Raw genomic sequence first — 57,671 nt, 5'->3', positions numbered from 1 at the left:
TTTTTTATAAGATTAATACGTTCTTACAGGTAAGATAAGTTGCAGCATAGAATCATCCTGTGTTGTTCGTATAACAAAAGGTCTCATTGCTCCTGTAAAATTGATAATAATTTCAGTTCCTTCAAGAGCTTTTAATGCATCCATAACATATTTAGCACTGAAGGAAATCTTTAATTCCTCACCTTGAATTTCTGATGATTGAATTTCCTCACTAACCTTACCGATTTCTGGTGAGTTAGATGATATTTCAATCATTCCATCTGTAATTGTAGAAAGCTTAACAACATTATTTCTAGCTTCTTTGGCTAGTAATGATGCACGATCAATTGCTTGTAAAAATTCCTTCGAATTAATTGTCATATTTGTTTTACTTTCTGAAGGGATTAAGCGTGAAGTGTCAGGATAATTTCCGTCTAGTAAACGTGAGAAAAATAATAGATTCTTTGCTTTAAATAAAACTTGATTTTCTGTAATAACAATTTCAACTAAATCACTTGTGTCATCTAAGATTTTACTCAGTTCGCTTAAGCTTTTTCCTGGAATAACAACATTATATAAACTTTGACTTTCTGTATTGATTGCCGCTTTTCTTAAAGCTAAACGATGACTATCTGTTGCGATGCATATTAGCTCACTGTTTTCCAATTTCCAATTAACACCTGTTAAAATCGGTCTAGTTTCTGATGTTGATACAGCAAATACTGTTTGACGTATCATCGCCTTTAACAAATCAGTAGGTATCTTGAACATATTTTCTTCTTCAATTTGTGGTAAATGAGGATATTCTTCAGCATCTAATCCGTTTAAGCTAAATTCTGCTTTTCCTGACCGAATCATTGTTGAGTGCTGGTTACCTACTTCAATTTCGACAATATCCATTGGTAACTTCTTAACAATTTCACTAAAGAATCTAGCTTGTAAAACAACACTACCACTTTGTTGGATTTCTACAATTTCATTCCCATCTTCCTCAACAGGAATAAAAGATTCTATTGAGATATCAGAGTCACTACCTGTTAAAGTAACTCCCTCTGAATTAGCAACAATTTTTATACCCGTCAAAATAGGAATTGTTGTTCTTGATGATACGGCCTTCATTACGTCTTGAACACTTTGAACTAATTGATCACGTTGAATAATGAATTTCATGGAAGAATTCCTCCTTTTTTTAAAATTAGGTTATATATTTATTTTTTAAAAATATAGTAGAAGTACTAGTAGGGCCTGTGGAAATGTGGATAACTAGTATAAACGAAAGGAAACACAGCCTATCCACATGTGGACAGACTGTGTATATATCTGCATTAGTTATTCACACTATTCAGGTTCATTTATTCTTTTTAGGAGCCTTTAATTAATCCTGTTATATCTTTTAATTGTCTTTGTAGCTGTTCATCACTCTGAAGCATTTTAGAAATTTTTTCATGAGCATGGATCACTGTAGTATGATCTCGACCACCAAATTCTTCTCCGATTTTAGGAAGAGATGAATCTGTTAATTCCCTCGATAAATACATAGCAATCTGACGTGGGAAAGCTACGGATTTTGTCCGCTTTTTAGCTTTGAAATCCTCTAATTTCACCTGGAATTCTTGACCAACTATTCGTTGAATATCACTAATTGAAATCATTTTCGGCTTAGAATTTGGAATAATATCTTTTAATGCCTCCGCAGCTAAATCCGCATTGATATCTTTATTAATCAAAGATGAATAAGCAACAACTCGAATAAGAGCTCCTTCTAATTCTCGAATGTTTGAATCAATTTGATTTGCAATATAAAGCATGACTTCATTTGGTATATCTAGTCCTTCAGCTTTTGCTTTTTTTCTTAAAATAGCAATTCTTGTTTCTAAATCTGGAGGGGTAATGTCAGTAATTAAGCCCCACTCAAACCGTGACCGAAGTCTGTCCTCGAGAGTAGGTATTTCCTTTGGTGGACGGTCACTGGAAATGATAATTTGTTTGCTTTCCTCATGCAAAGTATTGAATGTATGGAAAAATTCTTCTTGTGTTGATTCTTTTCCAGCAAGGAATTGAATATCATCAATTAAAAGAACATCAACACTTCTATATTTATTCCTAAAGTCAACCGCTTTATTGTCACGGATCGAGTTTATGAATTCATTTGTAAATTTTTCAGAGGATAGGTAAACGATTTTTGCAGAAGGATTATGATTCATTACATAATGTCCAATGGCATGCATTAAGTGAGTTTTACCTAATCCAACTCCTCCATAAATAAACAAAGGATTATATGCTTTTGCAGGTGCCTCAGCTACTGCTAATGATGCAGCGTGAGCAAATCTGTTACCTGATCCAATAACAAATGTATCAAACGTATACTTAGGATTAAGCATACTTTGTGGTATTTCATTTTGTTCATCGTTATTGTTATTTATTTGTTTAATTGGAGAATTCGGCACAAATTCATCATCCCTTTGATTTTGGGGAATAATAAATTTTATAAGGAACTCTTCACCCGTTAGTTGGTAGATGGTATCAGCAATTAAATGTAGGTACCTGGATTCCAACCAATCTCTTGCAAACTCATTTGGAGCCGTAATGGTTAGGGTGTCACCTTTAATAGTATGTGCCTTTGTTGACTTAAGCCATGTTTCATAGCTAGGCTTACTTATTTTCTTTTCTATCTCTCCAAGAGCTTTACTCCAAAGTTCGGAAATGTTCTCCATGTAATGGTTTGTCCCTCCTTTACCTAAGCACCATTGCTGTTTGTATAACCTTTGTACAAGGTGCGAATATTCATGTATAAACATACAAACGTAAAAAATGTGCATAAATATATAATATAGTAAAAAAACGTCTTTTCGACAAAACCCAAGTAATGTGGACAACAATTTACACAGGGTGTTTATAAACTATTCACATGTTATCCACAGATTGTGGATAACGTAAATTTGGATATTAGTTATTAAGAGTGAAAACACAAATATAATATCAGAATAAAGCTAGAGATGCAACGGTTTTTACAAACTTATCCACATAACTAATCATTTGTTGAAGGAAATTGTCCACAATAGGCTAAGTTGTGAAAAACTTGTCGATAACATATGTGGATACTGCAGAAACGTGTCGAATTGTTATCCACAGATCATTGAAACTATACAAAGGATTTAATTTCTTTGTTAAACTCGGTTGTTGATTTCCACTGCAGGTTCACGTAACCGTTCCAATCAAGAAATAGTTTTTGTTTTAAAAGCAACAATCTTTTAGAAAAGAGACAATAAGAATGAGTGGTTGACAATTCATACATTCACTCACTATAATTAGTAAGACTGTCTTTAACTGTTATTCCTCAGGGAGGTGTCATATATGAAACGTACTTATCAACCAAATAAACGTAAACGTAGTAAAGTTCATGGTTTCCGTAGCCGTATGAGCACAGCTAATGGACGTAAAGTTCTTGCTCGCCGTCGTCGCAGAGGAAGAAAAGTATTATCAGCATAGGCCACTGAAAAATCAGTGGTCTTTTTTTGCAGATAAGAAAGTTTAAGTTTTTAAGCTTAGTTTGAGCGTCTTATTTGCCTGATTTTTGAACAAGGCGCTTGATCTTTTCTTAACAAATAAAAAACCACCACATCTTTTAGTGGAAATGAAAGAGAAGGAACGATTTTACTTGAAAGATGAACAATATCTAAAAGTTTGTTTAAATCGTTTTTATTTCAGACATAATGATGGTGAGAATTCTGCTAGTGGGAAAGTGGGAGCAGAACATACCGGAGTGAAACAAAATGAGAAGGAAATATAGAATTAAAAAGAATAAAGATTTTCAAACTGTGTTTAAGCAGGGGAAATCGATAGCAAACAGACAATTTGTTATTTATATATTACAAAGATCGGAAGAACAAGAATTTCGAATTGGATTATCTGTTAGTAAAAAAATTGGAAATGCAGTGACGAGAAATCGAGTAAAGCGCTTAATTCGACAATTTTTTTTAGAAGAGAAGCACCGTATTGCAAGTGGTAGAGAGTATATTATTATTGCAAGAAAACCTGCTGCAGACATGGGTTACCATGAAGTGAAAAGTAGTTTAAACCACTTGTTCAGAAAAGCAAAAAGCTATCAGACTAAATGAGTGTAGAAATTTGTAGAAATGATCTTAGTGAAAACTTTTTTATATAAAAGAAAAATCATTATAAAAATGATAAGATATAAATTATGTGAAACTTTTTCTTTTCTTTAACGTATGAATTGTATCTATCTATTGGTTAGGAGGAAAAAAGGTTTGAAAAGGCGCGTACTTTTAATATTGGGGTTAGTAAGTGTTTTAACCCTGTTAACTGGATGTACAGAGGTAAATGTTCCGATTACATCTGAAAGTGAAGGATTTTGGAATTCGTATATCGTATATCCTTTATCTCAATTAATTACATATTTTGCTGAAATAACTGGTGATAATTATGGAATAGCAATTGTCTTAGTAACAATCATTATTCGTTTAGCAATTTTACCGTTAATGATTAAACAAACAAAGAGCTCTAAAGCAATGCAAGCAATCCAGCCTGAAATGCAAAAGTTGAAAGAGAAATATAGTTCAAAGGATCAACAAACACAACAAAAGCTACAGCAGGAGACAATGGCTTTATTTCAAAAGCATGGTGTTAATCCACTTGCTGGTTGTTTCCCATTAGTTGTTCAAATGCCTATCTTGATCGGTTTTTACCATGCAATTATGAGAACAGAAGCAATAGCTGAACATACATTCCTTTGGTTTGATTTAGGTGAGAGAGATCCATTCTTTATCCTTCCACTTGTTGCAGGTGCAACAACATTCATCCAACAAAAGATGATGATGGCGGGAACAGCAAATCAAAATCCACAAATGGCAATGATGCTTTATATTATGCCGATTATGATTATTGTTTTTGCGATTAGTTTCCCGGCAGCACTTTCGTTGTATTGGGTAGTTGGTAACCTATTTATGATTGTACAAACTTATTTTGTAAAAGGGCCTGAACTAAAAGCAGCAAAAGATGGAGGAAATAAGAAGTGAAAGAGATAACTGCTAATGGACTTACCGTCAATGAAGCAGTAGAAGTAGCATTAAAGCAATTAGAAGCAACAAGAGAAGAAGTAGAAATTACAGTTTTAGATGAAGGTAAAAAGGGCATTTTCGGCATTTTTGGAAAAAGGTCTGCTAGTGTTAAAGTTAAGATTATTAATGATCCTGTAAAGGAAGCTCATCTATTTCTTTCTAATGTAACGAAGAAAATGGGAATTGATGCTGAAATTAAGATAAAACGGGCAGGTAAAGTTGTCACTTTTCAACTATCAGGTGACAAAATGGCTGTTTTAATCGGAAAAAGAGGACAAACATTAAATTCCCTTCAGTATTTAACACAATTAGTTGCAAATCGTTATTCTAATTATTATTTGCAAATTGTCATTGATGCTGAGAATTACCGAGAAAGAAGAAAAGATACCCTTAACCAATTAGCAGCTCGATTAGCTCGGCAAGTTATTCGTACATCAAAGAATGTTTCGTTAGAACCAATGCCTTCTTATGAACGGAAAATTATTCATGCTGCATTATCTGAATTTAAAGAATTAAAAACATATTCTGTTGGAGAGGAACCAAATCGCCATTTGGTTATTTCTCTAAAAGCAAAGACTGACTCTAAATAGAGTTGGTCTTTTTTTGGGCTGTTTTCGTACACTTTGTTGCTATTTACCATGAAATGCGTGTGGTTGATTGCAGCGAGAGATGCTCGCTTTCCGCGGGGCGGGCGGTGAGCCTCCTCGACGTAAACGCCTGCGGGGTCCCACCTGTCCCGCTGCTCCCGGAGGAGTCTCGCAATCCGTTCCAATCAACCTTCAACAGTTTTCGTTTTAAAAGCAACAATCTCTTAGAAAAGAGCCTTTTTTTTTCTATAGAAATCTTTGCAATTTTTTAATTCGGCTAAGTGCTCCATTTTGGATCCAGGATTATGTCGAAAAATGTTGATTATTGATAAGTTTATACCGAATAGGAGAATTTTCATCTCAATTTTAAAGGCAAATTTCGCTTTATGTTAATAACTCAACAAAGTGGAATTTACTATTAAGAGCAAATATTGTTATTAACATGTGGATAAGTTAAAATAAAGAAAGGAATGTTTAGATTAGAATGAATTGTGGATAACAATAAGGTGATTTTGCTTTCTTATCAAAGTGAAATATGCTATCTTAAAATTTTGGTCAAAGCTTATGAGGAAAAAGGAAAGTATTCATATAGATAATTGAAATAAGAGAGGTGATCGTAAAAATGGAGTTAGATACAATCGCAGCGATATCTACGCCCTTAGGTGAAGGAGCAATAGCAATTGTAAGATTAAGTGGAGATGAAGCAATTGACATTGCAGACAAGCTATTCAAAGCTCCTTCAAATAAGAGGCTAACAGAGGTAGACTCCCATACGATCCATTACGGTCATATGATAGATCCGACGACAGGTGATGTTGTTGAGGAAGTTATGGTTTCTTTGATGAAGGGACCAAAGACGTTTACTAGAGAAGATGTTATTGAAATAAACTGTCATGGTGGGTTAGTGACTGTAAACCGGGTTTTGCAATTGGTTGTTAAAAATGGTGCAAGACTAGCAGAACCTGGAGAGTTTACAAAGCGGGCATTTTTAAATGGACGTATTGATTTATCTCAAGCAGAGGCAGTAATGGATTTAATTCGTGCAAAAACAGATCGAGCGATGAATGTTGCCTTAGGACAAATGGAAGGTAGGCTTTCAAAGCTTGTTCAAAAGCTAAGACAAGAGATTTTAGAAACATTAGCACATGTTGAGGTTAATATTGATTATCCTGAGTATGATGATGTAGAAGAAATGACACATAAAATGCTGGTTGAAAAAGCAACTTATGTCCAAAGTGAAATTAATAAACTTTTGCAGACATCTGGGCAAGGGAAAATTTTAAGAGAAGGTTTATCAACGGTTATTATCGGTCGACCGAATGTTGGAAAATCATCCTTACTTAATAGCCTTGTTCATGAAAATAAGGCTATTGTAACAGATATCCCTGGAACAACTAGAGATGTAATAGAAGAATATGTGAACGTTAGAGGAGTTCCGCTTCGGTTAGTAGATACAGCAGGTATTCGCGAGACTGAGGATATTGTTGAACGAATTGGTGTAGAACGATCAAGAAAGGTATTAAAGGAAGCAGATCTAATCCTTCTTGTATTAAATTATCATGAGGAGCTTTCCCATGAAGATGTTCAACTATTTGAAGCAGTAAAAGGGATGGATATTATCGTTATTGTTAATAAAACTGATCTTGAACAAAGCATAGATCTAGAGCAAGTAAAAGATCTAGCCTCTGGAAGACCTGTTGTTACAACCTCATTACTAGAGGAAAAGGGAATAGATGAATTAGAGGAAGCGATAGGTTCACTATTTTTTCAAGGCAATCTACAAAGCAATGATTTAACATATGTATCAAATTCACGCCATATCGCATTATTAACATCTGCACAAACATCTATTAACGAAGCATTAATAGGAATTGAAGAAGGCATTCCTATTGATATTGTTCAAATAGATTTAACACGTTGCTGGGAGCAGCTTGGTGAAATAATTGGAGATTCTGTTCACGAAAGCCTAATTGATCAGCTATTTTCGCAATTTTGTTTAGGGAAGTAGAAAAACGGAAGCACCTGCTTAGCGACGAATGGACTGGAGCGCTCCCAATGAGATAAAGGAAACACGAAGAGCGAAAGCGATTCGATGTTGACTTAGCGTATAAGGAGAGCGAAGTCCATAAGTCGTTGGGTGCTGTAGCTAGACAAAATAAAATAAAAGCGGAAGCGTACGTTTAGCGTTGTAGCTAAATACTGACACTAAGTATTAAATAGATAAATATTTATTTTAAAAAGGAGGTTATTAAATGTCTTATCATGCCGGGGATTATGATGTGATTGTCGTTGGTGCAGGTCATGCTGGTTGTGAATCTGCGCTTGCTTCTGCAAGAATGGGAGCAAAAACACTTGTAATCACAATAAATTTAGACATGGTGGCATTTATGCCATGTAACCCATCCGTCGGTGGACCTGCAAAAGGGATTGTCGTTCGGGAAATAGACGCCTTAGGCGGCGAAATGGGTAAAAATATAGATAAAACACATATTCAAATGAGAATGTTAAACACAGGAAAGGGTCCAGCAGTAAGAGCCCTACGTGCACAAGCAGATAAATTTGCTTATCAGCACGAGATGAAGAAAACGTTGGAAAATGAAAAAAATCTAACGTTACTTCAAGGAATGGTTGATCGTTTAGTTGTTGAGGACGGAATATGTAAGGGGATTGTTACACAAACGGGTGCAGAGTATTCTGCGAAAGCAATAGTTTTAACGACAGGTACTTTCTTAAGAGGAGAAATCATTTTAGGAGAGCTTAAATATTCAAGTGGCCCAAATAATCAGCAGCCTTCCATCAAGTTATCTGAACACTTGCAAGAGCTAGGCTTTGATCTAGTAAGATTTAAAACAGGAACACCACCGCGTGTTAATAGTCATTCAATTGATTACAGTAAAACAGAAATTCAACCAGGTGATGAAGTTCCGCGTGCTTTTTCTTATGAAACGACAAAATACATTACAGATCAGCTTCCATGCTGGTTAACGTATACGAGTACAGAAACACATCAAATAATTGATAATAATTTGCATCGGTCACCTATGTATTCAGGGATGATTAAAGGAACCGGTCCGCGTTATTGTCCATCTATTGAAGATAAAGTAGTCCGGTTCAATGATAAACCTCGTCACCAAATATTTTTAGAGCCTGAAGGAAGAAATACTCAAGAGGTTTATGTTCAAGGTCTTTCAACAAGCTTGCCAGAGGATGTACAACAACAAATATTAAAAACAATACCTGGTCTTGAAAAAGTTCAAATGATGAGAGCTGGCTATGCAATTGAATATGATGCAATCGTTCCAACACAGCTTTGGCCGACTTTAGAAACAAAAAATATTTCATCATTATTTACAGCAGGACAAATTAATGGTACATCAGGATATGAAGAAGCTGCAGGCCAAGGATTGATGGCAGGGATTAATGCTGCTCAAAAAGCGTTAGGTAAAGAAGAAGTAATATTAGGCAGATCTGACGCTTATATTGGGGTTCTAATTGATGATTTAGTAACGAAAGGGACAAATGAGCCTTATCGTCTATTAACGTCAAGAGCAGAATATCGCTTGTTGCTTCGTCATGATAATGCTGATTTACGTCTAACTGACGTTGGTAAAAAGATTGGATTAATATCTAAAGAGCGCTTTGAAAAATTCACAAATAAAAAACATGCGATTGAGCAAGAAAAACTTCGATTGAATTCAGTAATTATTAAACCAAATCAGGAAACTCAACAATTAATTCTTTCAGTTGGTGGAAGTGAATTAAAGGATGGAATTAGAGCTTCTGATTTACTAAAACGACCAGAGATGACGTATGAACATATAAACCAGCTTGTTCCATCAGAAGTAGAGATCGATGCAGATGTTGCAGAACAGGTAGAGATCCAAATAAAGTATGAAGGCTATATCGAAAAATCTTTACAACAAGTTGAAAAGCTAAAAAAGATGGAGAACAAAAAAATCCCGGAAAATATTGATTATGATGCAATTAACGGTTTAGCAACGGAAGCAAGACAAAAACTAAAAGAAGTAACACCATTATCTGTTGCACAGGCATCACGTATAGCAGGGGTTAACCCAGCAGATGTATCAATTCTGTTGGTATACCTAGAGCAAGGTCGAATTGCACGAGTTTCTAATCAATAAATAGAAAGGTTTTGATTATGGATACAGAATTATTTCAGTCAAGTTTAGCGGAGAAAGGAATTGTCCTTTCTCCGCAGCAAATGGATCAATTTGATTTATATTTCAATTTGCTAGTAGAATGGAACGAAAAAATGAACTTAACGTCGATCACAGAAAAAAAGGAAGTGTACCTAAAACACTTCTATGATTCGATATCGGCTGCTTTTTATTTTGATTTTTCAAAACCACTTTCTATTTGTGATGTCGGAGCGGGTGCGGGTTTTCCAAGTATACCAATTAACATTTGCTTTCCACATTTACGTGTATCTATTGTAGACTCACTACAAAAAAGAATTAATTTCTTATTTCACTTAGCACAAGAATTAGGTTTAAAAGATGTTCAACTATTTCATGACCGAGCTGAAACTTTTGGTCAAAATAAAGAGCATAGAGAGTCATTTGATATTGTAACTGCTAGAGCTGTTGCTAGGCTATCTGTACTAAGTGAATTGTGTATACCGTTGGTTAAAAAGGATGGTTTCTTTATTGCCATGAAAGCTGCAGCAGCAAAGGATGAACTAGAGGCTGGTGAAAAGGCACTTAAAGTTTTAGGTGGGAAAGTTCAAGAAATTCACTCATTTGAACTACCTATAGAAAATAGTGAACGTACAATCTTAGTTATTGAAAAAATAAAAGGGACGCCTAAAAAATATCCTAGAAAACCTGGAACACCAAATAAGCTTCCTATAGAGTAAATGTTTCACATGAAACATTTACTGGAACTTTTAAGTATTTTGCAGGAAATAATGAAAGAAAAAGAGAATATTAAAATTGGTAGTTTTTAAAGGTGGTGTAGGCTCATGAAGCATCCATTTTCTCGCTTTTTCGGTTTGGGAGAAAAAGAAGCAGAACAAGTTGTAGTTGATGAAATAAAAGATGAAATAATAGAGGAAGAACAACAACATAGGGAAGAGGTTAAGAAAATCCTAATACAGGATATTGTTCCTAATCGCTTCCAGCCACGTACCGTTTTTTCTAATGAAAAGATAGAGGAATTAGCGTTAACTATTCGTACACATGGGATTATTCAGCCAATAGTCGTTCGAGAAATAGATGGGAAATTTGAGATCATTGCTGGTGAGAGACGCTTTCGAGCTGTACAAACCCTCGGTTGGGATGATATTCCTGCGATTGTAAAGGAATTTAATGATACAGAAACAGCAAGTGTTGCATTGATTGAGAATCTCCAAAGGGAAGAGTTATCTTCAATAGAAGAAGCAGTTGCCTATGCTAAACTGCTTGAATTGCATAATCTCACACAAGAAGCTTTAGCTCAGCGACTTGGTAAAGGCCAATCTACAATAGCGAATAAGCTACGCTTACTAAAACTTCCCCAAGACGTACAGGATGCTTTATTGCAAAAGGTAATAACTGAGCGCCATGCACGTGCTCTTATTCCATTAAAGGATCCTGAGTTGCAAACAAAATTGTTAACAGAGATAATCGAGAGGCAACTAAATGTTAAACAAACAGAGGATCGCGTAGTTAAGCTCCTTGAAAAAAATAATGTTAAGCCGAAACCAAAACGTAAAGCATTTAGTAGAGATACAAGAATTGCAATGAATACAATTCGCCAATCGTTAACAATGGTTGCTGATAGTGGCGTTAAGTTAAATACAGAAGAAGAAGAGTTTGAAGAATACATTCAGTTTACGATAAAGATACCTAAATAGTATTTAGTTTTGATTTATACTTTTATTAGATGGTTTTATATATTGATTTTTAATAAATGTAAGTACGAAGGACTGGCTTGGTGTCAGGCCTTTTTTTCTATTGTCTATAAAACTATAAAATTGTTGAAATGTGGATAATCATTTTGACATCCAGCTCCTGCGGGAGAGTGGGACAGGTGAGGTCCCACAGGCGCTGTGTGCCGAGGATGTTCACCGCGCGCCCCGCAGAAAGCAACCATCCTCTCACTGCAGTCAACCAATCACCAATACTTGTATTATAGCAACAAAGTTTGTGAAAACAGACTAATTATTTCACTCATCATTCAATTTTCTCCTATGTAGAAAATACTAATATAGAAGAAATCAGAAAAAAGACAAACCTTTCTAGTCGTTTCATGATAAAATAAAAAAATGATAAAGAAAGATTAACGAATAAGATAGTAAGCTCTTTTTACTTAGTTTTTTGGTGTTTATCATCAGCAGTCTGACTTTGTGAAAAGTCGGATATCTGGACTCTCTAGGATTAGGTCACTTATGAGTAGAAGGTAAAGAATACCTTCTATTCATGTGCGTCTTATTCTCCTGAGGTTGTATAAGGAACTTACACTTTTGAACGTATAACATCTTTGTGTCTAGATCTGAAGTATAGGACGTGCAAGTGCAGTCAGTGCGATTGAACGTCGCGTTAATTGACTGCCAGCTACGTATGAACTTCATACTCCACTAACGATAAGTCAACATCGAATCGCTTTGCTCTTCGTGTTTCCTTCATCTCTCATAGGGAGTGCTCAAGTTCATACGTTGCTAACGGCGCTTGCGCTTTTCTTATTAGAGATGAAAGCAGGTGACATCGTGGGAAAGATTATTGCCATCGCAAACCAAAAAGGTGGAGTCGGTAAAACAACGACCTCTGTAAATTTAGGTGCTTGCTTAGCATACATCGGTAAACGAGTGCTTCTCGTCGATGTTGACCCACAAGGTAATGCAACTAGCGGTATTGGTATTGAAAAAGCCGATGTCGAGCATTGCATTTATGATATTTTAGTAGATGATGTAGATGTAAAGGAAGTTATTAAGCAAACTGCAGTAGAAAATTTAGATATAATTCCAGCTACTATTCAGTTAGCGGGAGCAGAAATAGAGCTTGTGCCAACTATTTCCCGAGAAGTAAGATTAAAAAGAGCACTAGAGTCAGTTAAACACCAATATGATTATATGGTAATTGATTGTCCTCCTTCATTAGGCTTGCTCACGATAAATGCATTAACTGCATCAGATGCAGTTTTAATTCCAGTGCAATGTGAATATTACGCATTAGAAGGTTTAAGCCAGTTACTTAACACTGTTCGTCTTGTTCAGAAGCACTTAAATACAGAGTTAATGATTGAAGGAGTTCTATTAACAATGCTTGATGCCAGAACAAACTTAGGTATTCAGGTTATTGATGAAGTAAAGAAATATTTTCAGGATAAGGTTTATAAAACGATTATTCCAAGAAATATTCGTTTAAGCGAAGCACCAAGTCATGGCCAACCAATTATCATTTACGATCCAAGGTCTAGAGGAGCAGAAGTTTATTTAGATTTGGCAAAGGAAGTGGTTGTTAATGGCTAGAGGTTTAGGTAAAGGGCTTAATGTAGGAAAGGGACTCAATGCTTTTTTTCCAGAAATGAAGGTAGGACAGGAAGAAACGATTCAAGAAATTAAGCTAAAAGAAATACGTCCTAACCCATATCAGCCGCGTAAAACCTTTGAACAGGAAGCAATCAATGAATTAAAGGAATCCATTTTACAGCACGGTATTTTACAACCAATTGTTGTACGTAAAAGTATAAAGGGTTATGAAATCGTAGTTGGTGAGCGACGTTTTCGTGCTGCAACAGAGGCCAAATTAACTGCTATACCAGCTGTAATAAGAGACTTATCAGAGCAACAAATGATGGAGTTGGCTCTATTAGAGAACTTACAGCGTGAGGACCTAACACCAATTGAAGAGGCCCAAGCATATCAGACGTTAATGGAGCAGCTAAACTTTACTCAAGAGGCACTAGCTAAACGTCTGGGGAAAAGCCGACCACATATTGCTAACCATATTAGACTTCTTAGCTTACCAAAACCAATTCAACAACTTATATCAGAGGGTAAGCTGTCAATGGGGCATGGACGGACGCTTCTTGGACTTAAGAATAAAGACAAGCTTAACGCACTTGTAGAAAAAATCATTCGTGAGCATATGAATGTTCGGCAATTAGAATTAATTGTCCAACAATTAAATAATGTTTCACGTGAAACCAAAAAGAAAAAGCCAGAAAAAGATGTTTTTATAAAGGAACGGGAATCCTATTTACAAGAATATTTTGGAACATCTGTTACGATTAAGAAACAAAAGAAAAAAGGGAAAATTGAAATTGAATTTTTCTCTCAGGATGATTTAGACCGCATATTAGAATTATTGCAGGCACAACAGTCATCCTAAGAGACTTTTCTTTTTATAAGCTGGCTCTTAAATGAGTCAGTCTTTTTTTGTCTAGGAAATGACCATTCCTGTAAAATGGAAAGACGCTCGTCAACTAGCCCATACTTACACAAGACATTGTAAGTTAATTCCCCATAAATTTTCCAAGTAGTTCTCCCAACTCACATTAGCTGTTTACATATAAAGAAAGGTGGAGTCTTTTTGGTGTTATTTGGAAGTATTGTAAATGCAGTAGGAATAATAGTAGGAACAATTATTGGTTTATTACTTAGAAAAATACCTGATCAAATGAAACAAACTGTTATGATTGCAATCGGCCTTTCCGTTGTAGTCCTTGGGATTGATATGGCATTAAAAAGTGACAATTTTTTCATTGTAATTGTTAGTTTAGTAGTAGGTACAATAGTAGGTGAGTGGCTAAGGATTGAGGATTACCTACATCGAATAGGAAATGCTCTTGAACTAAAAATAGGTAAGTCTCAAAGTGGAAATATCGCACAAGGCTTTGTTACAGCAACGTTAATCTTTGTTGTTGGTGCAATGGCTATAGTTGGAGCACTTGATAGTGGCCTAAGACAAGATCATTCTGTTCTTTTAACTAAGTCGATGATTGATGGATTCACGAGTATCGTGTTAGCAAGCACGCTTGGAATCGGTGTGTTATTTTCAGCTCTTCCTGTCTTTTTATATCAAGGAGGCATAGCGTTATTTGCAAATGTCATTCACCAATTTCTATCAGACTCTCTTTTGAATTTGTTAATTGCTGAGCTCACTGCAACAGGTGGTGTGTTAATTTTGGCAATAGGTATTAATATGCTAGGAATTAAACAAATCAAAGTGGCAAATTTACTTCCAAGTATTTTAGTTGTTACAATAATTGTTTTATTTCAATACCATTATTAAAGAACTATATTTACACTGCATAAGAAAAGTGCAGTGTTTTTTTATTTAGGTAATATGTCAATTGTTTCTGTACGATTTAGTTAATCGCAGAATCTTGATCAGATAACCAGTCACGACGTATGGAGAGTCGCTTTTCTAGGTATTGCTTCTCCGCTTCAATTAATCCCTTTGAAATAATATCAGCCATACTCATGACTAGATGTAAGCGAGTATTTTGCAAAACAAAGAATTCCATAAAACCACTAACATTAACAATGCCTGTTATATGCATATTACCTACAGCTGGTAACTCCTTATTTACGCCAGCACCAGGCTTTATTGACCCTTCAGCAACTTGAACATAGCCAACGCTTTTTAATCGTCCTAAGCATGCATCAATGGCAATAATAAACGGATTTCTATGTTTTTCTTTAATAAACTCCAATGTTTCTTCTAAATTAACAGCATGTACAGGGTCTTTCAATGTACCGTAGACGTGGAAATGTGATAATTCACTTTGTATGTTAAAACCTACAAGAGGACCTAAACAATCTCCGGTAGATCGATCTGTTCCTATACATACAATAACAATAGGTTTTATAAATAGTTTCGGAAGGTTATCGATAATCTGATTTGATAAGATTTGAGCTGCTTGCTGTTCTTCATAATAAACGCGATCAAACTTATTATCTGATTGAAAAAGTCCTGTTTTTAGATTCATAGATTTCACTCCCGCATCATAGTAGTAACAGTATACGGAAGAATGTTCATTTCTATACATCTTCGTTGCAATTAGGACAGCCTTATGAGGTGATGGGAAAATGAAGTCAGGCTTAAAATGGATGTTTTTGATTTTAGGAACTATTATTGGAGCAGGGTATGCATCAGGGAGAGAAATATGGCAATTTTTTGGATTTGAAAGCGGACTAGCTATCTGTATTTTTGCCGTTATTTTTATCATAGCTGTCTATGTCATTATGAAAATTAGTTATGAAGAGAAGACACATCATTTTTTTCCAGTTCTAGAAAAATTAGTAGGTAGAAAACTTTCGTACGTTTATGATGTTTTAATTGTGGTCTACCTCTTTAGTACAACAATTGTTATGATTGCAGGCGGTGGTGCTACACTCGAAGCCTTTTTAGTCCCATATTGGGGAGGAGTCATCTTCTTTTCAGTACTATTAGTGCTTCTATTTGTTGGTAATATAAATGGCATTATTAGGCTGAATGTTGTGATCATTCCTTTATTAGTATTGGGGTTATTTTATGCATTGTTGTCGTTTAATCACTATAATCATCATTCATGGGTTTTAGATTTAACTAAGCAATATAATTGGCCTTCAGCCTTTACCTTTACTTCGCTAAATATATTACCGCTAATTGCCGTTTTATCTGCAATTGGAAAAGAAATTAAGAGTCTGAAGGAAGCAAAAATAGCTAGTATAGGAAGTGGAGTTGTTTTGGGAGGAATTTCATTTATTTACAATGAAACATTAGTTCAAATGGCTGATTATCTAGCTGAATATGAAATACCATTATTTGCAATATTAAAAGGGTCACCATTTGCAATTTTTCTTTTTATGTCTGTCATGCTTTGGTTTGCAATTTATACCACTGCGGTTTCAGGGATATTTGGTATTGCTTCACGATTTAAGGAAGTTACAAATTTACCGTACTGGTTGATGGCACTAATCTTAGTCTTGCTTATGATTCCATTTACAAGCTTTGGTTTTGCAAATCTCGTTGCCATTTTGTATCCTTTATACGGATTAATTAACCTTTATCTCCTTATAACAATTTTGCTTTTTCCAATACTGAACCGTTATAAAACAGAATAGATTTTACAAATATAAATTGAGGCTGACTCATATAGATATCCCGGTTATTGATTGATTGAACAAAGGGATAATCTTTGCCAGAGTCGGCCTCTTTTTGGTATAAAATAAACTTATAGAGAATGTAGCTATTATAAATTCCGGAATAATCAGTACCATTTGGAAGAAGTTTATTGGGAATTTAGGCTATTCCCCACTTCTTAAGTTGTTTAGACATAGAGTATAATAAGCTATGAAAGTTATCTATTTTAGGTGTAAATCGTACTTATAATTAGAAAAAGGTGATAAGGTTGAATTCTATTGGGAAAATGTGGAATCAGGTATTAGAGTATATTACAAATGCTCAACTATGGATTACGATAGGAGAAGGTCTATTAAAAATTGTTTTAATTAGCATTGTCTCAACAATTTTTATCCGGATTGGAAAACTTGCGATAAGTAAGATCTTTTTATTCCGCGGGAAATCACCAATTCGTATTTCAGAGAGAAGAGAAAATACACTTTCAAAGCTATTAGAAAATATCCTAACATATGTTGTTTATTTCATTACCATCATTATGATCTTGGAGGCAGTAAATATTAATGTGGGTGCATTGCTTGCTGGTGCTGGGATTGTAGGACTTGCAGTAGGTTTTGGCGCACAAAGTCTTGTAAAAGATATTATTACAGGATTTTTTATTATATTTGAGGATCAATTTTCTGTTGGTGACCATATTAGAGTTGCTTCTTTTGAGGGGACTGTTGAAGAAATTGGACTTAGAACAACGAAAATTAAGAACTGGACAGGGGAACTTCATATAATACCAAATGGTAGTATTGTTGAAGTAACGAACTTCTCTATTCATAATAGTATGGCTGTCGTTGATGTAAGCATCTCGTTTGAGACTGATATACCAGAAGCGGAACGTGTTATTCAAGAACTTTTAGCAGAAATTCCAGATAAATATGAGAACATTGTTACTCCTCCTGAACTACTTGGTATTCAAACCTTGGGTGCATCAGAGATTATTTTACGTGTCGTTTGTGAAGTTGAACCAATGCGCCATTTCCATATTGCAAGAATGCTTCGAAAAGATATTAAAATGCGTTTAGATGAACATGGTATTGAAATTCCATATCCTCGAATGGTTATGTATAGCAGAAAAGAACAAGTAAGTTAAGAGTGGAGGCTAAAACATGATTGAAAAGGAATTTGGTTTAAAGGATATTGTAGAAATGAAGAAGCAGCATCCATGTGGGACGAACCGCTGGAAAATCATTCGAATGGGAATGGATGTAAGAATTAAATGTGAGGGCTGTGAGCATAGTGTTTTAATCCCTCGAAAAGAATTCTCTAGAAAAATGAAAAAGATACTTGTTAAACACGAAGAGTCGAATGAGTAAGTTGAGGGGAATGGGAAATGAAGCAAGTATTTAAATCATCATGTCCTTTAAACTGCTGGGATAGCTGTGGTTTAGAGGTAACTGTCGAGAATGGAAGAGTGACTAAGGTTGATGGTGATAAAGATCATCCAATTACTCAAGGGAAAATTTGTGGTAGAGGAAGAATGCTAGAAACAAAAACCAATTCAAAGGAACGGTTAACAGTACCATTAAAAAAGGTTAATGGTCAGTTTATCGAAGTTCCATGGGAGCAAGCTCTCAAAGAAATAGCAGAAAAAATGAATGAGATCAAGGAGATCTATGGCTCAACTGCTGTACTGCATAGTCATGATTATGCAAATAACGGCTTGCTGAAAAATCTTGATCAGCGTTTCTTTCATTGTTATGGCGGTGTCACAAATTTAGTTGGTAGTATCTGCTGGGGATCTGGTATTGAAGCTCAAACATGGGATTTTGGTAGTTCTTATAGTCATGCCCCTGATGATATTTTTCATAGCAAGCATATTGTCATTTGGGGAAGAAATGTAGCTAGAACAAATATGCATTTATTTCATTACTTACAAGAAGCTAAAAAAAGAGGCTCAACTATTACGGTTATTGATCCCATTTACAATGCAACTGCTAAAATAGCGGATAAATATATTTCAGTAAAGCCAGGAATGGATGGGTTAGTAGCGATAGGTATTATGAAGTATTTAATAGATGAAAATAAGCATGATGTACAGTTTATTGAGGACTACACAGTTGGATTTTCTGATCTTTTGTGTTTACTGGATAGTATTGAGATGGAGGTTGTTTTAGCAAAGGCGGAAATTTCCTATGAAGACATTAGACACTTAGCTTCAGTTTATTTTGATGGTCCAACTACTACGTATTTAGGCCTCGGAATGCAAAGATATGCAAATGGTGGAAATACAATTAGATTAATTGATGCACTAGCTGCGATAAGTGGAAATGTAGGAGTCCCAGGTGGTGGAGTTAACTTTGGGAATCTGCAAGTGGGTAACAGCTTTAATAAGAGTGCACTTACCTTGCCACATAAAAAAACGTTAACAAGGCACTTTTCAATGATGGAACAGGCTGAAGGAATTTTAAGTGCTGAAAATCCAGGAATTAAAATGATTTTTGTGACTTGTGGGAATCCTCTTGCACAGGTCCCAAATTCTGCAAAGGTAAAGAAAGCCTTCGAGTCGGTTGATTTACTTGTGGTTGTTGACCACTTTTTAACAGACACTGCTGAACTGGCTGACTATGTACTCCCAACAACAACCGTATTTGAGGAAGAAGATATCTATTATTCGTCAATGTACCATCATTATGTAAATTATGGAGATCAGTTAGTTAAACCACCAGGAGAAGCAAAATCGGATTTGTGGATTTGGACTCAATTAGCAAATCGTTTAGGCTTTGGGGAAGAGTTTCAGTTTACTAGAACAGAGTTTTTAGAGATGGGACTATCACATTTAAAACAGCAGGGGATAACAGTTGAGCGGCTGAAAGAGGAAAAGAGACTGCCTTTACCTGTTAGCTATGTACCTTGGGAGACAAAGGGGTTTTTGACCCCAAGTGGTAAATTTGAGTTTACTTCATCAATTGCTGAGAAAAAGGGATATGTGGGAAAACCACAATATTTTCCTCCAAAAGAATCTAGCCTTACAAACCCATCATTAGCAAAAAAGTATCCATATCAGCTCTTAACAATTCATCCGTTACGCTCTAATCATTCACAGCATTATATTCTGATTAAAGCTTTACAAATTGTTAAAATTGAAATATCAGAAGATATCGCAAGTGAGAAGGAAATGATAGATGGCGATTCTGTCAGAATTTTTAATGACAGAGGAAGTCTTTCAGGAACTGTAAGGATCTTGAAAAGGGCTCATCCTAGAACAATAAATGTTGATGAAGGACAGTGGCATAAGTTTGGTGGTTCAGTAAACATGCTTACACCTGATGATAATTCTGATAATGGATTAGGTAGTGTTTTATATGACTGTTTAGTGAACATTGAGAAAGTGAATGATGTTTGATGTAAAGGAGAGCCGTTTATAGGTTCTCCTTTTTAGGTAATATCAGAATTTATAACTTTTCTTACTCAGTTTTTGTGTCTAGCTCCAGCGCCTAGCCCCTCGAGGTCATAAGCCACAAATGAATTGAAGACAAAGAACGTCTTCTATTCATTTGCGTCTTATGCTTGTCGGGGCTGAACAAGGCGCTTGCGCTTTTCTTATATTGTTTCACTATAAATGAGAGACCTGCTTGTTTTTTATGTGTTTACTATCTATAATTGTTGAAGATTGGTTAGAATTCGGACAAATTTTTTTGTTTAATGATAGAGGAGTGGAAATATGGCATTAACTGCAGGAATTGTAGGTCTTCCAAACGTCGGGAAATCAACATTATTTAACGCAATTACACAAGCTGGTGCTGAGTCAGCAAACTATCCATTTTGTACAATTGATCCTAATGTAGGGATTGTAGAGGTACCTGATGAGCGTTTACAAAAGCTGACTGAGCTTGTAAAACCTAAAAAAACGGTACCAACTGCATTTGAATTTACTGATATTGCTGGAATTGTTAAAGGTGCAAGTAAAGGAGAGGGTTTAGGTAATAAGTTTCTTTCCCATATTCGTCAGGTAGATGCAATTTGTCATGTTGTGCGTTGTTTTGCAGATGATAATATTACGCATGTATCTGGTAAAGTTGACCCAATTTCAGATATTGAAACAATTAATTTAGAGTTGATTTTAGCGGATTTGGAAACAGTTGATAAACGTATTGATCGTGTAGCAAAGTTAGCAAAGCAAAAAGAAAAAACAGCTGTCTTTGAACATGAGATCCTAGTGAAGCTTAAAGATGCGTTTGAAAATGAAAAGCCAGCTCGTTCTGTGGAATTAACAGAAGAGCAATTAAAATATGTAAAGCAACTACATTTATTAACATTTAAACCTATTCTATATGTAGCAAATGTTAGTGAGGAGGAAGTTGCAGATCCTTCAGACAATGAATATGTAGGACAGGTTCGTGAATTTGCAGCAGCTGAAAATGCTGAAGTAATTGTTGTATGTGCAAAAATTGAATCAGAGATTGCTGAACTTGAAGGTGAAGAAAAGGAAATGTTTCTTGAAGAGCTTGGAATTGAAGAGTCTGGACTTGATCAGTTAATAAAAGCCTCTTACAATCTTCTTGGTCTGGCTACTTATTTTACAGCAGGTGAGCAAGAGGTTCGTGCTTGGACATTTAAAAAGGGAATGAAGGCTCCTCAATGTGCTGCTATTATCCATACAGACTTTGAAAGAGGGTTTATCCGTGCTGAAACAGTCTCATATGATGACCTATTAGCTGCAAAGACTATGGGTGCTGCACGTGAAGCTGGAAAAGTCCGTCTTGAAGGTAAAGAATATATTGTACAAGATGGAGATGTCATTCATTTCCGCTTTAATGTATAAAATTTCTTGGTAATGCTATTTATCTGAAATTATTTATGTAATATTTAGTATTGTGTCTAGCGCAAGCTCCTGATCAAGGCGCTTGCGCATTTGTTTGTGTCCAGCTCCAGCGCCTAGCTCCTCGAGTCATAAGCCACTCTGGAATTGAAGGTAAAGAACACCTTCTATTCCAGAGCGTCTTATGCTTGTCGGAGCTGATCAAGGCGCTTGCGCATTTCTAAATCATTTGGTATAATACCTAATTGTGAGTAATTTATTTTAATTGCTCCTTGCCCTATAATGGGCCGTTTAGACCAAAAGGAGGTGTAAGATGATGAAAAAGTACGAGGTTATGTACATCATCCGCCCAAATATTGAAGATGAAGCTAAGAAAGCTCTAGTTGAGCGTTTCAACAACGTTTTATCTGATAATGGTGCGGAATTAAACGAATCAAAAGAGTGGGGCAAACGCCGTTTGGCTTACGAAATCAATGATTTCCGTGATGGCTACTACATGCTTCTTCAAGTTAACTCTGAAGCTGCTGCTGTTCAAGAATTTGATCGTTTAGCGAAAATCAGCGAAGATATCATTCGCCATATCGTTATTAAAAAAGAAGATAAATAATTAATGTTTGAAAAGATATTCAAAAAAGGATGGTTCTGATGTTGAATCGAGTTGTACTAGTCGGAAGACTAACAAAAGATCCAGATTTGCGTTACACACCAAGCGGAGTAGCTGTTGCTACATTTACTTTAGCAGTAAACCGTACGTTTACAAACCAACAAGGTGAAAGAGAAGCTGACTTTCTTAACTGTGTGATTTGGCGAAAGCAAGCCGAAAATGTTGCAAACTTTCTTAAAAAAGGAAGCTTAGCAGGAGTTGACGGTCGTTTGCAATCACGTAGCTATGAGGATCAAAGTGGGAAACGTGTATATGTAACAGAGGTTGTTGCAGAAAGTGTCCAATTCCTTGAGCCTAGAGGTGCGAGCGGCGGAGGCAACAATAACTACAACAACAATAACAATAATAACAATTTTGGTGGGTACTCAGAAAACTCTGGTAATCAAAACCCATTCGGTTCAGATCAAAATCAACGTAATCAAGGTCGTACAAGCTTTGATGACGATCCATTTGCAAACGATGGAAAGCCTATTGATATATCTGATGATGACTTACCGTTTTAATTATAAATATATGACCGTAATATAATCAGAAGGGAGGAACTAAACAATGGCAGGTGGACGTAAAGGTGGACGTGCGAAACGTCGTAAGGTGTGTTTCTTCACATCTAACGGAATCACACACATCGATTATAAAGATGTTGATTTACTTAAAAAATTCGTATCTGAGCGTGGTAAAATCTTACCTCGTCGTGTAACAGGTACAAGTGCAAAATACCAACGTAAATTGACTGTAGCTATTAAAAGAGCTCGTCAAATGGCATTATTACCATACGTTTCTGGTGAATAATAAATGAAAAAGCACAGATAAGGATCGTATCCTTTCTGTGCTTTTTTTATCTATTAACATACCCAGGTTGTCTGCCCTACTAAAAATGCCTCCTTTAATCGTGTATATGACCACTATTTATAGCTAAAATAAAACCTGAAAAAAAGTGTTAAGATAGTCGTTTTAGAAGTTTGATTCCGTGATGAAGGTAGTCTAAAATATAGTATGAGCTCTTTAAAGAGGTGAAAATGTGAGGAAAGTTCATGTAATAACAGAAGGTGCACTTATTTTAGCAATTTTCTTGGTTTTAATGCTTTTTGCTCTATATGCACCAATCATAGGGACGATCTTACACCTAGTCCTCCCATTACCCTTTATCCTATTTACAATTAGACATGGTATCCCCCTATCGATCATGATGTTAATCGCGGGTAGTATTCTATCGATCCTCTTTGGGTCAGCAACAAATATCTTAATCGCGTTCATTTTTGGTTTGAGTGGCTTAACCATGGGTTATTTTTATAAAAGGAAAAGTCCAATGGGTGCATTAATAGGAGGAAGCTTAGCTTATACATTTAGTTTTGTTATAACTTATATAGGAGCTATACTATTCCTTAAGCTTGATTTTATAAAAGTTTCTATCGGTTTACTAGAAGAATCAATAGAGCAATCAAAGTCAATCATTACTGCTCTTGACGCTAATACAAATGTAGAGCAACAATTTGAACAAATGGAAAAGGGTTTGGAACTGATACATACATTAACACCAACTATTTTTGTAACCTTAGGTATCCTATTTGCTCTCTTTAGCCACCTTGTAGCAATACCAGTACTTAAGCGCTTGAAGGTTGAAGTATCTCCTTTAAAACCATTTAGGGATTTGCGTTTGCCAATAAGCTTAATCTGGTATTATTTAATCGTATCAGTGTTAATTATGATAAAACTTGATAAAGATAGCTTCTATTTTATGGCGTTGATAAACTTATATTATATTTTACAATTCTGTGTCCTAATTCAAGGCTACTCGTTCATATATTATTATTCATATAAGAAGGGCTTATCAAAGGCTATACCAGTTATCGCTGTAATTGCTTCATTTCTCTTACCAATATTTCTTTATCTTGTTAGAATCTTAGGTATAATTGATTTATGCTTCCCTCTCCGTGACAAAATAACTAAAAAGTAAAATAGGATTCACTGCCTGAGAGGAGTTGATGAGAAACGAATGCCAAATTTAAATGAAAAGCCATTAATCCGATATTCTATATATTCTTTAATTGGCTTAACAGTTATAGCTGTCCTGATTCTATTTTTTTATAATTGGATAGTCGGTATCCTGGTTTCCATTATCTTAAGTGTTGCACTTTACTTTCTAAGGAAAGCTGTTTTAGACTTTCAATTAGAAATGGAAGGCTATATTACAACACTTTCATATCGATTGAAAAAGGTCGGCGAAGAAGCATTAATGGAGATGCCGATTGGGATTATGTTATTTAATGATCAATATCATATAGAGTGGACGAATCCGTTTTTAACTTCTTGCTTTGACGTAGATACATTAGTTGGCAGGTCCCTCTTTGATGTAGCTGATGCATTAGTCCCATTAATAAAACAAGAAGTTGAATCAGAAACGATTACCCTACATGATCGAAAGTTTAAAGTTATTATTAAACGAAATGAACGTTTATTATATTTCTTTGATGTTACAGAACAAATAGAAATTGAGCGGCAGTATGAGAATGAGCGTACAGCCTTGGCATTTATCTTTTTAGATAATTATGATGAAGTGACACAAGGGATGGATGATCAGGCTAGGAGTGCAATAAATAGTGAAGTAACAGCCTTATTAAATAAGTGGGCTAAGGATTATGGTGTATTTTTAAAAAGAGTCTCCTCAGAACGTTTTTTAGGTGTGTTAAATGAAAGTATTTTAACCAAGTTAGAAAAAACGAAATTTTCTATTTTAGATGAAGTGAGAGAGAAAACAACGATCCATAATGTATCATTAACATTAAGTATAGGGATTGGTACAGGTGTATCTTCGTTGCAGGAGCTAGCTGATTTAGCCCAATCTGGTCAAGATTTAGCCCTTGGACGTGGTGGAGACCAGGTTGCTATAAAACAAATAAGCGGTAAAGTTAAGTTCTTCGGTGGTAAAACAAATCCAATGGAAAAACGCACGAGAGTACGTGCCCGTGTCATATCCCATGCACTAAAAGAAATTGTCTCTGAAAGTAATAAAGTGATGATAATGGGACATAAGTTTCCCGATATGGATGCCATTGGTTCTGCTATCGGAATCTTAAAAGTTGCACAAGTAAATGGAAAAGAGGGGTTTATCGTCTTAGACCCTGATGCACTTGATTCAGGTGTAGAACAATTACTGATTGAGCTCAGGCAGCATCCAGATCTCTGGTCGAGATTTATAACACCAGAGCAAGCACTAGAGATCATGACAGATGAAACACTACTTATTGTCGTAGATACCCATAAGCCGTCAATGGTCATTGATGAAAGGTTACTGTCCAGAAGTGAGCATGTTATTGTCATTGATCATCATAGACGTGGTGAGGAGTTTATTAAGGATCCAATTCTTGTTTATATGGAGCCATACGCATCTTCTACAGCTGAATTAGTGACAGAGCTATTAGAGTACCAGCCTAAGAGTCTAAAAATGAACATGGTCGAAGCTACTGCGTTATTAGCGGGTATTATTGTTGATACAAAAAGTTTTACTCTTCGTACAGGTTCACGTACGTTTGACGCAGCCTCTTACTTAAGAGCAAAGGGCGCTGATACAGTATTAGTTCAAAAATTTATGAAGGAAGATATCGAGAACTATGTGAAGCGTGCTAGACTTATTCAAAATGCGTCAATTTATAAAGAAGGAATTGCGATTACAATTGCTGATGATAATGAATTTTTTGAACAGGTTATAATTGCTCAAACGGCTGATACGCTTTTAACAATGAATGGAGTTTCAGCTTCTTTTGTTATTGCAAGGCGAAATGAAGCTTGTATTAGCATTAGTGCAAGGTCACTAGGTGATATTAATGTTCAGCTCATTATGGAAGCCCTTGGTGGCGGAGGTCATTTAACAAATGCTGCGACACAGCTCCAGAATCACACACTTAAAGAAACAGAAGAAAGACTGAAATTAGCACTAGAAGATTATCTTGAAGGAGGAACCAAATCATGAAGGTAATATTTTTAAAAGATGTAAAAGGAAAAGGGAAAAAAGGTGAAGTCAAAAATGTTGCAGATGGCTACGCGCAAAACTTTTTACTTAAACAAGGACTTGCTGTTGAAGCATCAAATGCTAATGTAAGCTCTTTAAATGCACAAAAGAAGAAACAAGAGAAAGAAGCGATTGAAGAATTAGAGCAAATGCAAGAGCTTAAAAAAGTGTTAGAGGAATTAACTGTACAATTAAGTGCTAAATCAGGCGAAGGTGGGCGTCTATTTGGTTCAATTACAAGTAAGCAAATAGCAGATGAACTAAAAAAGAGCCATAGTATCAAGCTGGATAAGCGCAAAATCGACCTACCTGATGCGATTCGTGCCCTTGGATTTACAAATGTACCTGTTAAGCTGCACCCTGAAGTATCAGCAACAGTAAAGGTACATGTAACTGAACAGTAAATGTTGGAAGAATAAGTGGTTTTGTGGAAAGAGTGAAATTTATCTTGAAGCTTAGCCACATTTTTTTTATGCTTAGTACTTAAGAGTTTTTAATTATATGAGATTGAATCATTGATAGCTTCCTAGCAATTATTAAAATAAAAGGACGGTGGTCATCATAAACGAAGTAATTGGTGATCGTATTCCACCACAAAATATAGAAGCAGAGCAGGCCGTATTAGGTGCAATATTTCTGCAACCATCTTCTTTAACATTAGCATCAGAACTTTTAATTCCTGAAGATTTTTATCGTGCATCACATCAAAAAATTTATAATGCAATGCTTGAGTTATCCGATAAAGGTGAGCCAGTTGATTTAGTAACGGTAACCTCAGAATTAGCAGATGCCAATCTTTTAGAAGAAGTGGGCGGGGTTTCATATTTAAGTGATTTAGCAAATTCAGTACCTACTGCAGCTAATATTGAATATTACGGAAAATTAGTTGAAGAAAAGTCAATTTTACGCCGCCTGATCCGTACTGCGACTGGAATTGCCCAGGATGGATATAGCCGTGAAGATGAAGTTGAAGTTCTTTTAAATGAGGCTGAAAAAACAATTATGGAGGTTGCTCAGCGTAAAAACGCTGGAGCCTTTCAGAATATTAAAGATGTTCTTGTTCAAACATATGATAACATTGAATTGCTTCATGACCGAAAAGGGGATGTTACTGGTATCCCAACAGGTTTCATGGAGCTAGATAAAATGACAGCAGGTTTCCAACGAAATGACCTCATTATTGTAGCAGCACGTCCATCTGTTGGTAAAACAGCATTTGCATTGAATATTGCGCAAAACGTTGCTACAAAAACTGACGAAAACGTTGCAATCTTTAGTCTGGAGATGGGTGCAGATCAGCTTGTCATGAGGATGCTTTGTGCGGAAGGTAATATAGATGCCCAACGACTTAGAACAGGTTCATTAACCCCTGAGGATTGGGGTAAATTAACAATGGCAATGGGGAGCCTTTCAAATTCTGGAATATACATTGATGATACACCTGGTATACGTGTAAGTGAAATCCGTGCAAAATGTCGCCGTTTAAAACAAGAGGCTGGATTAGGTATGGTATTGATCGATTACTTACAATTAATCCAAGGTAGTGGTCGTAGTGATAACCGCCAACAAGAAGTATCGGAAATTTCTAGAACTCTTAAGGAATTAGCTCGTGAGCTAAAGGTTCCTGTTATTGCCTTATCTCAGCTATCACGTGGAGTGGAACAACGTCAAGATAAACGGCCAATGATGTCAGATATCCGTGAATCTGGAAGTATTGAGCAGGATGCTGATATTGTAGCCTTCCTATATCGTGATGACTATTATGATAAAGAATCTGAGAATAAAAATATCATTGAAATTATAATTGCTAAACAGCGTAATGGTCCTGTTGGTACGGTATCATTAGCATTTGTAAAAGAATATAACAAATTCGTTAATCTAGAGCGTCGTTTTGATGACGAAGGTGTACCACAGGGTGCATAAAGAGAGGATCGTTTCCGTGCGATCTTCTTTTTTTTTATGTTCCTTTTAGAGTTAATCATTCTATATTGGGATATGATAAAAGTAATCGTAAATAAAGAGGATTGAAGGAACATATTGTTTTTTATCACAATAAACAAAGAGGAATATACGAACGAACACATCTGTGGGAATTATAAATGTTCGTATTTTCATTGACTTTCTTCATGGTGATTGATAAAATAAACATGTTTGATTAGTGCGAAATTTAGTGCGAAATTACGGAGGTGCACGGAATGTCTTCAGTAGTAGTTGTTGGAACTCAATGGGGAGATGAAGGGAAAGGAAAGATTACAGATTTCCTTTCTGAAAATGCAGAGGTTATTGCTCGTTATCAAGGTGGAAATAACGCAGGTCATACAATTAAATTTGGTGGAGAGACTTATAAGCTTCACTTAATTCCATCTGGGATTTTTTATAAAGATAAAATCTGTGTGATTGGTAATGGTATGGTTGTTGATCCAAAAGCACTTGTTACAGAACTTGCTTACTTACATGAGCGTGGAATAACAACAGATAATTTACGTATTAGCAATCGTGCGCATGTCATTTTACCTTACCATCTTAAATTAGATGAGGTAGAGGAAGAACGTAAAGGCGCAAATAAAATTGGTACAACTAAAAAAGGAATTGGACCAGCCTACATGGATAAGGCAGCTCGCGTAGGGATCCGTATTTCTGATTTACTTGAGCGTGATGTTTTTGAAGAGAAGCTTGTTCGTGCTTTAGAAGAAAAGAACCGCATGTTAGAAAAGTTTTATGAAGTTGAAGGCTTCACAGTGGAAGAAATTTTAGATGAGTACTATGAATATGGCCAACAATTTAAAAAGTATGTTATAGATACATCAGTTGTTCTAAATGATGCTTTGGATGAGGGTCGTCGTGTTCTTTTTGAAGGTGCTCAAGGTGTAATGCTTGATATTGATCAAGGTACATATCCTTTTGTTACATCTTCCAACCCTGTTGCTGGAGGGGTTACAATTGGTTCTGGAGTAGGCCCAACTAAGATTAACCATGTTGTTGGTGTATCTAAAGCATATACAACACGTGTAGGTGACGGTCCTTTTCCTACTGAATTAAACAATGAAATTGGTAACCAAATTCGTGAAGTTGGACGTGAATATGGTACAACAACTGGACGTCCACGTCGTGTTGGATGGTTCGATAGTGTTGTTGTTCGTCATGCAAGAAGAGTAAGTGGATTAACAGACCTTTCACTAAACTCAATTGATGTATTAACAGGTATTGAAACATTAAAAATTTGCGTAGCATATAAGCATAATGGTGAGACAATTAACGAGTATCCTGCTAGTTTAAAAGTTCTTGCTGAATGTGAACCAGTATACGAAGAGCTTCCAGGCTGGACAGAAGATATCACAGGTGTACGCAACCTAAGTGAACTGCCTGCTAATGCTAGACATTATATCGAGCGTATTTCACAGCTTACTGGTATCCCATTATCGATCTTCTCTGTGGGACCAGACAGAACACAAACGAATGTTATTCGCAGTGTATATAGCTAAATAGAGTTTTGTCATTGGATAGGGGGAATCGAAGAATATCGATTCCCTTTTAACATCGAAAAAAATATTTCAAATAAAATAAAAAAATGTATTGTATTATTGAGAAATGATATGGTATGATAGATCACGTCCTGTTAGAAGATTTAACATCTTACTCATTGAAAAATGAGCCATTAGCTCAGTTGGTAGAGCATCTGACTTTTAATCAGAGGGTCGAAGGTTCGAGTCCTTCATGGCTCACCATTTTTACTACATGTTTTACTATGGCCCGTTGGTCAAGCGGTTAAGACACCGCCCTTTCACGGCGGTAACACGGGTTCGAATCCCGTACGGGTCACTTTATATATAGTAAAATTACAATTAGGTCCGGTAGTTCAGTTGGTTAGAATGCCTGCCTGTCACGCAGGAGGTCGCGGGTTCGAGTCCCGTCCGGACCGCCATTTCTAAAGATTCCTTGTCTCAAGGAAAAGGGTTTCAATAAGCGAGAAGGTCGAGGAAGCGACTGAGCGAACACCGGAGCGTATGTCAATACGTGAGGATGTGAGCGATGGAGCTGACGAAGAGATTCGAAGCTTAGTGGAAGCCGAAAACTATATGGCTCGGTAGCTCAGTTGGTAGAGCAATGGACTGAAAATCCATGTGTCGGCGGTTCGATTCCGTCCCGAGCCACTCCTAAAGCATGATTCAATAGAATCATGCTTTTATTTTTTTATAAAGGCTGTTTTCGCAAACTTTGTTGCTATTTACCAAGTAATGCGGTGTGGTTGATTGCAGCGAGAGTTGCTCGCTTTCCGCGGGGCGGGCGGTGAGCCTCCTCGGCGTAAACGCCTGCATGAGTCTCACCTGTCCCGCTACTCTCGCAAGAGTCTCGCAATCCTCTCCAATCAACCTGAATTAATTTTGGTTATAAAAGCAACACTCTCTTAGAAAAGAGCCTTTATAAAAGAAGTATTTAGTTAAAGAACAAAATATAGGAACAAGCATATTTTAAGGTTTCCATAATAATTGGAAGAAAGTATGCCCATATCCTTCCTTCAAATCTACAGGAAATGACAGAAATAAGTAAAATATGTATGTAATAATACAATATTGTTACAATTTGTCGGATTTTAAGGCTGTTATCAAATAATATGTTACCTTAGTAAGGTGGATAATGACGAGAATTTTGTCGATTTAGAACAAAATTCCTATTTAAGGGGCTTCCTGAGTTTCTTGTAGTAAAGATTTAGGAGGAAAAATCAGTGTTTAAGCGTTCTAATAGATTAGTAGGAAATCATCTCATAAAAAAAAATTCATTTATAAATAAATTCACAATGGGGATTGCTTTAGCAACTACCCTAACTTTAGGAGTAGAATCTGCTTCTGCTGAAACATCTTTATCAACTGTTTATCACATATACTTAGGTGAAGACTACATGGGCACTGTTGATAATGAAGTGTTGATCGACAATCTCTCTAATAAAAAATTAGAAGAGCAAAAGGCCACATATGAGAATTTAAATTTAACAGTTGAAGATATAGAAATTATACCTGAACAAATGTTTCGCCCAGTCTTTAATAATAATGAGACATTATTAAACTTAGATAAAGAGCTTGATGTTGTTGTTGAATCTACTGAATTATTGATTAACGATCAGTCTGTTGCTAATTTTAATAGTAAAGCAGATGCTGAAGCTGTATTAACTGAGTATAAGCTGCAATATGTATCTAAAGACGTACTTAGTGAAATTGAAGCGAGACAAGCTGCTAATCTTCCTTTAGGTTCATTGAAAGAAGGGCAGTCACGTATATTAGACGTAACATTTTCTAAGAAAGTTTCACTTGAAACGAAAAAAGTTTCTCCAGACAAAGTATTAACTGTTGATCAAGGTGTTAATCTATTAAAAAAAGGTACACTTGAGGAAAAGAAATACAAGATTCAGGAGAAAGATGTTTTAGGTAGTATTGCATCTAAACATGATTTAACGTTAGAGCAACTATTAGACTTAAATCCTGGACTTAAGGAAGATACATTAATTAAACCTGGTGAAGAGCTAACCGTAACGGTTTTGAAGCCATTCGTTAAAGTGAGCGAAAAGCAAGAGATGTTAAAGAAAGAAAGCATTTCTTTTGAAATAGAGGTTAAAGAAGACTCCTCACTGCCAAAGGGTGAACAAAAGATCACCCAAAAAGGTGTAGATGGTGAGAGACTGGTAAACTATGTTATTTACAAAGAAAATGGCTCAGAAGTAAAACGTGAAATAGCTAGTGAAGAAATCTTAAAGGAACCTGTTAAAGAAATTATTTTAAAGGGTACAAAGATTATTCCTTCTAGAGGTACTGGTAGTCTTGCGTGGCCAGCAGTTGGTGGCTATATATCTAGTGGATTAGGCCAACGCTGGGGAAAGCTTCATAAAGGAATAGATATAGCTAGACCAAGTGATCGTACAATTAAAGCAGCAGATAATGGTACAGTTGAATCTGCAGGCTTCAATGGCGGTTATGGAAACAAAGTGGTTATTAACCATAATAACGGTTTAAAAACGATTTATGCACACTTAGATTCAATTTCTGTCTCAGTAGGACAAGTTGTAGCTCAAGGACAAAAAATTGGAGTAATGGGTACAACCGGTCATTCAACTGGTGTGCATCTTCACTTTGAAGTTTATAATAATGGTAATTTAAAAAATCCAATGGATTACCTAAAGAATTGATACAAAGGGACTGACAATTTTTAGTCAGTCCCTTTTTTCATTAAAACAAGTATTACTTACCTTCTACCCATAAAAATCTTTTATAAACACGAAGTAATCTATAACGTACTTTTAGCTACTATTTTTATCAAATGCTCTGTTAAAACTTATTGTTGTTTTATATATGTAGCTGAAAGGAAATACTTCATTTCATTGGACTAACTGCCTTCACTGCGAAGTCTTGGTAGCCGGTTCTCCCGCAGGAGTGTCGCAGTTTTCCTTTTTTATCAACAATGTTGTTTAACGGAGCCTTATCCTAAATAAAATATATTAACGTTTTTCTACTATTTGTCACATGGTTCACAGTATCGTCTTTAAAAAAGATGAATCTCTTCTGTGAAAATGTTACATTTAAATTATGTAGATTTCATGTAACTTAAAGGGGCGAGAGCATTGGAAAAGAAGATTTTAGTCGTTGACGATGAAAAACCAATTGCTGATATTTTGCAATTTAACTTAAAAAAAGAAGGATATACCGTATATTGTGCCTATGATGGCAACCAAGCGTTAGAAATGGTTGAGGAAATAAATCCAGATCTTTTACTATTAGATATTATGCTTCCTAATCGAGATGGTATGGAGGTTTGTAGAGAGGTTAGAAAGAAGCATGACATGCCAATTATAATGTTAACCGCAAAGGATTCAGAAATAGATAAGGTTCTTGGTCTTGAGCTAGGTGCAGATGATTATGTAACAAAACCATTTAGTACGCGGGAGTTACTAGCGCGTGTTAAAGCTAATTTACGCCGCCAGCAGACGATTGAGAATACTGAACCTAAAGGGGCAACAAATGAAATAAGTATTGGTTCTCTTGTCATCCACCCTGATGCCTATGTTGTGTCAAAGCGTGGAGAAACAATTGAATTAACTCATCGAGAATTTGAACTCCTACATTATTTAGCACAACATACTGGTCAGGTTATGACTCGGGAACATTTACTACAAACAGTTTGGGGCTATGATTATTTCGGTGACGTCAGAACAGTAGACGTTACAGTAAGACGTTTAAGAGAAAAAATAGAAGATAATCCAAGTCATCCAACATGGATCGTAACTAGACGTGGAGTGGGCTATTATTTACGAAACTCCGAACAGGATTAATGAAATGAAGAAGGTAGGTTTTTTTCGCTCGATTCATTTCAAATTTGTTATGGTTTACGTTCTCCTTATTATGCTGGCAATGCAAATTATCGGCATTTATTTCGTTAAAGAACTAGAGTCCTCATTAAAGGAAAATTTTAATGCCTCTTTAACAAAACGCGTAAGTTTACTTGTTTATAATATTGAACAGGAAATGTCTCGAGATCCAAAGGAATACGAGGATGGAAGGACACCAGCTGATGAAATCACAACAATCATTAATGACTTTGAGACAGATGAAATCCTTGAGGTGCGTGTCATTGATAAAAATAAAAATGTTATTGCCACCTCAAGTATAAATCAAGATATTGTAGGAAAAAAAACAACAGAGGCTATGGTACTTCGTACTTTAGTTGGGATTGAGGATAGTAATAGTAGCTTCCATTTTGATCAAGAAACACGTCAACGTGTTGTTGTCATGACTTTTCCTATTAAAGAAAATAACTTTAGTGATAAAACGGTTGGTGCCATTTATATGGTTGCTTCAATGGAAGAAGTATTTGCCCAAATGCGAATTATTAATAAAATTTTTGCAACGGGTACAGGGTTATCCTTATGTATAACGGCTGCATTAGGGATTTTTCTTGCCAGAACGATTACAAGACCAATGACAGATATGCGAAAACAGGCAATCGAATTGGCAAATGGTAACTATTCTCGTAAAGTTAAAGTGTATGGAGAAGATGAAATTGGTCAATTAGCGGCTACTTTTAATTACTTAACAGAAAAACTTGAAGAAGCTCAAGCGATGACTGAGGGAGAAAGAAAAAAACTCGCATCTGTTATTGCTCATATGACAGACGGGGTTATTGCAACAGATCGCAACGGACAAGTGATTCTTATAAACAATCCTGCATTAGAAATGTTAAATGTTTCACGTGGAACGTTAAAAAATGTCAACATTACTGACTTATTAAGGATTGAAGACAATTATTCTTTTGAAAGTCTTATCGATGAGCAAGAGTCATTAATTCTAGATTCAAGTACAAAGGAAAGACCATTTATATTACGGGTAAGTTTTTCTGTGATCCAAAAAGAATCAGGAAGAGTAGATGGACTTATTGCTGTTTTATATGATATTACGGAGCAGGAAAAGATTGAACAGGAAAGAAGAGAATTTGTTGCAAATGTGTCCCATGAGCTGCGAACACCACTAACAACTATGAGAAGTTATTTGGAGGCATTAGCTGACGGGGCATGGAAGGACAAAGAAATTGCACCTCAGTTTCTAAATGTCACGCAAACAGAGACAGAGCGAATGATCAGACTAGTAAATGACCTGCTACAATTATCAAAACTTGACCGTACAGATTATCGTTTAAATAAGGATTGGATCAATTTTACGGATTTCTTTAATAAAATTATCGATCGTTTTGAAATGACGAAATCTGGGCACGTTTCATTTGTTAGAAATATCCCACAGGATGAACTTTATGTCGATATTGATACCGATAAAATTACCCAGGTTTTAGATAATATAATTTCCAACGCACTGAAGTACTCACCTGAAGGTGGGAAAGTTACCTTTACTATTGATGTATTACCATCTGAACTTCAAATACGTGTGAAAGATGAGGGTGTAGGAATACCCCAGGAAAGCGTAAATAAAATCTTTGATCGGTTTTACCGTGTTGATAAAGCCAGAACTCGTAAGCTAGGTGGAACCGGCTTAGGCTTAGCGATTGCAAAAGAAATGGTATTTGCACATGGTGGCGATATTTGGGCGTTAAGTAAGGAAGGACAAGGTACAACGGTATACTTTACATTACCTTATGACCCGGAACAAGAGGATGAGTGGGAATGAATAAAGAATCGATAAAAAGTGCCGGATTGATTGCATTAATAGTTATCAGTTTATTTTTCACTTGGAACATATGGAGTCTTCAACCTTCTTACGATAACTTTCAAAATAATGGTTTTTATGAGAGCGTACCGATTAGTGAAGGAACAAGAGATTTTTATGAGGTAATCAAACCACAACAATTATTTTTTCACGGAGCGGAAAATCATTACAGTACGATTACTGATACTAATAGTATGCAAAGTCTTTGGAAGGAAATGCAAGACTGGGAATACAGCAATGAAAGAAACCAGTCTACAACCTATACGAAGGAAAAACTTCAAAGTCTAATCCATGGAAATGGAGAAGCTAAGCTAGAACTTAGATTCTATGATGAAATCCCAATGGCAACCTTTCAATCAATGGTAGATTGGGATAAAGATATAAACCAGACCATCGAATTTGATCGTATTTTATTAAATGTAGAGAAAGATAGTGAAGTTCAAAAGGTTTATTTCGTTTCTTATGATAAAATGAAAGTTGTTGAAACAACAGTTAATCAATCTGAAGCAAGTCTTTTTGTTGGTGAGCTATATAATAAAAGGGAAGAGTTTCAGCCATATTTTTCTTTTCAAACAGGACAAGGTAACGAAATTATGCTTCCTGAAAATCAAGTGGAATTAGAAAGCTATCAATATTTCACCGAAGAAATAGAAGGGGAAAAATTTAAAGATGCCCTGTTTGTTAACCCGCAAATTGTAAAACAAGATGTTAGTATTTCTAAAAATAGATATACCGATGGAATTAGGGAGCTTACTATTTTTCCAACAACACATATGGTTAAATATGTGAATCCAACACTAAAGGATACAAATCCTGTTGGGGCAAATTTCCTTATTGAGCAAAGTATTAAATTTTTAAATGATCATGGTGGGTGGACAGATAATTATGTATTATTTGACATACAAGAAAGTGATCAGGAAGTAAAATTTATTATGTCTATTCAGTCAATACCTGTAATTAATTCAATGGAAAATCAGTATGGACCTACAATGATTTCGCAAAGATGGGGCCAAAATGAGATTGCGATTTACGAGCGCCCTTTGTATGAGCTAATGACACCTCTTTCAAGTAATACAGTAACGTTAATGTCGGGAAGAAAAGTAGAAGAAATTATAAACAAAAATCAACAGCTAGATAAGACACAAATTAATAATATTTTTATTGCATATGAGCTTGGAGGATCAGATAGTCAGCAAACAGTAAAAGTAACCCCTGTCTGGTGTATAGAAATGATGGATGGAACGCTAATGAAAATGACTGAAGTCGTAGAACAGCCTGGGGGGGATGAAAATGGATTGGAGTAAAACTAAAACCATTTTTATTCTTGCATTTCTTATATTAGATATCTTTTTGGCGATTGAGTTCTATGAATTACGTGGTAAAAGAGATTATGCGGTTATTCAAAAGACATCAATAGAGGATCAGTTAGCTGCAGAAGATATAGTATATAATAAGTTGCCAGAAGATGTAGATAAGGGTTTTTATATTACTGGTAAAAGTAAGGACTTTACTCTAGAAGAGATCAGCAAACTTAAAAACCAATCATTAATTTTAACAAATAGTAATTTAAGTGGAGAGTCTTTTAGAACATTAAATATGCAGCTTAAGGATCCTTTTTCTTTACCAGAAGTAAATCTAAAGAGTAAAGTAAATCAGTTCTTAAAAGAAAACATTCTCTCAGGAGAGCTTTATTACTACTGGTATAGGGATGAAATATCAAATACAATTATCTGTATTCAACAGTACAAAGGTAAAAATATTTTTCAGAATAAAGATGATGATCACATTGCAATGGTGATCCTTTATGTAAATGAGGAAAATGAGATTTTCGCATATGAGCAGTCCATGCTTGTAGATATAAAAGAGGTTGAAGAAAAGGAAGCTGCTGTGCCTGCAATAAAAGCAATTGAAGCTTTATATAACAAAAACTATTTAAAATCTAAAAGTAAAATCATACAAATGCAATATGGTTATTACACAAATACTCCACTTACAAATCAACAAATATTAGCACCAACTTGGCATATTATTATTGAAACAGATGAAGAAAAGAGAGAAGAGTATTACGTTAATGCCTTAGAGGGAGAAGTTTTACAATCGACAGAATAGGCAATAAAGGAGTGAATACTTATGAGCTTGCAGTTTAGTGTACTTGCAAGCGGAAGTACGGGGAATGCAATCTATGTTGAAACTGAAAATCAATCATTTTTAGTGGATGCAGGATTAAGTGGTAAACAAATGCAAAACTTATTTGAGCAAATAGGACGAGACATTAAAAAGCTTTCAGGCATTTTAGTGACACATGAGCATAGTGATCATATAAAGGGTCTGGGCGTACTTGCTAGGAAACATAAGTTGCCAATATATGCAAATGAAAAAACATGGCAAGCTATGGATGGTTTAGTCGGTGAAATTGCAACAGAGCAAAAATTTGTATTCCAGACAGGAACAGTTAAAACATTTGGTTCACTGGATATTGAGTCCTTTGGTGTATCACATGATGCAGCTGAACCAATGTTTTTTGCTTTTAATCATCAAGGGAAAAAGCTAGCTTTAATTACCGATACTGGCTATGTAAGTGACAAGATGAAGGGGACAATCCGAAATGCTGATGCTTTTGTTTTTGAAAGCAATCATGACGTTTCCATGCTCCAAATGGGTCATTATCCTTGGAGTATAAAACGACGGATTTTAAGCGACGTTGGCCACGTATCGAACGAGGATGCTGCAATAGCGATGATGGATGTAATCGGAGATGCAACCAAGCGAATTTATTTAGCTCATTTAAGTAAAGATAACAATATGAAGGATTTAGCTCGAATGTCTGTTCAGCAAACATTAGCAAGCAAAGGCTTTATTACAGGAGAGCAATTTGATTTATACGACACAGATCCAACTACCCCGACACCGCTTGTAGCAATATAAGAATGATTGTTAAGATAATGATTAGTAGTAAATTGAATAGTAATAATAAATTTTGGAAAGATGGACACCTTTTCAGTGTGCCTCTGTCTAATTTTTGAGCAATAAAATAAAATCATCTTGGTTAATTTTAATTAGACAAGAGAATAATGTTGATTAGGTATACACACTATTCATGCAGCAGTATGGAAAGGGATGGTGATAGTTGTGGGCTATTATGATCAAGATTATGAAAACTATAATTCTAAAAGACAAAAAGGAAATCGCGGCGGATGGTTTTTAGCAGGATTGGTAGGAGCAATTTTAGGTGGCTTACTAATGTTATTTGCTTTACCTACTTTATCAAATTTCAATTTTCTACCTTATGATATGGATCTAGGCGGAGAAGTGAATCAACAAGAAGATGGTATAGCTTCAACTGGTGAGGTTAAAAATGTATCTGTTGAGGTAAACACGGCCATTACAGGTATAGTTGATGAGGTCTCAGATGCAGTTGTTGGAGTTGTGAATCTTCAAGAGGCAGGCTTTTGGAATGAAACGGGTGAAGCAGGAACAGGATCAGGTGTCATTTACAAAAAAGACGGCAAAAATGCTTTTGTTGTAACGAATCACCATGTTATTGCAGGTGCATCACAAGTTGAGATTAGTTTAAGTGATGGCACAAGGGTTCCCGCTGAGATCCTCGGAAGTGATGAATTAACTGATTTAGCTGTATTACGAGTAGATAGTGAAAAGATCAAACAAGTCGCTCAATTTGGAGACTCGGATAAGGTAAAACCAGGTGAACCAGTCATTGCCATAGGAAATCCATTAGGCTTACAATTTTCTGGATCTGTTACACAAGGGATTATCTCTGGTACAGAAAGAGCCATTCCAATCGATTCAAACGGTGATGGCCAAGTGGATTGGAATGCAGAGGTTATCCAAACAGATGCTGCCATTAACCCAGGTAATAGCGGTGGTGCACTTATTAATATCGATGGGAAAGTGATCGGGATTAACTCAATGAAAATTGCCCAATCAGCAGTAGAAGGAATTGGCCTAGCAATTCCAGCAAATCTTGCAATCCCGATTATTGAGGACCTTGAAACATACAGTGAAGTAAGACGCCCATATATGGGAATTGCGATGAGATCATTAAATGAAGTTTCGAGTTATCATTGGGAGCAAACATTAAAGCTACCTAAAGATATTGAATCAGGAATCGTTGTTATGAGTGTTGAACCAATTTCGCCAGCAGCTCAAGCTGGTCTACAGGAGCTTGATGTGATAACTGAATTCGCCGGTCAAGAAGTGAAAGACATTATTGAGCTAAGAAAAATCCTATATAAGCAAGAGGTAGGAAACACGGTTGAATTCACGTATTATCGAGGCGGAGAAAAGCAAACTGGAAAAATGAAATTAGGGGAACAAGATATACTAGGGAGCTAATCATTAGCTCTCTTTTTTAAGTTGTGGATAAATGATATAAGAGAATAGAATTTAGTTTGTGGATAAAATAAAAACATGGTAAAACTATAACAGAAACATCCACATGTGGATAAGGAGGAAATGACATGTATTGTTGTGAAGATCATATTGAATTAGCGATTGATATGTATGTAGATGAAAAGGAATTAGCACCAGAAATCGAAAAAATAGATAATAATAGCAAGTTATCCACAAGTTGTGAAATGTGTGCAAACCCAGCTATATATATAGTGGGGAACTAATATTCGGTTGTTGATTGTGGATAACCTGATCGTGAATGTGGATAACTATATTAGGACGAACTAGCTTGAAATGGGGAACATATGTGAATATCTCAATTGTGACAATTGGAAAGCTGAAAGAAAAGTATTTAAAGCAAGGAATTGATGAATACCTAAAACGCCTTTCAGCCTATGCAAAGATAGAAGTGATAGAACTACCTGATGAAAAGGCTCCTGAAAACCTAAGTGAAACGGAAATGGAACAAGTAAAGGAAAAAGAGGGAGAGAGAATACTAAGCAAAATAAGTGATGACACACATGTCATTGCTCTAGCAATAGAAGGGAAAATGAAATCCTCAGAACAACTAGCAAAAGATCTCGATCAGCTAGCTACATATGGAAAAAGTAAAATTGCCTTTGTCATCGGCGGCTCACTTGGTTTAAGCAGTACTGTTATGAAACGAGCGAATGACACACTATCTTTTTCAAAGATGACGTTTCCACATCAACTGATGAGGTTGATTTTGGTGGAGCAGGTTTATCGGGCGTTTAGGATTAATCGGGGTGAACCGTACCATAAATAGAACAAAGTATAATGAGGTAGAATAGAAAAACCGTCACTAATAATGACGGTTTTTCTATTTTTAATGGTACTATAGAATTTGCTTTTAAAATACTATTATTACATAGAGTAGTAAGGGGGAATGACATTGAGGATTACAAAAGTTTTGTTGTACGTTTTTGTTTTGCTTAATATTTTAGGGTTGCTCTATTGGATAGCCACAATGTTAAAAGACATTTTAACTAAAGGTACAAATTAGGAATTATTAAAAATTTTTTCTTTACCAGAAAGTCTGGATGCAGTTATCTTTCCTGCTTTGTCATTGATGACCAATAGAGTATCTAATTTAAAATATTTATCGAGACTGAAGTGATATATATTTGACCTAAAAATAATTAGTGAAAATGCACTTGTATAAAGGATAAGGCTAATTAAATTTATATTTCCAGAAAGGATAAAGTTTATGTGCATAAATAGACAAAAAAAGATAGAAGGTATGGTAAATAAACCTGCTATAAGAAATATGCCAAGTATAATTTGGACCATTGGGATAACGTAGTTCAAAACCATTACATGTTCTAAAGCTATATTCTCTATGAAAATCTTATAAAAGGTTGGGACACTGGTATTTTGTAATGAATTTATTAGATAATTCTTCAAAAATAAACCAGGTTCGTTAAACCATAACTTTTCAGTAATTTTAGTCACTCCAGCTAATAACCAACCTACTCCAAAAAGAATACGCATTAAAACAATAAGTGATGGGAATAATCTTACACTTCTCTTTATTTTCATAAAATTTCGCCTCCTTTTTTTAATTTCACCTAAGGAATATATGTTTCCCTAAGGAAACTTTTTAGTCAAAAAAATTTATTAAAAGTTATTTAGGTATTTTCTCTAAAGATAATATGCTTTATTAGCCAAAAAGTTTCCTATATACATAAAAGTTTACCATACGCAAAATCTACGGTAAATATATATTTATTATAATTGGAACTTACTTTTAATAAGGTTATATAGTAATAAACACTTTATTTTTAAAATTAACTATGTCCTTATATGATATGTAGGGAACCGTACCATAAGTAAATGAGGTTTTTAAGTAAGGGTGTCTCCTAAGACTGCACATAAATTGGAATACACTATATAGTGAAACATTTTTGGTTAAAAATTCAACAATATGTTAGTTACCTAATCGTACGCTAACATGTGAAGACAATTAGAGAAAATTCTCTGATGGTTTTCTTTTATTATTTAAACAGTACAAGTGAAGGAATTCCTGAAGTAGATAGTAGTAGGATAAATAATAGAAAATACAAGTGTATTCTATTAAACAGAAAAATGGTAACGGTAGTTTCCTTGAATAACCTTGTTTTCATTAATGAACAAATATGCTCTAATAGTGATAGAATAATAGTTCATACTGTTCTAAGTAGTCAAAGAAGTGAGGAATTGATGGTGAAAAAATTTAAGAAGTTTTACTTAGAGATTACAAGTGTATGTAATCTTGCCTGCAGCTTTTGTCCGCCAACAGAACGACAGAAGCAATTCATTTCTGTGGAGGATTTTTCTAAGAGATTAGACCAAATTAAACCGCACACAGACTACATTTATTTACATGTAAAGGGTGAGCCATTGCTCCATCCTAAAATAGACCAATTGTTAGACTTAAGTCATGAAAAAGGGTTTAAAGTTAATATCACAACCAATGGAACATTAATTAATAAAAAGAGGGAAAAATTATTAAATAAGCCTGCACTAAGACAAATGAATTTCTCACTCCACAGCTTTGATGGCCATATTGGTTCTAAAGATAAGGAAGGGTATGTGAGAAGTATCCTTTCTTTTATTAAAGAAGCAACGAGCCAATCAGAAATGATTGTTTCCCTGAGACTATGGAACCTTACACAAGACAATACGACGAATATTGAAAGAAAACGAAACAGAGAATTACTAGAAATTATTGAGAAAGAATTTGATTTAGACTATAAAATTGAAGAGAAGGTCGTACCAGGAAGCGGAGTGAAAATTGCGGACAACATCTTCATTAATCAAGATTACGAATTTCAGTGGCCAGCGTTACATGAAGAAGAAGATGATGGGAAGGGCTTCTGCTATGGGATGCGAAATCAAGCAGGTATATTAGCAAACGGAACTGTTATTCCTTGTTGTCTAGATGGTGAGGGAGTTATCAACCTTGGAAATATTAATGATAATTCATTTTCTGATATTATCGAGATGGATAGAGCAAAAAACCTTGTAGATGGTTTTTCACGAAGAGTGGCAGTGGAGGAACTATGTAGAAAATGCGGATATCGCAAAAGGTTTGGAAAATAGATAGGCAAGTGGCTAGGATTTAGTAAGTTAGATAGACATTCCAACTCATTACCTCATTTAGATATAACGTGGTGAACCGTAACATAAGTAAATGAGGCTTTTAAGGTTTTATATTAGAAAATATCATAAGTTGAACTATGGTGCCTAATACTTTTTTTTGACTAATGTCGATTTACGGGTGCGGTCTGGCGAGTGGCAGGCGCCTATTGTTAGAGGTTTCCTTAAGGGGGACTCCGAGAAGGTATATGTCGATTTGGAATTGTGGAATTAGCCCGCGACATACTAAAAGTAGCAGGCATCCGCCAGCTTCTTTTAAAGGAAATTCAAAGTAATACAAAAGCAAGTGGAGAAAAATGATCTGTTTTTCTCCACTTGCTTCATTTTAGGGGTTTATCAGACAGCCCTAATTGGAATACATAATGGTGTTCGATCTACTGGATTTTCAATAATACAGCATTCAAGTCCAAATACTTCTTTAATCATGTTTTTTGTAAATACTTTTTCTGGTGGGCCTTCTTTATACACTGTTCCCTTAACAATGCTAATTAGATGATCGGCATATTGAGCTGCTTGGTTTAAATCATGTAAAACCATTACAATGGTTCGGCCATATGTTACGTTTAAATGTCGTAACAATTCTAATATCTCAATTTGGTGTGCTAAATCTAAATAGGTCGTTGGTTCATCTAATAATAATAGGTCGGTGTCTTGCGCTAATGCCATTGATATCCACGCTCTTTGTCTTTGTCCCCCTGATAACTCATCCAATGTACGGTCTATAAAATCATTCATTTTCGTTGCCGATAATGCACGCTCAACAATTGCGTGATCTTCCGGAGAGTTTCTGGAAAACAAACCTCTATGTGGATGTCTGCCATAGTAGCATAGATCTTTAACCGTTATATCTTCTGGAGCTTCTGGTGATTGAGGCAAAATCGCCAATTTTCTCGCAATTTCTTTGGAAGATTGATGATGAATTGCTTTCCCATCTAAATAAACAGTCCCTTTTTGAGGTGTTAATAATCTGGCTAATGACCGTAAAATCGTTGATTTACCACATCCATTAGAACCAATAATTACACTAATCTTACCATTAGGAATGACTAAATCAATATGATCAAGGATTTGCGTGGATCCGTATGAGAGGGATAGTTTCTCCGCTGATAATGTTGTCATCATTGCTCACCTTTCTTATACTTTTTTTCGTTCAGAACGTAATAAATATAAAAAATAGGGTGCTCCAATTACGGCTGTAATAATTCCCGCAGGTATTTCAATTGGCGGAAATAATCCTCTACCTAGGCTATCGGCTATTAACAGCAAGATCGAACCGAAGAGAGCTGAAGCAGGAAGTAATGCTTTAAATTTAGATCCTACAACTCTTCTGGCAATATGAGGAGCAATTAAACCGATAAATCCGATAGAACCTACGGTTGCAACACATACACCAATTAATACAACCGAAACACCTATTAAAATATATCTTAAAACTTTCGCTTTTTCACCAAGACCTGTAGCTAAATCGTCACCAAGGCTAAGGATATCCAATTTAGACGTTAATCCAATAACGATTGGGATAAGAAGAAGACTTGGAAGTAGAATGAACACTTGATCCCATCCTCTTCCCCATAGACTCCCTGTCAACCACAAAAGGGTCATATTGACATTGTCTGGAAACTTAATCATAAAATACTCTATCCCTGCTTGGCATATGGCCCCTAGTGCTATTCCTACTAAAGCAATTGTTGTAGGTTGAGCACCTTTTTTATAAACAAATACCATCAAAATGACCGCGATTAAAGCTGCTCCAATAAATGCGGAAAGAGGGAGAAAAATCATTGAAGACATTGGGAATAGCACAATTACGATAACAGCTCCCAATCCAGCTCCCTTTGTAACACCAATTACATCAGGGGAAGCTAATGGATTACGCAGAACTCCTTGTAGAATAGCTCCAGCTACTGCCAGACCTGCTCCGACAATGATTGCGATAATAATGCGAGGAATCCGGTAATTATGCAGGATAAATGTTTGATTTTGTATCCCATTACCTAATAAGTTTCGCATGATGTCAGAAGGTGACATATAAATAGCCCCAATGCCTAAACTTATGATTGATAATATAAGCATAAAAATGAATAAGGCAAGAAGAATGGTGTTTAGATGGAATAGCTGTTTTTTCTTCATTGTTTAATATTCCTCCCTTTCCTTGCTAAATAAAGGAAGAATGGTGCCCCAATTAAAGCTGTGACAATTCCTACTGGCGATTCAAAAGGATAAGCGATAAACCGAGCGAGAATATCTGCGTACACTAAGAGCAAAGCTCCGAATAAAGCGGAAAAAGGGATTATTCTTCTATAATCGCCTCCCACTAGCTTCCTTGCAATATGAGGAACAATTAATCCAATAAAACCTACTGGTCCTGCGACAGCAACCGAAGACCCTGCCAGAATGATGACCAGTAGTCCCGCTAAAATACGGATTCGACCTACTTGCTGTCCAAGTCCCTGTGCGGTACTTTCTCCTAAGACGAGAATGGAAATAGATCGGGAGAACAAGATTGCAACGAATAGTCCTGTTAGAGACCACGGAAGAATAAGGGAAACATGGGTCCATGTTTTTCCATTTACAGCTCCAACTAACCAATACAGAACATCTTTTGCTTGTTCACTAAAAATAATCACGCTTTGGGTTAAGGAAGATAAAAGAAAATGTACGGCGATTCCAGCTAACGCCAGCTTTACGTGTGTCATTCCTCCTCCCGAAGCAAAGGAATAGACGGTTATTCCTCCTGCTGCAGCACCAATAAATGCAGCGATAACTAGAAAAGAGGGAGAGAGATTAGGTAAAAAAGCAAACACCATAACAATAAAAAGTGAGGCACCGGCATTTACACCAAAAACTTGTGGTGATGCTAATGAATTTCGAGTAATCGCCTGCATAAGAGCACCGGCCACAGCTAGATTAGCTCCTACTAATACGCCAATGATAGCTCGAGGTAAGCGAAGGGTCTGTATGATTAACTGCTCTTTGGAGGGATTCGTCTCAAAAAGGGACTTCAACACTAGGCCTGCGTCTATATCTGCTGCTCCTACCGAAATACTGATGATGATTCCACAAAATAATAATATTATTGCAGTTATTGCAGTACCATATATTTTTACGTTATTTTTAACTACGGTTTTCATTAACTACAACACACTTTCTAATAGAAAGAGAAGTAAGAATAGCGTTCCCTTACTTCTCCGTTACTCCTTTTATTTTCCATTCAACATATTTAAAGTGTCTTTAGCCATAATTTCTGCAGATTCTACTCCACGGAATCTTGTCCATAAATCCCGATCAATGCTATAAACTTGATTATTTTTGACAGCTTTTAGATTTTTCCAAAGAGGATTTTCTTTCCATTCATCAGTCAGTAATTTTCCCTCATTATTCGCTAAAAGCAATACGTCAGGATCAATCTCAACAAGCTGTTCTAAATTCATTTCAGCATATGGCTGTGTTTGATCTTCAATCGCAACCTGTAATCCTATGTGTTTAAGTAATTCACCATCGTAGGAAGAAGAAGTATGAGCTTGGAAGGATGTGTCGCGAACAACCGCAGGTAAAATAGTCATTTGTTCGTCCACACTTAAACTTGATTTTAATTCTTCAATTGTTTTTTTATGTTGACTTAATCTTTTTTCACCAGCTGCTTTTAGATTTGCTGCTTCTGCAATTGTTTTAAAAGAATCTAGGTTTTCTTCATATGTTGATTCACGGCTCTTTAAGACAATTGTAGGGGCTATCTTTTTTAAATCTTCATAAATTCCACTATGACGTTCAGCATCTGCAATAATTAAATCTGGTTGTAAAGAACTGATCAACTCTAAACTAGGCTGTTCACGTGTTCCTAAAGATGTATATTCAATTTCACTGCCTACAAGCTTTGCAATCATTTCCGGTTTGTTGTCATCTGCAATTCCTACAGGAGTAATTCCTAAGGCATTTAAAGCATCCACAAAAGATAGTTCTAAGGTGACGATTTTTTGGGGAGTATTTTTTAGTTCTGTTTCTCCCATTTCATGTGTAATTGTTCTACCTTTTGCTTCAGCAGTCGTCTGTTCTTTTTTCTCTGCTTCTGTATTTTTTTGAGAGGCGTTGCAGCCTGTTAATGCTAACATAATCGTTAACAACAGGATTACCGTTGTTCCACTTAACTTTCTTACTTTATTAAATACACGCATTTTGTTCATCCCTTTCTTAACTGCGCAATTGATAATGATAATCATTACTTGTTTTATGATAAGATGAACAATGCTCTGCGTCAATGCAATGAAATTATTGTAATATAAAAACAAAACGAACAAAATAATCATTTTGTTCGTTTTGTTCATTTTATTTACAAGAAATATATATATATTTTCTATCCCTATACTAATGAGAGTAAATAGTAGGCTAAAAGAGTTGTTGTTTGGTTGTCACCGTAATATAAAAAATTGGTTATTTTTAATAGATTATTAAATATTTATGAAAAACTAATGATTTTAGATAAATACTAAAAAACTCATTTAGATACGTTAGGGGAACCATATCATAAGTAAATGAGGTTTTTGCGAAAAAAGTAACAGCACCCTCTAATTTGATGGAGAGGTGCTGTTTTGTTATTTGAATGCCTAGATGAACATTTGTTACATGAATGGTTGTTTTTGCTCTTGCAATGAATTAAATTTTTTTGTTCAATCAGGATTTTCTTATCAAAATGAAGAAAATCCTGATTGAACAAATACAAAAAATGGCTGAATTCCTTAATATGTGCTTTTGCTTAATTTAATATTCTCCTTTAATTACAAAAAACGAGCCACGAATTGTTCCAGCTAGTTTAGACTTCTGCCTAGCAAACTTAAATTTCCCTTCTAACTCCTTTGGTACCTCCATCCCCTCAGAAAGCTTAAAACCAACGGCCCGCTTCTTAGGGTCATCAACCGTATACATGACGTTGACCTCAAGACCATCCTCATAAAAGACGTAGGTAAATTGGATATTTTCCACTTGAAAACGCGAAGTTTCTAAAGGTTTGGCCGCAAACTCAATATCACGTTCTTCTTTCAAAATTCGGTTCACATAATCAAGGGTCTCCTGGCTTTCGCTAGTTGGTGCAACCGTAAATTCATGCTTATATTTGTTCATAAAGTAACGGGCTTCATTAGCACGTAAACCAGCAAGCGCTTCTGCCTCTGGTGAAGAATCTAAACCAAACGTAGACACATTTTTAAAATCAACGATATAGGACATTTCCATCCCACCTTTTATCTCTTTATTTCCTAACAACAGGAATCCACATTTCACCAAATACTAAGCCGTTTTGCTGCCCCATCTCAACCGTTGCATTTGGTCCACCAACATAGGCAAAATTCTTTGCTTCTGGCAAGACCTGACCAAAAGCAATGCCAGTAAGCTTATTACTCAACTCATCAGCCGTCCTCGCTTCCCCTTTAACAACTAGATATTCCCCCTTAGGAAATTGGATAACTCTGGATTCTTCTTCTGGTAATGTTGCCTCTGTCATGACGCCAGCATAATGCATCATCTTGTTATTCACTGCTTCGTTCACGGCAAAAATGTAGTCATTTGCGGCAAGAGTTTTTAAAGTGTCAAGCCTTCCATCTTGTTTGACGGCCTGCCAAAAGTCTGACTTTTCCTTGGTTATGCCAACAAAGTCTGTGTAATCGCTCTTAAGCTCAGTTCCCAAACCTAAAACGGTAAAGCTGTCTTTTTCTTCTAGGATATAATCTGCCATATTCAAAACCTTCCTCTTTTTTAAATTTATCAAATGATTTGTATTTTCACTTGATAGGTATATAATAGCCTTAAATCATGTCAAAAAATGATACTGTTTAGGAGGTCCCGATGAAAAAAGTTGAACGGATTAATATCATCATGCGGTATATCAACAACCGCGCCCACTTTACAATTTCTGAAATCATGCAAGAATTTAACATCTCTCGTTCAACAGCTATTAGAGATATCAGAGAAATTGAAGCTATGGGGATGCCGCTCGTCGCTGAAGTTGGAAGGGATGGGGGTTATTTTGTCATGAACAACTCTGTCCTGCCCAATGTTCGCTTTACCGATAATGAGATCAAAGCACTTTTTATTGCCTTTATGGCCACAAGAAATCAACAACTCCCTTATCTAAAGAGTCGTCAGTCTTTAACTGAAAAATTACTAGGACTCATCTCAGAAAACCAGCAAGATAACCTTGTTCTTTTAAATCAAATCTTAATTTTTGAAGGGACTAATCCCATAAATCCCGACCTACTTGATCTGTCAGATCTCCCTCATCCTATGTTAGAAAAACTCATTCAAATCCTTCTTTTGGATAGATATTTATTAATTACCACTGAAGAAGAGAAGGTAATAAAGTCTTATCCAATTTATCTCTTGCACCTTTATCGTGAAAAAAGCTTTTGGCTAATTGAAGGCTTTGACCTAAAGGAAGAAAAGAGGCGGATTTTTCCTGTCGACAATCTCACTAATGTAAAACCAGACCCTACGAAAAAAAGAGTAAGTAAGGAAAAGATTTTAGAAAAACTAAGTAAGCAGGAAGAAGTAATCAACCTTGTCCTTGAACTTGGTCCAAAGGCGATTGCCCAGTTCAAAAAATACCATCCTTTAAAAGTTTCAATTTCCTATACGAATCCTTACCAAAGCACAGCCATTCTAAAGACTTTTATCAATGTTAATAATTCAGAAGAATTAACCGAATTAACTAATTGGCTACTTTTTCTAGGTGGGGATATCAAGGTCAGGGAAGTGCCAGAAGAAGTCTTAGAAGGTTTACAAGAGAGATTATGCTTATACTGCCCATAAGCAGTGCCAGTTAAAACCTAAATAATTTTGAGCTTGGCCAGTTGCCAGCTAACCCCCGAATTTCTAGTAAATTCATTTTTGGAAAACAAAGGTTAAACCTCATTTAGATACATCATGGTGAACCGTATCATAAGTAAGTGAGGTTTTTAGAGAGGGTAAGTTCCCAAATAGTGAGTGTCTATGTATTAACATATATCTAAATATTCGATTAAAACAGTTAAAATCGAAATAATGAAGTAATCAAAGAAGTTAAATTTAAGACCTAGAACTGTTAGAAGGCAGGATAGTAAATAAAAATGAGACAAGGTTACTATGATATGGATGAAATGATATTATTCATTGTTCATATAATAAGAGGATTTACCGTGCCCTTTTATTTTAAAGTTAGATAATAATTTATTATAAGTTTGTGCAATAAATAAGCAGAAAGTAAGGAATAAACAATTTTCTCCTAAACTAAACATATTGTGTAACAAAATGATTAATAAAAAGATTTTTAATATTAATTATTTAAAATGGAGGTTAAATAAAATACTCTTTTTAAGAATGTTAGAATTGGTTCCTACTAATTAAATTAGTATATAACAATAGGGACCTAATAACACCTGACTGAGAATAACTGGGCATAGCAAATCCTCTTGGACGACCTCTGCTATACAATAATTCAGGCATAAGGCCACAAAAGGAACTATTTTTATAATTATGATTAAAGTACTTCCAGGCTTGGTTTACATTATTGTTAACTAAGAATGCTTCACCTAACCAAAAAGTTGGCCCAGTCCACGGTTTTAAATCTCCCTCTTCTGTTGTTAGACTTTCATGTCTCCAAATACCTCCAATAAAGGGATCTTCTAATCTTTGTTGAATTGCCTTTAGTGTTGGTTCTAACCATTCTTTTGGAAATATAGGAAATTCAGAGAAGAATAAAGTGACAGATGCATCCAATAATTTTGTTTCCATAGACCGGGTTACGACCCCCTTATGGACGTTATGTTTATAAATGGCGTGTATTAATTCATTTGCTCCCTGTCTAAATTCATTGGCTTTGTCATTTTCATAGATAGCTTCAGCCATTTCGGCAGCCCTAATTAATCCAAATGCCGAAATAGCAGAGCTCCATGTCATATGTTCAAAATTTTCTCCTAAGTGTGGACCAAAAGTTTCCCAAATTCCTGCATCTGGGAAGATCAATCCACTTGAATCACGGTTTTCTAAAATCCATCTGGTCGAGTGGTTTATTATTGGCCACAAATCTAATAGAATCGTATGGTCTTTAACCAAGGACCAAACTTGCCATATTCCATATAATATGAGGCCTGTCGTATCGTTTTCAAATGCATGTTCGTTAGGTAAACGTGTAACAACATTATATGCATAGTAATAGTTTCCATCTGGACGCTCTATTAAATAACTAAGTGTTGCATATAAGGCCTTTACAGCATCGTCTAGGTGACCTGCTAGTGCCAAAGTAGATGCAATCCATAAACTATCACGAATCCAAACGTTTCCTTGGTACGGTTTAAAACCAATAATTATAGGAGTACCGTCTTTTTGTAAACTCATTTTTGTGATTGTGTTACTAACTCTCCAGAAATATTCAAGCTCTGGAGGGAGCTTATCGATTTTTATTGTTTCGTTATACCAAGCTTGCCATGATTGAAGTGTATGTGTTTCACTTTGTCTAATCTGATCTAATGTTTTCTCTAGCTCTTGAAGTGCCTCCTCTTTAGAAGCCCCTGCTGCAAATACTTGAAAGACGGGCTTGCTATATTCTGGCCCTGGTATTGTTTGGGCAGGGATCTTAAAGACTAAGGGAGTGGGTTGCAAACTGTGTTCAAAGATGGTTACCTGGCCTCCAGTTACAGCTTTAGCAATATTTCCTGTTATACCTTCAGCAGATGGAGAAACAGTCGTAGCTAGCCATTGATTTTCTGAAATTCGAGATATAAAGGTATTACGTATTCTTTGTACGATGTTTTTTAAATGTACGACAGGATAGATAGATGCCTTAGAAGGATTGTTGCGTAGAGTTTGGACTTCAATCGATCGAATGAAAGAATTCCTGTTTTGCGGGGCCCATGTTTTTGTCCTTACTACAGTATTGCCTTTATGAGAGACTACTTCATATATTCCATAACCATTCATATATTGAGTACTATTTAATGAAATAATTTCCCCAATTTGGCCCAACCTCACTTGAACTATTCCGTATGGATCATACCAAATTTTCTCATTGTGATCTTTTACTAGTACATATGATCCAGGGTTTTCCAAGAGTGAACTTGACATGTCAAAGTTTTTGAAAAAAAGTTGACTTATTTTATCAACTGGACGACAACATATATCATATTGTTGAAGCCAAGCTAAAACATTGCCATTAGAAATAGGAGCATGATTATCTTGATTTTTACCAATAAAATAATTCATTTGTTTCACTCCTTCAATGAGGAAAATTAGGCCATCAATAATAATATTAAAACTTAGTGAAATTTATGTTTTTGATTTAGGCTGAAGGGTTAAAAGAAATTTTTCTTTTTGTAAAATCTAAAATGTCAGGAGAGGGATATCCTGGATTATAAAGCTACATGTCCATAAATGTTTTAGTTTAAAAACCTCATTTAGAAACATCACGGAGAAACGTATCATAAGTGATTACATAGTTATAATTTTTTGAAGAGTAAAGTACTACTCAACGTCACTGAAGTTTTCTTTTTCTGATTTATATCAGTAGCGAAGGAACAAGTAAAACCTTTATTTAGATAGACCTAATTTTTGAATTTAAGCACAATATCCTTGCCTTACCAATTTAGAGTAATGAAGTTTATTTAACTTGTAGATCGGCGGATTTACGAGGAATATTTTGTGTCAATATCAAACCCAAATTGACGAACAGACTCAATGTCTTTTTTTGTAAAAATGCTTAAGTCCTGCTGTTTATATCTCCCCATGGTTTCAGGTTTTATTATTAAACTACACAGTTCATCAATGTTAATATTTTCAAGGCTCGTGTCTACGAAATTTATAAGTCTATTAATCTCCCTTTGTGGATTTTCACAAAGGTCTTCATACTTTATTACAAGAAATCTTTCTCCAAGTAGCGTATTGCCTAAATTTATGGCTCTTTGATTCGCCTTTATCCAATATTCCAAGCTTGCTTTTGGTTGAAGAATAGGCGACTTTGGCATAGAAACATTAAAAAAACTTCCCCAATTAATAAGTTGGTTTTGATTTTTACTATAAGCCATATCAAGCCCATTACGGATGACAAATATATACTTTAAATTTTTAAAGTATTGACTTAAAAAATCAAGGTATATATGAGACGGAGGATTTTTCCAACCCCAACCAATATAGTTTGATAACTTTAATTGGTCTGAATTAAATATTAATTGTTCAAATTTACTTAATTTTTGAAAGGTTATATTTTTATTACTTATTATGTTCCTAAATGTTCCCTCGTTGTAGTTGAAAAATAAATTAGCGAATTCCATATTATCATTAGCTGAATTAATTTTACTCCCCATAAAAAATCCAATCTGCTTCAGTAATTCTGCAACAATTCTAGTACCGCTTCCTCCAACTCCCCCAATCACAACTGGTCCATCTATTTCTTTCTGGTTGTTTATAAAGAATCCTCCTTTTATATCAATTGGTATACTGTATTATTATTTTTGAAAAATGGTTGTGCTAAAGTTTACTGAAGACAACCTATTTTTATCTTAATTTTAATGATGTTTAGTAAGTAGAAAGACTGTTATACTAGCTTTTCTTAATTCTATTGGGATAAATAGTAAGTTGTCAGACACTCACAAGAATTAATACAACAAATTCCTAAATAAATAGGTGCAATTAAACTAAATGATTGTTCCACGTACACTCGATATGAGTGGGCATACTGTTTTTATACAAAGATATAAATCTTATGCTCAACATTAACCTTGCGCTTAAGTGATATTCGTTGAACCGTACCATAAGTAAATGAGGTTTTTCTTTAGTAATAAATATAATTTCCACTGAATCAACAAGGTACAAGGAAATAAGGTAGTTACATAAGCTTATTTAATGATGAGTTTATAGAGAACATAGACTTTAGAAAGTGAAGCACATTATAGCTTCACTTTTTTTGTTTTAAAAGACAGACCATAAGAGCAAGAATGAGGACGAAATGGAGGTCGATTACTTGTTAAAATGAGTCCAATAAACATTAGGAGGAAATAAAATGAACAAGATTCAGGAATTCAATGAGATGCATTTTTCAAAGGATATATTATTTCTAGGAAACGCCTGGGATTTACTTTCAGCCTTAATGCTTGAAAAAGCAGGATTCAAAGCAATTGGTACGACGAGTTGGGGTATCGCTAACTCACTAGGATTTGCAGATGGAGAATTGATTGATTTTGATAAACATTTAGGAATCATTAAAACCATAGCAAAGAATGTAAAAATTCCAGTTTCTGCTGATATTGAAGCAGGGTATGGGGAAGATATGCAAACAATTGTTGAGAATGTGTTAAAGACGGCAGATGTAGGGGTTGCTGGCATCAATATTGAGGATTCACTCAAAAAACAAAAAGGGTTAAAAGAGATATCTAAGCATTGTGACCTTTTAAGTAATATAAGAACAGCGTTAGAAAACAATGGTTATAAAAATTTTTATATTAACGCAAGAACTGATACTTACTTTCTAAAGCAAAATCCTCTATTGGAAACAATTGAACGAGCAAAGGCATACGTTGAGAGTGGTGCTAGTGGGATTTTTATTCCTGGTTTAATTGAAGAGGATGAGATTAACGAAATAACAATGAATATTAGTGCTCCACTAAATGTATTATCTTTACCTGGACTAACAAATTGTAATAAGCTTAAAGAATTAGGTGTGAGACGATTTAGTTTTGGAAATGCCCTATCTGATAAAGTAATTGCTTATTTAGAAAAGAATGCTGGTGAATTACTAGAGTTTATGGATACTTCTCATTTGTATGAGAACTAGTACAAGTGCAGAAAGGATAGTGGAGTGACATGGTGACTAATATCAATCTTTCATTTGAAGAGATGTGGGACAAAATCATCGCTTGTGATCGTAAATACGATGGTCTATTTTTTACGGCAGTAAAAACAACTAAAATATACTGCCGTCCTTCATGCAGATCAAGGAAGCCCAAAAAAATGAATGTAGAATTTTACCATGATATTAATGAAGTTGAAGAAGCTGGTTTTCGTCCTTGCAAAAGATGTCAGCCAGAAGTTGAACAATCCCCGCATATTGAGATTGTCAGAAGGATCATTACCTTCCTAGTCAACCATTATAAACAAAATTTGATATTAAAAGATATAGCGGATCAAGTCGGCTTAAGTTCCTTTTATCTGGAACGCTTATTTAAACAAGAAACCTCTGAGACTCCGCGTACTTATTTAGAAAAAATACGCATCGATAAAGCAGCCCATCTTCTTAAATGCACAGCTATGACAAACTTAGAGATTTGTTATGAGGTAGGATTCCAGAGTCCTTCCAACTTTTATAAAGTATTTCGAAGCTTAAAAAACTGTTCACCTAGTGAATATCGAAAGGAATTCCTAAATGAATTGGATTGACCATGAATCTTATTTGGAGATTTATCCCCCTAAGGAATTTAATTTTGAAGAGTGTTTAATTTTTTTAGGAAGGTCTAATCAGGAAGTGCTTCATCAAATTAAAGATGGCGCTGTATATAAACTAATAAAAATTAAAGACTCTTTGATCTTATGTAAAATAGGATATATCAATAATTGCATAAAGGTTGAATTCCCAATCAGGACTCCATCTATTCTCGTTCGTAAAAAAGTGGGAGAGTATATTTGGGAATTGTTTGATTTGGATCAGGATTTAGGGGAATTTTATCAAATGGCTAGTAGGGATAAAATTTTAAAGAATCTTGCGCATAAATATTTTGGCTTACGGATTATGTGCATTCCAGATTTATTTGAAGCGCTAGTATGGGCAATAATGGGACAGCAAATTAATTTACCTTTTGCTTACACATTAAAGCAACGGTTTGTTGAACAATTTGGCGAATTTATAACTTTCGAAGGAGAAAGGTTTTGGTTATTCCCTTCATTTGAAAAAATTGCTTCCTTGAATGTAGATGATTTAAGGAAACTTCAATTTACTACTAGGAAGGCTGAATATATTATTGGTATTGCTAAAGATATGAAGTGTGGCAAATTAACAAAAGAATTATTGCTACAACAAGATTATCATCAAGTACAAACATCATTAATGTTGATAAGAGGTATCGGAGCATGGACAGCAGATTATGTGATGATGAAATGCTTACACCAAACCTCCTCCTTTCCAATTGCAGATGTCGGTCTTCATAATGCCTTAAGGAATCTATTAAGTCTTAAGGAGAAACCGACTATGAATCACCAATTGGCGTGATAGAAATAATCGGTACTCATGAAGCCATCAGTTCTATACTGTTTTCTGAAGAGAATAAAAAAGAGAATTTACTACAAGCTGAAACCCCTCCGGTTTTAATAGAATGCTACAACCAACTTGACGAATATTTTAAGGGCCATCGTCAAGAATTTACATTTCCATATCAAATTGAAGGGACTGACTTTCAAAAAACAGTATGGAACGCTTTAACAAAAATACCTTATGCTAAAACGGGATCTTATAAGAATATAGCTGTTTCCATCGGAAATGAAAAGGCGATCAGAGCAGTAGGGAGTGCAAATGGGAAAAACAAGTTAAGCATTGTGATCCCTTGTCACAGAATAATCGGTTCAAATGGGAAATTAACCGGTTATGCAGGAGGTCTATGGAGGAAGGAATGGCTGCTTCAACATGAGGAGAAATCTCATAACATATAAAAACTTTAAAGTACCTCATTTAGATTCGTTAGGATGAACCGTATCATAAGTAAATGACAAAGACCCCAAAAATTCTGTTTTTTATACCCCCATAATATTTTTAGGTTTGATCGTATTCTTTTAAGACGAACATACATAAAACACAAGGGGAAAAATATGACCACAATCACCAAGGGAGCCCTTGCTATGGTATTAGCGGGAGCTGTTACGTTTTCTGTCACCAATGCTTTGTTAGACGAGCAATCTTCAAAACAAGTTATAAAAGAAATAGCTTTAACTCAATCTGGAGACCAAAAAAAGGCGGATGCAATCAACCAAGCAAAAAAAACGGTAGAAGATCCGACACCAATAACGAATGTAAAAGAGGTTGAAACCAAGCTTTCTCATGATAACCCTGCTATCCAAGCGGCTAAAAATAGTAATAAAAGTGATATCGCTATAACAGCCATTCCACTGAATAAGAAACAATTCAGCAAGAGTACTACATCAAATTCTGCTAGTACGAATGAGACAACAACTACAACGCCTACTGTAATAACGAAACCTGCAACCAGCACCAAAGCACCAACGACTGTATCGGCGCGTACGGGAACTAATAAAACAAGTGCGTCCACAACGCCTGCTGTAACAACGAAACCTACGACAAGCGCCAAAGCACCAACCACAACGCCTGCATCAAAGCCTACAGAAACTAATAAAACAAGTGCATCCACAACGCCTGCGGTAACAACGAAACCTACGGCAAGTGCAAAAACACCAACGGTAACTACTGCACCTACGCCGACTGGGACGAATACAACAAGTACAACCACAACGACAACCAATCGTGGACAACAAGTTTCTCAAGACGCAAAGGAAAAGGCTGCCAGCCTTCGGGATCAACAGGAAAACAACGGAAAGAAAATGTAATTGTTTTAAAAGGGATCACTAAAAAATGTTATTATCCCCTTATAGTGGACAGTAAAAAGAAAGGATTGTACTGTCTTCTATGGAGGGGATTTTTTCATGGGGAAAATTAGAACAACCTATACAAAAGAAATTAAGCTAAAAGCGATTAATTTA

The 57,671-nt window shown here is 35.5% G+C and carries 53 protein-coding genes and 4 tRNA genes; 45 read left to right on the top strand and 12 right to left on the bottom strand.

The features are described 5' to 3' along the window. Positions 1-12: 12 nt before the first annotated feature. On the bottom strand, positions 13-1,149 hold the full coding sequence (dnaN, locus tag I7822_RS25400; RefSeq protein WP_207981855.1) for a DNA polymerase III subunit beta: 1,137 nt from the start codon (positions 1,147-1,149) through the stop codon (positions 13-15). A gap of 191 nt (positions 1,150-1,340) precedes the next feature. Next, positions 1,341-2,693: a chromosomal replication initiator protein DnaA gene (gene dnaA, locus I7822_RS25395; protein ID WP_207981854.1), complete on the bottom strand. Its 1,353-nt coding sequence runs from the start codon at positions 2,691-2,693 to the stop codon at positions 1,341-1,343. Positions 2,694-3,333: 640 nt separating this feature from the next. On the opposite strand from dnaA, the gene rpmH reads away from it, so the two are divergent. The 12 genes from rpmH (at position 3,334) to I7822_RS25340 (ending at position 14,877) form a co-directional block, all read left to right on the top strand. Then, positions 3,334-3,468, top strand: coding sequence for a 50S ribosomal protein L34 (gene rpmH, locus I7822_RS25390; RefSeq protein WP_026561635.1), 135 nt, complete (start codon positions 3,334-3,336; stop codon positions 3,466-3,468). A gap of 169 nt (positions 3,469-3,637) precedes the next feature. Then, on the top strand, positions 3,638-3,769 hold the full coding sequence (locus I7822_RS30345) for a hypothetical protein (protein ID WP_279382018.1): 132 nt from the start codon (positions 3,638-3,640) through the stop codon (positions 3,767-3,769). Further along, positions 3,753-4,097, top strand: coding sequence for a ribonuclease P protein component (gene rnpA, locus I7822_RS25385; RefSeq protein ID WP_207981853.1), 345 nt, complete (start codon positions 3,753-3,755; stop codon positions 4,095-4,097). Before I7822_RS30345 ends, rnpA begins: the two co-directional genes overlap by 17 nt. Before the next feature lie 150 nt (positions 4,098-4,247). Further along, positions 4,248-5,015 (top strand): YidC family membrane integrase SpoIIIJ, encoded by a 768-nt coding sequence (gene spoIIIJ, locus I7822_RS25380; protein ID WP_243459679.1) that lies wholly within the window; start codon positions 4,248-4,250, stop codon positions 5,013-5,015. Next, on the top strand, positions 5,012-5,647 hold the full coding sequence (gene jag, locus I7822_RS25375; protein ID WP_207981851.1) for an RNA-binding cell elongation regulator Jag/EloR: 636 nt from the start codon (positions 5,012-5,014) through the stop codon (positions 5,645-5,647). Before spoIIIJ ends, jag begins: the two co-directional genes overlap by 4 nt. Positions 5,648-6,266: 619 nt before the next feature. After that, entirely contained in the window at positions 6,267-7,652 is a 1,386-nt protein-coding gene (mnmE, locus tag I7822_RS25370) for a tRNA uridine-5-carboxymethylaminomethyl(34) synthesis GTPase MnmE (protein WP_207981850.1), read from the top strand. Between the two features lie 244 nt (positions 7,653-7,896). Continuing rightward, complete coding sequence (gene mnmG / locus I7822_RS25365; protein ID WP_207981849.1) at positions 7,897-9,786, top strand: tRNA uridine-5-carboxymethylaminomethyl(34) synthesis enzyme MnmG; 1,890 nt, start codon at positions 7,897-7,899, stop codon at positions 9,784-9,786. Between the two features lie 17 nt (positions 9,787-9,803). Further along, positions 9,804-10,520, top strand: a complete 717-nt coding sequence (gene rsmG, locus I7822_RS25360; RefSeq protein ID WP_207981848.1) for a 16S rRNA (guanine(527)-N(7))-methyltransferase RsmG — start codon at positions 9,804-9,806, stop codon at positions 10,518-10,520. A gap of 105 nt (positions 10,521-10,625) precedes the next feature. Further along, the gene (gene noc, locus I7822_RS25355; protein ID WP_207981847.1) at positions 10,626-11,498 is read left to right on the top strand and encodes a nucleoid occlusion protein; all 873 of its coding nucleotides are present in this window, start codon (positions 10,626-10,628) and stop codon (positions 11,496-11,498) included. 852 nt (positions 11,499-12,350) lie between these two features. Then, entirely contained in the window at positions 12,351-13,112 is a 762-nt protein-coding gene (locus tag I7822_RS25350) for a ParA family protein (protein WP_207981846.1), read from the top strand. Then, positions 13,105-13,974 carry a ParB/RepB/Spo0J family partition protein gene (locus I7822_RS25345; protein ID WP_207981845.1) on the top strand — a complete coding sequence of 290 codons (870 nt, stop codon included), beginning with the start codon at positions 13,105-13,107 and terminating at the stop codon, positions 13,972-13,974. Before I7822_RS25350 ends, I7822_RS25345 begins: the two co-directional genes overlap by 8 nt. Positions 13,975-14,175: 201 nt before the next feature. Beyond that, positions 14,176-14,877 (top strand): DUF554 domain-containing protein, encoded by a 702-nt coding sequence (locus tag I7822_RS25340; protein ID WP_207981844.1) that lies wholly within the window; start codon positions 14,176-14,178, stop codon positions 14,875-14,877. 76 nt (positions 14,878-14,953) lie between these two features. Here the strand turns inward: I7822_RS25340 and yyaC are convergent, their stop codons facing one another. Then, complete coding sequence (gene yyaC / locus I7822_RS25335) at positions 14,954-15,577, bottom strand: spore protease YyaC (protein ID WP_207981843.1); 624 nt, start codon at positions 15,575-15,577, stop codon at positions 14,954-14,956. A 100-nt stretch (positions 15,578-15,677) separates the two neighbouring features. Between yyaC and I7822_RS25330 the strand changes: the two genes are divergently transcribed. The 26 genes from I7822_RS25330 to rlmH all read left to right on the top strand — a co-directional run bounded on the left by I7822_RS25330 (position 15,678) and on the right by rlmH (position 40,584). After that, positions 15,678-16,694 (top strand): YkvI family membrane protein, encoded by a 1,017-nt coding sequence (locus tag I7822_RS25330; RefSeq protein WP_207981842.1) that lies wholly within the window; start codon positions 15,678-15,680, stop codon positions 16,692-16,694. 287 nt (positions 16,695-16,981) lie between these two features. Next, positions 16,982-17,851 carry a mechanosensitive ion channel family protein gene (locus I7822_RS25325; RefSeq protein WP_372442225.1) on the top strand — a complete coding sequence of 290 codons (870 nt, stop codon included), beginning with the start codon at positions 16,982-16,984 and terminating at the stop codon, positions 17,849-17,851. A gap of 16 nt (positions 17,852-17,867) precedes the next feature. Next, positions 17,868-18,074 (top strand): DUF951 domain-containing protein, encoded by a 207-nt coding sequence (locus I7822_RS25320; RefSeq protein ID WP_207981841.1) that lies wholly within the window; start codon positions 17,868-17,870, stop codon positions 18,072-18,074. A gap of 17 nt (positions 18,075-18,091) precedes the next feature. Next, the gene (locus I7822_RS25315; RefSeq protein ID WP_207981840.1) at positions 18,092-20,104 is read left to right on the top strand and encodes a molybdopterin-dependent oxidoreductase; all 2,013 of its coding nucleotides are present in this window, start codon (positions 18,092-18,094) and stop codon (positions 20,102-20,104) included. A 318-nt stretch (positions 20,105-20,422) separates the two neighbouring features. After that, positions 20,423-21,523, top strand: coding sequence for a redox-regulated ATPase YchF (gene ychF, locus I7822_RS25310; RefSeq protein ID WP_207981839.1), 1,101 nt, complete (start codon positions 20,423-20,425; stop codon positions 21,521-21,523). 313 nt (positions 21,524-21,836) lie between these two features. Next, the gene (gene rpsF / locus I7822_RS25305) at positions 21,837-22,127 is read left to right on the top strand and encodes a 30S ribosomal protein S6 (RefSeq protein ID WP_207981867.1); all 291 of its coding nucleotides are present in this window, start codon (positions 21,837-21,839) and stop codon (positions 22,125-22,127) included. Positions 22,128-22,165: 38 nt separating this feature from the next. Then, positions 22,166-22,687: a single-stranded DNA-binding protein gene (gene ssb / locus I7822_RS25300; protein WP_207981838.1), complete on the top strand. Its 522-nt coding sequence runs from the start codon at positions 22,166-22,168 to the stop codon at positions 22,685-22,687. Positions 22,688-22,733: 46 nt separating this feature from the next. Beyond that, positions 22,734-22,973: a 30S ribosomal protein S18 gene (rpsR, locus tag I7822_RS25295; protein WP_046588211.1), complete on the top strand. Its 240-nt coding sequence runs from the start codon at positions 22,734-22,736 to the stop codon at positions 22,971-22,973. A 229-nt stretch (positions 22,974-23,202) separates the two neighbouring features. Next, the gene (locus I7822_RS25290) at positions 23,203-24,138 is read left to right on the top strand and encodes a YybS family protein (protein ID WP_207981837.1); all 936 of its coding nucleotides are present in this window, start codon (positions 23,203-23,205) and stop codon (positions 24,136-24,138) included. 39 nt (positions 24,139-24,177) lie between these two features. After that, positions 24,178-26,151: a DHH family phosphoesterase gene (locus I7822_RS25285; RefSeq protein WP_207981836.1), complete on the top strand. Its 1,974-nt coding sequence runs from the start codon at positions 24,178-24,180 to the stop codon at positions 26,149-26,151. After that, positions 26,148-26,594 (top strand): 50S ribosomal protein L9, encoded by a 447-nt coding sequence (gene rplI / locus I7822_RS25280; protein WP_066338717.1) that lies wholly within the window; start codon positions 26,148-26,150, stop codon positions 26,592-26,594. The genes I7822_RS25285 and rplI overlap by 4 nt, the downstream gene beginning before the upstream one ends. A gap of 157 nt (positions 26,595-26,751) precedes the next feature. After that, positions 26,752-28,113, top strand: a complete 1,362-nt coding sequence (gene dnaB, locus I7822_RS25275; protein WP_207981866.1) for a replicative DNA helicase — start codon at positions 26,752-26,754, stop codon at positions 28,111-28,113. A 272-nt stretch (positions 28,114-28,385) separates the two neighbouring features. Next, positions 28,386-29,672 carry an adenylosuccinate synthase gene (locus I7822_RS25270; RefSeq protein WP_207981835.1) on the top strand — a complete coding sequence of 429 codons (1,287 nt, stop codon included), beginning with the start codon at positions 28,386-28,388 and terminating at the stop codon, positions 29,670-29,672. Between the two features lie 167 nt (positions 29,673-29,839). After that, positions 29,840-29,915, top strand: a tRNA-Lys gene (locus I7822_RS25265). A gap of 22 nt (positions 29,916-29,937) precedes the next feature. Beyond that, a tRNA-Glu gene (locus I7822_RS25260) sits at positions 29,938-30,009 on the top strand. 26 nt (positions 30,010-30,035) lie between these two features. Continuing rightward, a tRNA-Asp gene (locus I7822_RS25255) sits at positions 30,036-30,112 on the top strand. A gap of 156 nt (positions 30,113-30,268) precedes the next feature. Further along, positions 30,269-30,341: transfer RNA gene (locus tag I7822_RS25250), tRNA-Phe, on the top strand. 572 nt (positions 30,342-30,913) lie between these two features. Further along, a complete protein-coding gene (locus tag I7822_RS25245) occupies positions 30,914-32,365 on the top strand; it encodes a peptidoglycan DD-metalloendopeptidase family protein (RefSeq protein WP_307847882.1) in 1,452 nt (483 codons plus the stop codon). 432 nt (positions 32,366-32,797) lie between these two features. Further along, the gene (gene yycF / locus I7822_RS25240) at positions 32,798-33,505 is read left to right on the top strand and encodes a response regulator YycF (protein WP_207981834.1); all 708 of its coding nucleotides are present in this window, start codon (positions 32,798-32,800) and stop codon (positions 33,503-33,505) included. 4 nt (positions 33,506-33,509) lie between these two features. Next, positions 33,510-35,348, top strand: coding sequence for a cell wall metabolism sensor histidine kinase WalK (gene walK / locus I7822_RS25235; RefSeq protein ID WP_207981833.1), 1,839 nt, complete (start codon positions 33,510-33,512; stop codon positions 35,346-35,348). Further along, positions 35,345-36,691, top strand: coding sequence for a YycH family regulatory protein (locus tag I7822_RS25230; RefSeq protein ID WP_207981832.1), 1,347 nt, complete (start codon positions 35,345-35,347; stop codon positions 36,689-36,691). The genes walK and I7822_RS25230 overlap by 4 nt, the downstream gene beginning before the upstream one ends. Further along, complete coding sequence (locus I7822_RS25225; RefSeq protein ID WP_207981831.1) at positions 36,678-37,496, top strand: two-component system regulatory protein YycI; 819 nt, start codon at positions 36,678-36,680, stop codon at positions 37,494-37,496. The genes I7822_RS25230 and I7822_RS25225 overlap by 14 nt, the downstream gene beginning before the upstream one ends. 21 nt (positions 37,497-37,517) lie before the next feature. After that, complete coding sequence (yycJ, locus tag I7822_RS25220) at positions 37,518-38,312, top strand: exodeoxyribonuclease YycJ (protein ID WP_207981830.1); 795 nt, start codon at positions 37,518-37,520, stop codon at positions 38,310-38,312. A gap of 192 nt (positions 38,313-38,504) precedes the next feature. Continuing rightward, entirely contained in the window at positions 38,505-39,740 is a 1,236-nt protein-coding gene (locus I7822_RS25215; protein WP_243459678.1) for a S1C family serine protease, read from the top strand. A gap of 125 nt (positions 39,741-39,865) precedes the next feature. Beyond that, positions 39,866-40,021 carry a CxxH/CxxC protein gene (locus I7822_RS25210; RefSeq protein WP_207981829.1) on the top strand — a complete coding sequence of 52 codons (156 nt, stop codon included), beginning with the start codon at positions 39,866-39,868 and terminating at the stop codon, positions 40,019-40,021. Positions 40,022-40,104: 83 nt separating this feature from the next. After that, positions 40,105-40,584 (top strand): 23S rRNA (pseudouridine(1915)-N(3))-methyltransferase RlmH, encoded by a 480-nt coding sequence (rlmH, locus tag I7822_RS25205; RefSeq protein ID WP_207981863.1) that lies wholly within the window; start codon positions 40,105-40,107, stop codon positions 40,582-40,584. Positions 40,585-40,817: 233 nt separating this feature from the next. Here rlmH and I7822_RS25200 read toward each other — a convergent pair whose 3' ends face one another. Continuing rightward, positions 40,818-41,357 carry a DoxX family membrane protein gene (locus I7822_RS25200; RefSeq protein ID WP_207981828.1) on the bottom strand — a complete coding sequence of 180 codons (540 nt, stop codon included), beginning with the start codon at positions 41,355-41,357 and terminating at the stop codon, positions 40,818-40,820. A gap of 663 nt (positions 41,358-42,020) precedes the next feature. Here I7822_RS25200 and I7822_RS25195 point away from each other — a divergent pair. Then, a complete protein-coding gene (locus I7822_RS25195; protein WP_207981862.1) occupies positions 42,021-42,899 on the top strand; it encodes a radical SAM/SPASM domain-containing protein in 879 nt (292 codons plus the stop codon). A gap of 393 nt (positions 42,900-43,292) precedes the next feature. Here I7822_RS25195 and I7822_RS25190 read toward each other — a convergent pair whose 3' ends face one another. The 6 genes from I7822_RS25190 to I7822_RS25165 form a co-directional block, all read right to left on the bottom strand. Beyond that, on the bottom strand, positions 43,293-44,075 hold the full coding sequence (locus I7822_RS25190; RefSeq protein WP_207981861.1) for an ABC transporter ATP-binding protein: 783 nt from the start codon (positions 44,073-44,075) through the stop codon (positions 43,293-43,295). 15 nt (positions 44,076-44,090) lie between these two features. Continuing rightward, the gene (locus I7822_RS25185; RefSeq protein WP_207981827.1) at positions 44,091-45,086 is read right to left on the bottom strand and encodes a FecCD family ABC transporter permease; all 996 of its coding nucleotides are present in this window, start codon (positions 45,084-45,086) and stop codon (positions 44,091-44,093) included. Further along, positions 45,083-46,087: a FecCD family ABC transporter permease gene (locus I7822_RS25180; RefSeq protein WP_207981826.1), complete on the bottom strand. Its 1,005-nt coding sequence runs from the start codon at positions 46,085-46,087 to the stop codon at positions 45,083-45,085. The genes I7822_RS25185 and I7822_RS25180 overlap by 4 nt, the downstream gene beginning before the upstream one ends. A 69-nt stretch (positions 46,088-46,156) precedes the next feature. Continuing rightward, positions 46,157-47,128 carry an ABC transporter substrate-binding protein gene (locus I7822_RS25175; RefSeq protein WP_207981825.1) on the bottom strand — a complete coding sequence of 324 codons (972 nt, stop codon included), beginning with the start codon at positions 47,126-47,128 and terminating at the stop codon, positions 46,157-46,159. Between the two features lie 583 nt (positions 47,129-47,711). Further along, complete coding sequence (locus I7822_RS25170) at positions 47,712-48,176, bottom strand: DUF8821 family protein (protein ID WP_207981824.1); 465 nt, start codon at positions 48,174-48,176, stop codon at positions 47,712-47,714. Between the two features lie 22 nt (positions 48,177-48,198). Further along, positions 48,199-48,681, bottom strand: coding sequence for a GyrI-like domain-containing protein (locus tag I7822_RS25165; protein ID WP_207981823.1), 483 nt, complete (start codon positions 48,679-48,681; stop codon positions 48,199-48,201). A gap of 110 nt (positions 48,682-48,791) precedes the next feature. Here I7822_RS25165 and I7822_RS25160 point away from each other — a divergent pair, with 110 nt between their 5' ends. Further along, the gene (locus I7822_RS25160) at positions 48,792-49,754 is read left to right on the top strand and encodes a helix-turn-helix transcriptional regulator (protein WP_207981822.1); all 963 of its coding nucleotides are present in this window, start codon (positions 48,792-48,794) and stop codon (positions 49,752-49,754) included. A gap of 549 nt (positions 49,755-50,303) precedes the next feature. Here I7822_RS25160 and I7822_RS25155 read toward each other — a convergent pair. Together I7822_RS25155 and I7822_RS25150 are read right to left on the bottom strand one after the other, a co-directional pair. After that, a complete protein-coding gene (locus I7822_RS25155) occupies positions 50,304-52,181 on the bottom strand; it encodes a glycoside hydrolase family 15 protein (RefSeq protein WP_207981821.1) in 1,878 nt (625 codons plus the stop codon). A 419-nt stretch (positions 52,182-52,600) separates the two neighbouring features. Beyond that, positions 52,601-53,347, bottom strand: a complete 747-nt coding sequence (locus I7822_RS25150) for a sulfotransferase family protein (RefSeq protein ID WP_207981820.1) — start codon at positions 53,345-53,347, stop codon at positions 52,601-52,603. Between the two features lie 626 nt (positions 53,348-53,973). Between I7822_RS25150 and I7822_RS25145 the strand changes: the two genes are divergently transcribed. The 5 genes from I7822_RS25145 to I7822_RS25125 all read left to right on the top strand — a co-directional run bounded on the left by I7822_RS25145 (position 53,974) and on the right by I7822_RS25125 (position 57,518). Then, on the top strand, positions 53,974-54,744 hold the full coding sequence (locus tag I7822_RS25145; protein ID WP_207981819.1) for an isocitrate lyase/PEP mutase family protein: 771 nt from the start codon (positions 53,974-53,976) through the stop codon (positions 54,742-54,744). 29 nt (positions 54,745-54,773) lie between these two features. Continuing rightward, complete coding sequence (locus I7822_RS25140) at positions 54,774-55,346, top strand: bifunctional transcriptional activator/DNA repair enzyme AdaA (RefSeq protein ID WP_207981818.1); 573 nt, start codon at positions 54,774-54,776, stop codon at positions 55,344-55,346. Continuing rightward, on the top strand, positions 55,333-56,172 hold the full coding sequence (locus I7822_RS25135; RefSeq protein WP_207981817.1) for a DNA-3-methyladenine glycosylase family protein: 840 nt from the start codon (positions 55,333-55,335) through the stop codon (positions 56,170-56,172). The genes I7822_RS25140 and I7822_RS25135 overlap by 14 nt, the downstream gene beginning before the upstream one ends. Then, positions 56,169-56,609, top strand: coding sequence for a methylated-DNA--[protein]-cysteine S-methyltransferase (locus I7822_RS25130; protein ID WP_307847881.1), 441 nt, complete (start codon positions 56,169-56,171; stop codon positions 56,607-56,609). The genes I7822_RS25135 and I7822_RS25130 overlap by 4 nt, the downstream gene beginning before the upstream one ends. A gap of 156 nt (positions 56,610-56,765) precedes the next feature. Continuing rightward, entirely contained in the window at positions 56,766-57,518 is a 753-nt protein-coding gene (locus I7822_RS25125; protein ID WP_207981816.1) for a hypothetical protein, read from the top strand. Positions 57,519-57,671: the final 153 nt, after the last annotated feature.

Source organism: Metabacillus bambusae (assembly GCF_017497975.1).
In the GTDB taxonomy this organism is placed as follows: domain Bacteria; phylum Bacillota; class Bacilli; order Bacillales; family Bacillaceae; genus Metabacillus; species Metabacillus bambusae.
The sequence above is the reverse complement of the archived record's forward strand: the minus strand, read 5'-3'. Positions and strand labels throughout refer to the sequence as shown.

Bases quoted from the DNA above. Each gene is read 5' to 3' on its own strand.
- I7822_RS25330 (WP_207981842.1), top strand. From the start codon at position 15,678: ATGAAGTCAGGCTTAAAATGGATGTTTTTGATTTTAGGAACTATTATT.
- I7822_RS25345 (WP_207981845.1), top strand. From the start codon at position 13,105: ATGGCTAGAGGTTTAGGTAAAGGGCTTAATGTAGGAAAGGGACTCAAT.
- rpsF (WP_207981867.1), top strand. From the start codon at position 21,837: ATGAAAAAGTACGAGGTTATGTACATCATCCGCCCAAATATTGAAGAT.
- I7822_RS25180 (WP_207981826.1), bottom strand. From the start codon at position 46,087: ATGAAAACCGTAGTTAAAAATAACGTAAAAATATATGGTACTGCAATA.
- mnmE (WP_207981850.1), top strand. From the start codon at position 6,267: ATGGAGTTAGATACAATCGCAGCGATATCTACGCCCTTAGGTGAAGGA.
- rpsR (WP_046588211.1), top strand. From the start codon at position 22,734: ATGGCAGGTGGACGTAAAGGTGGACGTGCGAAACGTCGTAAGGTGTGT.
- I7822_RS25170 (WP_207981824.1), bottom strand. From the start codon at position 48,176: ATGTCCTATATCGTTGATTTTAAAAATGTGTCTACGTTTGGTTTAGAT.
- I7822_RS25155 (WP_207981821.1), bottom strand. From the start codon at position 52,181: ATGAATTATTTTATTGGTAAAAATCAAGATAATCATGCTCCTATTTCT.
- I7822_RS25285 (WP_207981836.1), top strand. From the start codon at position 24,178: ATGCCAAATTTAAATGAAAAGCCATTAATCCGATATTCTATATATTCT.
- yyaC (WP_207981843.1), bottom strand. From the start codon at position 15,577: ATGAATCTAAAAACAGGACTTTTTCAATCAGATAATAAGTTTGATCGC.
- I7822_RS25315 (WP_207981840.1), top strand. From the start codon at position 18,092: ATGAAGCAAGTATTTAAATCATCATGTCCTTTAAACTGCTGGGATAGC.
- dnaN (WP_207981855.1), bottom strand. From the start codon at position 1,149: ATGAAATTCATTATTCAACGTGATCAATTAGTTCAAAGTGTTCAAGAC.
- rpmH (WP_026561635.1), top strand. From the start codon at position 3,334: ATGAAACGTACTTATCAACCAAATAAACGTAAACGTAGTAAAGTTCAT.
- noc (WP_207981847.1), top strand. From the start codon at position 10,626: ATGAAGCATCCATTTTCTCGCTTTTTCGGTTTGGGAGAAAAAGAAGCA.
- I7822_RS25145 (WP_207981819.1), top strand. From the start codon at position 53,974: ATGAACAAGATTCAGGAATTCAATGAGATGCATTTTTCAAAGGATATA.
- I7822_RS25270 (WP_207981835.1), top strand. From the start codon at position 28,386: ATGTCTTCAGTAGTAGTTGTTGGAACTCAATGGGGAGATGAAGGGAAA.
- I7822_RS25135 (WP_207981817.1), top strand. From the start codon at position 55,333: ATGAATTGGATTGACCATGAATCTTATTTGGAGATTTATCCCCCTAAG.
- ssb (WP_207981838.1), top strand. From the start codon at position 22,166: ATGTTGAATCGAGTTGTACTAGTCGGAAGACTAACAAAAGATCCAGAT.
- I7822_RS25230 (WP_207981832.1), top strand. From the start codon at position 35,345: ATGAATAAAGAATCGATAAAAAGTGCCGGATTGATTGCATTAATAGTT.
- I7822_RS25125 (WP_207981816.1), top strand. From the start codon at position 56,766: ATGACCACAATCACCAAGGGAGCCCTTGCTATGGTATTAGCGGGAGCT.
- yycJ (WP_207981830.1), top strand. From the start codon at position 37,518: ATGAGCTTGCAGTTTAGTGTACTTGCAAGCGGAAGTACGGGGAATGCA.
- dnaA (WP_207981854.1), bottom strand. From the start codon at position 2,693: ATGGAGAACATTTCCGAACTTTGGAGTAAAGCTCTTGGAGAGATAGAA.
- I7822_RS25210 (WP_207981829.1), top strand. From the start codon at position 39,866: ATGTATTGTTGTGAAGATCATATTGAATTAGCGATTGATATGTATGTA.
- I7822_RS25140 (WP_207981818.1), top strand. From the start codon at position 54,774: ATGGTGACTAATATCAATCTTTCATTTGAAGAGATGTGGGACAAAATC.
- rnpA (WP_207981853.1), top strand. From the start codon at position 3,753: ATGAGAAGGAAATATAGAATTAAAAAGAATAAAGATTTTCAAACTGTG.
- rplI (WP_066338717.1), top strand. From the start codon at position 26,148: ATGAAGGTAATATTTTTAAAAGATGTAAAAGGAAAAGGGAAAAAAGGT.
- I7822_RS25175 (WP_207981825.1), bottom strand. From the start codon at position 47,128: ATGCGTGTATTTAATAAAGTAAGAAAGTTAAGTGGAACAACGGTAATC.
- I7822_RS25190 (WP_207981861.1), bottom strand. From the start codon at position 44,075: ATGACAACATTATCAGCGGAGAAACTATCCCTCTCATACGGATCCACG.
- walK (WP_207981833.1), top strand. From the start codon at position 33,510: ATGAAGAAGGTAGGTTTTTTTCGCTCGATTCATTTCAAATTTGTTATG.
- I7822_RS25160 (WP_207981822.1), top strand. From the start codon at position 48,792: ATGAAAAAAGTTGAACGGATTAATATCATCATGCGGTATATCAACAAC.
- I7822_RS25320 (WP_207981841.1), top strand. From the start codon at position 17,868: ATGATTGAAAAGGAATTTGGTTTAAAGGATATTGTAGAAATGAAGAAG.
- I7822_RS25200 (WP_207981828.1), bottom strand. From the start codon at position 41,357: ATGAAAATAAAGAGAAGTGTAAGATTATTCCCATCACTTATTGTTTTA.
- I7822_RS25165 (WP_207981823.1), bottom strand. From the start codon at position 48,681: ATGGCAGATTATATCCTAGAAGAAAAAGACAGCTTTACCGTTTTAGGT.
- mnmG (WP_207981849.1), top strand. From the start codon at position 7,897: ATGTCTTATCATGCCGGGGATTATGATGTGATTGTCGTTGGTGCAGGT.
- rsmG (WP_207981848.1), top strand. From the start codon at position 9,804: ATGGATACAGAATTATTTCAGTCAAGTTTAGCGGAGAAAGGAATTGTC.
- I7822_RS25225 (WP_207981831.1), top strand. From the start codon at position 36,678: ATGGATTGGAGTAAAACTAAAACCATTTTTATTCTTGCATTTCTTATA.
- I7822_RS25185 (WP_207981827.1), bottom strand. From the start codon at position 45,086: ATGAAGAAAAAACAGCTATTCCATCTAAACACCATTCTTCTTGCCTTA.
- ychF (WP_207981839.1), top strand. From the start codon at position 20,423: ATGGCATTAACTGCAGGAATTGTAGGTCTTCCAAACGTCGGGAAATCA.
- I7822_RS25215 (WP_243459678.1), top strand. From the start codon at position 38,505: ATGGTGATAGTTGTGGGCTATTATGATCAAGATTATGAAAACTATAAT.